Raw genomic sequence first — 46,192 nt, forward strand, 5'->3', positions numbered from 1 at the left:
ACGGGGCATCCGACAGGAGAGAGTCGGTCATGTCTGCCTTGCGTTTCGTGTTGCCTTTCGGCAGCCGGCGTTAGCTTCTTGGGCATCCTGTCCCGCCAGAGAATTAGGCCCCTCTTACGATCGGCTTACCGTTACGTTCGCGCACTGCGCCCGTCTCGGACTCTAGCGGGGTTTCCATGTTCCGCATGTGTGAGGTGCGGCTGGGGTTGGGTGTCCTCTATACCCCGAGGGCGGTGGTATCCACGCGACCAAAATCAGTCTTTGGCCGCCACCTGTCGCCTTTCAACGACGGGCCCCTGTCACCTTGTGATACATACCGCTACAAAGCGTTGGAATTACGAGGCATCAGCAAGGATTCACTGGTATTCACCCCATACCCAGCCTTCCCATCGCCTGTGGCCCCCGGGCGGAACGGAGACTCTTGGGCTTTCCCCCGAGCTTCACACCCGGCTGAGCAGGACCCAGCCACGCATGTCGGGGTAGGGACAGGCCACGGATACGGCCCGGACTACGTCTTCGACCTCAGTCGAACCTCCTTCGACGTCTTCACTCAACACAAGCGACCTCATGTCGCAACGGACAGTTCCGATACCCGACTCCACCATTAGCCCGGCCCGGTGGCGCCCAGGCCTCCCTCCTCGCCGAGGTCGGCAAGCTGGAGGCCGAACGCAACAGGGACCTCACCTGGCAGGTCTGGCAGGACCACAAGGCCGGCCGGATGCCCGCCGGCCCCGGCGCCAAGAGCCTGCTCGACTTCTTCGCCTTCGTCGACACCCACACCGGCGCTGAACCCGGAGCGCCGGCCACCAAGCGCGGAGACCAGGAGGTACTGAACCTCCTGGCCTGGCGCGCGAAGACCCTGCATCTGGGCACCGCGAACTACTGCTGGCTACTTGCTGGTTCGCCGACCCCGCCAAGGCCCTGTGCCTCAAGCCGGCCGGTACACCGGCCGCCGACCGGCCCCTGGTGGGGATGTGCGACGCCGCGCGCTGCCCGCAGGCCACCCACCATGCCTGCCACCGGCCGGTCTGGGCCGCCGGCGCCGAGAACAAGAAGGCGTTCATCGCCGCGATCGGCCGCAGCCAGCGAGTGGAGAAGAGCCGGCTGCAGCAGGAACTCGACCGCGATATGCGCGTCCTGGAAGCCATCGACACCGCCCACAAGAACGGGGTGTGAGATGGCCCGGATCACCGAACAGACCCGCTCCCGCAACGAACACGCGATCCGCTCGGCCATGGACCGACTTTCTTCGCGGCGAAGTACCAGAGGGCGGCCGGTGCGATCCCAAGACCCTGGCTGCCGAAGCCGGCGTCACCCGTACCGCCTTCTACCCGAAGAAGAACCCCGACGGCACCACCAGACCGGGTCCCTACCGGCACCTCGCCGCGGAGGTCACTCGCCGACTCAAGGCGACGCAGGGCGCAGGAGGGACCCCGGACCCGCGAGACTCCCGGATTGCCCGCTTGAAGGACGCCAACGCCGTCCTGGCCCAGCGCCTCCAAGCCCAGGAGAAGCAGCTCAAGGAACTCATGGCATTCCGACAGCTGGCCCTCTCCCGGCTCGCCGCTCAGCACCTGGAGATCGAACGTCTACGTGCCCAGTGCGTAACACGGGCGCAGGACCCCGCCCAAGCGGTCAGGCGGCTGCTGCCTAACGCATCCCTGGGGACGGTGACGTCCATCACGCCAGCAGCGACCCCGAGGCGACAGGAAAGCGACAACGCCGGGGGACCCGATACGAGTAGGCCTCGCTGCTAGCGCCTGGCTAGTGCTGGAAGAGTACTTCCGGATTGTTCGGCGAGGGGCCGTCCAGCAGCGGACTGTGGATCCCCTTCAGCGTCCGGTCGAAGAACGCCGTCACGTACTCGCGGGTGATCACCAGCCCGCGTTCCGGGGAGAGGCCCTGCGTCGGGAACCCGGCCTGCTTCTTAAGCAGGTCCAGGTCGCTGAAGTCGAAGTGGTCGGCGTCGGTGACCGTCAGCCACTCCTTGTAGCCGCCGAGGGCGGCCCATGCCTGCTCCCACGTGGTGTTGTGGCCGCCGGCCGAGTGGTTTTCGGCCGTGCCCAGCATGAGGAACGGCCGGTTGATCTGGCCGGGCATCGGGGTCGGGTGGAAGGTGCCGTCCATGTTCACTCCGGCCCGTACTCGCGGGTCGGCGATCATCGCGGCGGCGGCGGACGCTCCGCCGAGGGAGTGTCCGGCCATGCCGATCTGGTGCTTGTCGATGAGGTGGGCCAGGCGCCACGCGGTATTGCCGTGCGTCAACTGGTCGATCACGAAGGACACGTCCGTCGCGCGGCTGGCGACGACGGAGTCGAGGTTGAGCGCCGGGTTGTCGCAGATCACGCACGACGACGTCTGGCCGTTCGCCAGCGTCTCGCCGCTGTCCTCGTTGGTGTGGCCGACGAGCGCGACGACGTAGCCGTGGCTGGCCAGGTCGGTCGCGAGCGCGGTGAGCGTCATGCGCGGGTTCTCGTGCGCGGCTGAGAGGACCACCAGCGGATACTTGCCCCTCTGCGGCCGCGCGCCGTCGAAGGCGTGGGTGGTGACGCCGGCAAGGGTCTGCGGGGTGACGCCGGAGCTCGCCGGCGTCTTCTGGCGCTGGAGGATTCCGGCTGCCTCGCCGAGGGTCATGTAAGGGGCCGGCGTCCCGGTCCCGGGGACGGCCGGGTAGATCATCGTGACGGTCAGTTGGCGGGGGCCGGATGACGGCACCCACGGGTCGGGACGGTTCGCGTCGGTGAGGTGGATGACCTCCTTGCCGGCGGCGTAGGGGCCGGTCGGCGCGGGGAGGGTGCCTTGGAAGGACCGTGTGGGCGCGGTGGCCGTGGCCGTGGCCGGTGCGGTGTCGAACGCGTGCGTGGCCACCGGTGTGGCCGACGGTGTGGTCGTGGCGGCGAACCCGGCGCCGGTTCCGGCGACGATGGCGGCGAGCGCCAGCGCCGCGACAGCGCTGATACGGCGATTGCGTTTCATGGGATCGACGCTAGGTTCCGCAGCTCCTCTGTCGCGTCGGCCGGTGGATGCAAACACTCTGATGTCGTTCGTAGCCCCGCGAGGTACCGGAGTAATCCGCCGGGAGTATGTCGTGCGGCGCGGGTTCCCTTCGGCGGCATCGTCGAGCGCCACCTTCGTCTCGGCCTACGACGAGCACGACGCCAAGCCCTACCGCTGGATCTACGACGGCAGCCCACTCAAAGCGGCATGAACCCCCGAAGGATCAACGCGGCGCTGCACTAGTCCTGTGAGACATGTTGCTCGCGGGACACGGGCGTGCCGGAACAAGGCTCGCGGTGGGCGGCTCGATCCTGGTCACCAGTACCAAGTCGGGTGCGGCCGCGTACGTGGACGACCGCGCCGCTCACCACGCCGGCAACTGGACCAGCACCCTCGCCACCGTCAGCCTCATCTGGATCCATCTGCGGACCACCTACCCGATCGAGTCGACCTTCGCCACCGTCCGCCATCGCACGAAGGTCAGCAAAGGCGCCGGCTCCCGTGCCGCCGGGCGGGCGATGGTGTTCAAGCTTGTCGAGTCCGTCCAGGCCCGCTGGCGGGCCGTCAACGGCGCCCACCTCGTCCCGTTCGTCCGCGCCGGAGCACGCTTCGAACGTGGCCGGCTCGTGGAGCGCCCCAGGGGGCCTCGCGGCCTGATTGTCTCAGCACCTCGAGGGCCGCTGCGGGGCGCACACGGCAGCGCGCTACTGCTCGAAACCGGCGCGCAGGGCCTCGATGAACCAGGCGAACACCGGCGCGAGGCTTGTCGGGGCGGGCCATCCGTTGATGACGGCCAGGAGGTGCCAGTAGCGTTCCGCGCGCGAGTCGTTGGCGACCTCCAGGCGTGTCGACAGCCAGCGGCGCAGGTCAGTGTCGTCGGCGCGGCCGAAGACCTGGGCGTAGCGGGCGGTGAGGGCGTCGATGATGGGTGCTGCCGCGGCGGAGGTGGGGGCGATGCCGGCCGTGAGGGCGTGCCCGACCTGTTCGCGGACCGTCTCGGTGAGGTCGTGGTGCAGTCCGGTGGTGTCGCCCTGGGCGCGTTCGGCTGCCTGGTGCTGTGCCATCCGGCGCACCGCGGTGCGGAAGTCCGGGTCCTGGGTGAGTTCGGCGAGTTCCACCCATGCTTCGACCTGATCCGGTTCGGGGTCGTCCGGCAGGTCGGGCATGGCCGAGCGCATCATGTCCACGAAGTCGGGGTTGGCGTCCAGGCCGCCGAAGGTGTCGTCGATGAAGTCGTTGACGAGGCGTCGGCGCTCGTCGTCGGAGAGTTTCGCGAGCTTGTGCATGAGGTCCGTCTCCTCAGGGGTGGAGCCCCGCTTGGCTACCGCTCGCAGTACCGCGCGGCGCAGCCGTAGGGTGCGGATCTGCACGTCCAGGGCGTCGGCATGCGCTGCCGCGACCTCAGGAACCGAGATCTCCCGGTCCAGCACCTGCCGGATGCCGGCAAGGTCGACTCCCAGGTCACGCAGTGTTCGCACGAGGTCCAGGCGCGCGAGCGCATGGAGGCCATAGAGCCGGTAGCCAGCCGGGCTGCGGTCAGTCGACGGCACGATCCCGGTGTCGGAGTAGAACCGGATGGTCTTCACCGTCAGCCCGGTCCGCCGGGCCAACGCTCCGATCGTGTACAGCGCGTCGTCGTCCATGCCCCCACCTTCGCGTCTCCCCCTACTGGAGACTCAAGCCCATCCCCCAGGAGACCCCGCCGGCGTGGGACGGGCCATCCCCGCCTCATCCACAGGTCTTGACAGTTGCTCTGCTGCACGACCGGCTGGACCTGTGGCATTCACTGCCCAGCAAGGAGTGGAACCGCTGGTGGAGCCTCTCCCAGGTATGGCCCCGCCCATGAACGGCTAGCGGTGATGGGTGGGGAGTGACTCTCCTCGGCAGGCCTGGATCCGATCGCCGACACAGCGAAGGGCCTGCCTCCTCGGCGTCGAGCCAAGGAAGCAGGCCCTTCCGTGTTTTCGGGGCCGGAGTCATAGCCCCTGTACGGCGGGGGTCTTCCGGGACCCATGCCGCGGGCTGCCACCGGGTCAAGAGCCCTGGCCGGTCGGATCCCTGTGCTCCAAGGACCGGGCGACGTGAGCGTACAGGCCGCAGTGTCACGGGCCTCACCGTGAGCTCGGGTGTAAACGCCGTTTACACCCGGGCGGAAGAGAAGCCCGAAGACACACGGCCGCAGGATGTGCCTAAACCAGCATGGCGCCACTATGGTGACGCCATGATGACTCAAAACTCTGGAGGCGGGCGGGAAAAGGTTGCGTCGAAGCTTCCCGTAGCCCTCCGTCAGGAACTCAAGACCCGGTCGGCGCAGCTCGGGATCGACATGCAGGACGCTGTCGCCCAGGCTGTCGAGCAGTGGCGTGTCCGGCCGGCCACGGACAACCCGACCGTTGACACGTCCGGGGCCGAGAGCTGGAACACCTGGCTCCCCCCCGGCCTGTACGACGAGTTCAAGGAGGACTGCGCCGGTCGTGGGATCTCCTTCGTCCAGGGCCTCGCCCAGGCGATCCGCGTGTGGATCGACTCACACAACGTCTCCCTGGCCGAGCTGGCGATCCCCAAGTACACCCGGCGGATCGTCGTCTGCAACCAGAAGGGCGGAGTCGGCAAGACCACCATCGCCGCCGGGACAGGCCAGGCCATAGCGCTCGGCCTGCCCGCCAGCACAGGCGCTTCGAAGCTGCCTGCCCTGCCCGGGCTGCGCACCCTGCTCGTCGACTACGACCCGCAGGGCCACCTGACGTCTCAGCTCGGCGTCAAGCAGACCCCGCCGGGTGAAGAGAGCCTGGTGACCCACATGGTCGACCGGGACCGCGTCGTCGGCTCACTGCTCGACCAGGTCGTGGCCATCGAGCCGGACCACTTCGAAGGCCGCCTCAGCCTGCTGCCCTCAAGCTTCGATGCGTTCCTGCTCGACTCCCGCCTGGGATCCGTCCGCGGCCCCCGCGAGACCAGCCTCCAGCGCGCCCTCGCCCCGCTCGAAGAGCACTTCGACGTCATCGTGATCGACGCCCCGCCGAACCTCGGACTGGCGATGGACGCCGGTCTCTATTACGGGCACCGCCGCAAGAACGAGGCACCCGGCACCTCCGGCGTCCTCGTCCCTGTGGAGGCTGAGGACTCCTCCGCCGACGCCTACGCCATGCTCGACAGCCAGATCCGCACCGTCAGCCTCGACTACGAGGTCGACATCGACCGGCTCGGACTCGTCGTCAACAAGTTCGACAAGCGCAAGGGCTACGTCGCCACCCACTCCCTCGACAACTGGCAGTCCCTGGGCACACCGCCCGTCGTCTCCGTCGTCCCCGACCTCAAGGAACAGCGCGAGGCCGTCCACGTCAAGCAGCCGCTGCTCATGTACGCACCCACATCCATCCAGGCACAGCGCATGCGCGAGATCCGACGGAGGCTCTCGTGAGCATCGCCAAGAAGCTGCAGGGCGGCGGCGGGTCGTTCGGGGCGCTGGCTCAAGGCGCCGCACGCGGGGACGAGGTGCGAGCGCGCAGCGAGGCGCTGGACGCGACGGGCCGGGTGCGGCGTGCGTCGTCGGCACCGGTGTCGTCGATCGTTTTCAACCCGCTCAACCCCCGGAAGACCTTCGACAGGGAGTCGATCGGTGAGCTCGCCGAGAGCCTGGCCCGTCGGCAGATCGTCCCCGTCACCGTGGTGAGCCGAGGCGCGTTCCTCGACGCGCACCCGGACCAGTCGGATGCGATCGGCGAGGCGGACTTCGTCGCTCTCGATGGAAACCGGCGTCTGCGGGCCGCGCAGCAGGCTGGGCTCAAGACCCTTCGTGTGGACCTCAACGACGACTTGGTCTCGCGTGCCTCGGACATGGTCGAGGCGGCTCTGATCGCCAACGCGCACCGCGAGGACGTGTCGCCGTTCGAAGAGGCCCAGGCGATCGAGCAGCTGCTGAACACGGTCTACGAGGGCAACCAGGCCGCCGTCGCGCGGGCGCTGGGCAAGTCCCGTGCCTGGGTCGGACAGCGGCTGGCCCTGCTCCACCTCTCTCCGGAGCTTCAGGAGCAGACAGGAACCGGAGAGCTGGCCGTCGAGGACGCGCGCAGGATCGGGGCTGAAGCCCGGTCAGGGAGAATCACCCCGGCCGAGCAACTCGAGCGGGCCGAGGCCGCGAAGCAGGCGGCCGCCGAGAAGCAGGCCGCGAAGGCGGCGCGGACGGCCAAGCGCGCGGACCGTCCGGCGGGGGAGCAGGCGAGCGATCGCCCCTCGGCACCTGCCGCCGGGAACCACCGCGCCGGTGACGGTGTAAACGGCGTTTACAGGACGACTGCGCCCCAGCTCCAGGACGGCAGCTCATCGGAACAGCCTCCGGGTGTAAACGGCGTTTACACCTCCGGCCTACCGGACCAGCGCGACGCCGGCATCGATGCGAGCGACCGCATCGCGTATTCGGCGGAGGAGTTCCCCGCAGACATGGTCCGGCAGGCTCAGCAGGCCGGCGGGACGACGGTTCCGCCAACTGCGACCGGGGTGCCCGACTGGCGCGACCTCGAGGGAGTGGCGACCTGGCTCTGCCGCTTCCTCCAGCCCGACGAGCTGAGGGTTGTCGCCACCAAGGTGCTGGACCGGCTTGATGAGTACGCACCGGAACGGACGGCGGGCGGCTGATCAGCACGGGTTATGACCGACGGCCTGGGCACCGTGAAGGTGCCCAGGCCGTTCTGTCCTCGCCGGACCGGGGCGGTGTAAACGGCGTTTACACGCCGGGCGTGGCGCAGTCGTCGGCGGGTGGCTCGCAGGGAGGCTCTGTGATGTAAACGGCGTTTACGCTTCCGTCCGGCGGGCCAGCACGATGTCCGTGCAAGTCGGGTGTCCTACCGCAAATGGGGACAGTCGCGTCATATGCGGATCGTTGACATGTGCAAGCCTGAAAAGTGAGGCACAGAAAGGCCACTTGGGCGGCTTCTCAGGGCATGGCTGGCGTGTAGGGCTTCTGGGCTGACGGATAGGCAGCCACGGACCCCTTCCAGGGATTTTGATCATGAAATCTCGTGTCTGCGCCTGCATGGCCCGATCCCCTCACGCCGGAACTGGCAGGACAGGGCCCACGAGGGCGGGAAGCTGGCCGGGCAGCAGACCGCGTTGTCGGACGTCCTGCACGCTGCCTGAATTCGGGCCGGGGAGCACCGCACGGGTGGCCCGTAGGTAGCCCGCTGTTCCCAGCGGCCGTCGCTGTCGTCCTCGTGCCCCGGGGGGCGGCGTCGTTGAACCCGGGTGGGTGTCCCGATCAGGATGCGCGGCGAGGCCCTGCCTCATACACCCGCCCCGTGGCGCCGGGCTGGTGCCCGGCAAGCCGGGACGGCCCGCCGGATTCGGCGGGCCGTCCCGGGGATCGGGTCAGTACCAGTTGGTGCAGGCGATGTTGTAGCCCCATTGGGGGTTCGCGTACGGGCTGCCCGCCCATTCGGCGGCTGAGCAGGCGCGGTACCACACGCCTCCGTCGTCGTACTTCGTCGGCAGGGTGTACCAGCCGCCAGGGCCCACGTACCGCCGGTCAAGGAAGCTGTTCCAGGTCCGGCCGCCGTCGCAGGACTGCTCGGGCCGGCCTGAACCTGACGCCGGGGCCGCCGCTGAGCCCGGCCACGGGCCAGGTGCAGGATCCTCGGCCAAGCCCGCCGCCGCCTCTGCTGCCGGATCCGCAACCAGGGTCCTTTCTCCCGCCCGGCCTGAGGCCGAATCCCGTCCCCGTGCCGCTCCGGCCGCCTCCACCTCCGTTCCGGTGGCGCCGGCTTCAAGAACGGCCCCTGCAGTGCCGTCCCCCGGGCTGGTCGGCGGAGCGGACGGCTCCCGGCCACGTACCGCCGGCGGTTGGAGGCGCTGGCGACCCCGGCGCAGTGGGCCGCTCTGCTGGCGTTGCTCGCGGCGGTGGTGGTCGCGAACCGGTACCAGCAGCCCCGGCACGGCGAGGACACCGCCGCGCCCGCGGTCACTGCCTCGCCGGACGGCCTCTCCCTGCCGTCCGACCCCAACCTGCCGTCCCCGTCCGGGGTCCCGACCATCGCGGGAACGACGCCGCCCGGAGAGGGCCCCGGCCTGCCGTCGGCCCCGGGTCCGGCGCCTACCAATGGTGCCGCGGCTCCCGCGCCTGTCCCCGGCCGCACCGCGTCCGCGACCGCGAGCGTGCCTGCGGCACCCGGCGCCGCACCGACGGCGGCCGCCGCCGGCCCCACCGTCGCCGCCACCGGCAGCCACCTGTACCGGATCGCCCCGGACCGTACGGCCGTCGAGGAGTACACCGGCAAGGACGGCGCGTGGACGAAGGTCGGCGGCCCCGCCGGCCGGATTTACACGAGCGCGACGACGCTGTACGCGACGGACCCGGCCTCCGGTGACATCGAGCAGTACGACCGTGCGCGCGGGACGTGGACGCGGATCGGGGGCCCGGGGAGTGGTTTCGCTGCCACCGGTGACCACCTGTACGGGGTGAGTGTCGATCATCACGGGGTCTTCGAGTACACCGGTACCAACAGCGACTGGAACCAGATCCGCGGCGCGACCGACCGCATCTTCACCAGCGGCAGCACGCTGTACGCGACTGACATGACCACCGGCGACATCGAACGCTACGACCGCAGCCGCCGGACGTGGACGCGGATCGGCGCCCCCGGCAGTGGCTTCGCTGCCACCGGTGACCACCTGTACGGGGTGAGTGTCGATCATCACGGGGTCTTCGAGTACACCGGTACCAACAGCGACTGGAACCAGATCCGCGGCGCGACCGACCGCATCTTCACCAGCCGCACCACCCTCTACGCGACCGACGCGGCGACCGGCGACATGGAGCAGTACGACCCCGCGCGCGGGACCTGGACCCGCATCGGCGCTCCCGGAGCCGCCTTCGTCACCACCGACGACCACCTCTACGGCGTCAGCCCCGACCACTCCGGCGTCTACGAGTACACCGGCGCCAACGGCGCCTGGTCCAAGATCGGAGGCCCGGTCGCGCCCTGATCCCGGCCCTGGCATCGCCTGAACGCCGGGCGGGACCGACAGCCGATCGACCCACGGTGCCGAGTCGAACCCGAGCGGGGAGCAGCCGGCTGACGGGTCCTCGCAGCAGTCACCGAGGAGAGCGGAGATCCACCGTGGCCACGCACGCCATGCCCTGCCCGCCGGCCACAACTGCGGCCGCACTCGGGCGGCGGCGCTGGCGGGTGCGAGGCCCACAGTGACCGCCGCCGTCGAGACCCCGCCCTTCGGCGGCGTTCCGTTTGGGTGTCGCAGCCGTACGCGCCGCAGTCCGCCAGCAGGGCCCCCGGCCTGCTGCGCACCTACTCCACGAGCTGCTCCACGCTTGGCGCCGAGGACTTCGGATTCACCTTCGGCCCTTGGGCTCGGCCGGCAGACCGGGGGGGGGGGAGAGAGGTCTGCCGGCCGAGCCCGTGCACCGCCCGCCCGGGCTTCTTGTTGCCTCGATTCGCGGGGGCAAACATCGGCGTTCCCTGCAGGCCGCCCGGGGCGGGACTGCTGCGTCGGCTGCCGAGTGCGCGCCGCCTTCTACGAGGCGGTGCGTCGGTGTCGTGTGGTGTGTTCGAGGGCGTGCTGGAGTTGGCCGCGGGTCATGGTGGAGCGGTGGGGGATGTCGAGGTCGGTGGCGCGCTGGTAGAGCTCGGCCTTGGTGAGCTGGGACAGCTGCCGCTTGCCGGTCGCGCTGGTGCGCTTGCCCGTGGCCCCGGTGCGCTTCGACGTGGACTCGGCCGCGGCCGTCTTGGTGCTGCCGGCGTTGGGGGTCTTGGCGGAGGTGCTTCTCTTCCCGCCGGTCTGCTTCGGGGAGTGGCCGGCGCGGGCGGCGGGGGCCCGGCGTGTGGGCTTGGCCGGGGCCGGTTCGTCGGCCTGGTCCTGGTCCTTGTCCCTGCGGGCGCTGTCGAGGCTGCGGCGCAGGGCGTCCATGAGGTCGATGATGTTGGCGGCCTCGGGGGCGGGGCCGGTGGAGACGGCGATCTGGCGGCGGCGAGCTTGTCCTCGTGCCGGTGCGCTCGTTGACGCGCTTGTTGCGGACCCGGTCGGATGTGCCGCGCTGCAGCTGGTGGAGCGCACGTCGTGGGACTGCGTGGCCGTGTACAGGGCGACCGGCCCGGTGACCTGGTTGTGGACGCGGTCTCGGTTGACCGTTGACCACCGGCGGGCATCCGCTGAGGCTGACGTGTCGGTTGTGCGGGCCGCTACTTCAACTCGAACAGCAGCGAGCGGACTTCGGTGTTCCCCGTGTTGTGCGTGGAGTGGTCCACTGCGGGGCTCCACATCGTCTCGCCAGCCGCGAGCGAGACCTCGACGGTTTCGCCGGACTCGTCGGTGAAGGTCACCTTCCCATCTGCGAGGTTGTAGACGAGGTTGTCACGATGGTGGTGCATGGCTGACGTGGCACCAGGCTGGAGTCGGGCCTCGAGAAGCCGTACCCGATCGTTCTCGAAGAGGATCTTGTATACATCAGGTGCTACCTGCACAGCGTCAGCTGCCATGGGGATCTCCTGGTTGAGGAGTGGAGCGTCGTTGACCTGATGGCGACGGTAGTTCCGGGCACACGGCCGTGCACGGGGGGACAGCCAGACCGGTGACCCGGAGGGCCGTCAGGCCGGACGTCATGCGGTCGCGGGTCAGCCGGCCCGGCCGTCGTCCTTCAGGTTCCGCAGCCGCTTGGCCGCCTCCCGTGTGGCCTGACCCTGGTCGCCGACGCCAAACGACACGGCGTCACCGTCCTGCCCGTCGACGTCAACCACAGCGACGCCGCTCCCACCCTCGAAGCCACCACGGCGGGCACCGGTCCCAGCATCAAAACCAGCAGCGCTGCGGGCGGTGCCGGGGGAGAGCGAGGGGCCTCTGCCCGGCCCGCGATCCGTCTCGGGCTCGCCGCGGTGCGCGGACTGGGCCCGGAGCACGCAGACGCGATCGCCGCCGCCCGCCCCTACTGCGACCTGGAGGACTTCGCCCGCCGCACCGCCCTCCCCGCGCCCGTGCTGGAGGCCCTCGCCACAGCCGGTGCCTTCGCGAGCCTAGGGGTGACCCGCCGCCAGGCCCTGTGGTCCGCAGGACTGCTCGCCCGGACCACCGGCGCCATGCTGCCCGGCACCGCCCCGGCGCTCACCGCCCCGGCGGACCTGCCGGAGATGACCGCCGTCGAGGAGACCATCGCCGACCTGTGGGCCACCGGCGCCTCGGCCACCACCCACCCCGTCCAGCACGCCCGCCCGCACCTCGACCGCTGCGGCGCCATGACCGCCGCCGACTTCAAGCACAGCGCCATCCCCGGAACGACGGTGGCCGTCGGAGGCCTCGTCACCCACCGCCAGCGCCCGCCCACCGCAGGCGGGGTCCTGTTCATCTCCCTTGAGGACGAGACCGGTCTCGTCAACATCATCTGCCAGCCCCATGTGTGGGAGCGCCAGCGCCGCGTCGCCCTCGGCAACGCCGGCCTGCTCGTCCACGGCACCGCCGAACGCAAGGACGGCGCGATCAACCTCGTCGCCACCCGCCTCACCTCGCTCACCCTCGCCCCCGGCGCCCGCAGCCGCGACTTCCGATGACCGGACACACCAACACCATCCCGACGGCCCCCGTTTGCGCAGGTCACCCGCCCCGGGCGGATGACCGCCCGCACCGCGGCGGGATACAGTCCCCCGCAACGACCGAAAGGCACCTGACGATGGACGACACCACCCCTGCGCGAGCCCGCCGCGGCCGGCCCAAGGGCGTCCGCATCGGCGAGGACGGCCTCACCGAGCGCCAGCGGCAGGTGATCGACGCGATCCGCACCCACCTCCGCAGCAACGGGTACCCGCCGTCCATCCGCGAGATCGGCCAGGCCGTGGGCCTGTCCAGTTCCAGCTCGGTCGCCCACCAGCTCACCCGGCTCCAGCAGCTGGGCCTGGTCGCCAAGGACCCGCACCGCCCCCGCGCCTACTGCCTCCTCGACGACGGCCCGGCCACCACCGTGCGCCCGGCACCGCGCGACGCAATCGTTCCGCTGCTCGGCCGCATCGCCGCCGGCGGCCCGATTCTCGCCGAGGAACACATCGAGGACGAGCTCACCCTGCCCCGCCGGCTCGTCGGCGGCGGGCAACTGTTCGCCCTGGAAGTACGCGGCGACTCGATGACCGGCGCCGCCATCACCGACGGGGACACCGTCGTCGTGCGCCGCCAGCCCGTCGCCGAGAACGGCGACATCGTGGCCGCGATGATCGACGGCGAGGCCACCGTCAAACGCCTCAAGCGCGAGGCCGGCCGGACCTGGCTCTTGCCGCACAACCCTGCCTACGAGCCCATCAACGGCGACAACGCCACCATCCTCGGCAAGGTCGTCGCCGTCCTGCGCCGACTCTGAACAAACGGACGACACCACGCGATGACCGGCGGCCACCAGGCCACGCCCTCGCGAGCGTCCCACGAAGTCGTCATCCGAGGGGCTGAGCACCAGGGGAGGTCGGCCCGCAGGCGCCTCACCGCGGCCGGCGACGGCACCACGCGAAGTTCGGCTGCCGAACGCCGCACGAGGCCCGTACGCGGCACCCCGGCCGGCGGCTGCGGTGTCGGCCGACCGGCCGCATCCAGCCTCGTCGCGGGCTTGGGCAGTTGCACCCTGGAGACATGAGCCCTCGACGAACGTCACCTTGACCCAGAAGGATCTTGCCAGGATGCCCGAGCGACCTTGAAATCCAGCGAGACCAGTGAAGGTTGCGGCGGCCTGGGACGGTCGAAAACACGTGTCTACATTGGGCACCCTGATGCGAGACTGCGCGCCATGACCACACCTGAGCTCAGCGAATCGGACTATCTCCGAGAGATCGAGCGCCTCGCCTACCGAGTCACTGTCGAAGCGTCCAACGAGGACTGGCTCTCGTTCGAGCGCGATCCGGACGACGCGACATCGCTCCAGCGGAGCGTGAACGCGCTCGCCCGGGTGCTACGCAGTTACCACTTCGACGGCGACGGCTGTGTGGATGAGGACCGTCCCCTGGTCAGGCTCGTCGGTGCCGCGGTCCTGAAGCCCGGGGTCATGCCGGCCGGGGTGGATGAGGACTACGAGGACGCGTGCGCGCGGATCGGTGTCGACCCGCGACCAGAGGGCTGGGCGCTGTGGAACACCTGGGATGACGGGGACTGCCAGGTAACCATGGTGGTGTCTGCTGTCGAGACGACCGAGGGGTTGTTCGAGAACTGGTCGCGTGGAAGGGCTCTCGACCCGGTGACCCCACTGCCGTCTCAGATTGCGCTCGTCCGTCGGGGCTGGATCGGGCCGATGACGTTTTCGCCGCGGGGTGTCAGCCGCACCGGTCGTGGCGGGCAGCCATTGTCCTGACCTTGCATCGTCACAGGTCGTAGCCACCACGAACAGGGACGCACTGAATTCCGCTCCCTTCGAATCGGGTGCGCCCGCCAATAGGGCCGATGTGAGCGGTCGCGATAGCTGTCACCTGGTCGCGACGTCTGCCGAATCCCGCTCCCAGAGGAATCGGGCTCTGGTCGCAGTGCCGTGAGGGACGCTGCGGAGGTCGCTACCCAGCAGCCACGACCTGGCCGGCCGTGACGTGGGGAGGATTAGGGAGCAGTGACGCGAGGCTGTCCCGCACGAAGTCCGCCGCTCTCCGGATCGATTCCTCGGCCCCGGCTTGGTCTTCGAAGACGCTGGTGGAGACCATCACCCCGTCCCCGGCATCAACCCAGTAGTAGGCCATGAATCCGGGAACCTGGCGAAGGAGTGGCAGGAATCCCTCGGCCACTCGGCGCCCTGCCTCCGCAGGATCGGTCACTCCTTCGTACCGCCGTACTACTGCGTACACGCTGGTCTCCTCATGGGTCCCGAGTCATCTCGTGCGAGACGACATACCCTTCACCGGGCGTCTCCCGCTCACGAGATATCCGGATGGCGCCCGGATAGCCGCATGGGCAGCCACAGCCGACTCCGGGCCCGGGACGAACGAGGCAGATGACACCACCCCGACCAGCTGGTAGCCAAGGCGGGCCGAAGGCGCAGGCCGCAGGAAGCGCCTGGTAACAACTACCTCGATCAAACACACCGCGCCGCCCGGGGCCGTCCCCATGGCCAAGGCCCGGCCGATTCATACCCCGGGGGCTCACCGACCGGTCGCCCGGGCATCGCCGGCGCCAGGGGCGCCCATCGGCCGCCGACCACCGCCAGGTGACCAGCCGACCTCTGCGTCCCCAGGACTACGTCGGGCTGCGGGCGGCTGCGGGCGGCGACCCGGTCCTGACCCGCCAGGGAGGCCCGGTACCCATCCGCCCACACGGCGTGCGGCTGTCCGCTGCCGGCCACGGGCCGACGGGGGCCGAGGAAGAAGGCGAGCGCCTCCGGGGCGCTGTCGAGCCTGGCCTGCTGCTCTCCCCGGCCGTGTCGCGGTCGCGGTCGACCCCACCTGCGGACCCTGGTCGGGCGCTGGCTGTGGTGCCGCGCCGCACGCGCTCCGTGCAGTTGGGGCGTCCCGGCGGTCCCGGGTGTGTCCGCTCTGGCATGAATGCCCGTTCAGGCACTGTATGCCGGGGAGGTGGACGAGCCGGGTTGCGGGAGGTTTTGAATTTCGTCCGGTTGGTACTTGCGCTGGCCGAATTGAGCGGGACGTCTCAGCTTCAGGCCGTTTTCCGGTGGCGTTCGACCGAACGTGCGCCACCGTCGATGCGCGCCGTGGCTGGTGCGGCATCCGGGAAGTGCCGCAGCTGATCAAACCGCGAATGCACTGAGACCCGTGGTCACGCGGGCCCGAGGTCCGACGGCTGTGGCAGCTGCCGGACCTCGCCCGTGCCCAGCTTGACCGTGAACCGCTCTCGCATCGGGCCGTCGCCCCGGCGGGACAGGAGGGTGAGTTCGGTGACCGGTGCCGAGGTGGTGCCCAGGCGGGCGGCCAGTTCGGGCGCGAGCCGGCGCGGGTCCCGGGTCCGCCCCAAGGACAGGTGGGGTGTGAAGCCGTCCGCCCGACCCCGGCAGCGGGGGAAGCGCTCCACCAGCGAGCTGTGGAGCGCCTGCCACGGGCCGGGGCCGCCGGCCGCCGGGTCGAGCCAGACCGTGGCGTCGCGGCGGTGGGGGAAGTGGCGCACTCCGTGCAGACGCGCGGTGAACAGGGTGTGCTCGGCCGCAGCGGCGCCCAGCAGCGGGAGCGCGGGCCCGAAGTCCGACTCCGAGACGAAGCCGAACAGCACGTTGACGTGCGGCGGCCAGCGGCGGATCTGCGGATCATGCTCCTCCCGGATCCGCTGGACGGCCTGCCACAGTTCCGTCGGCGGCAACCAGGCAAGCGCCGTCCGGGGCGTCGGTCCGACGTCCAGGACGCCCGGAACGTCGATCGGGTGTCCGTCCACCCCTCCATGGTGACCGCTGCGCGCCACTGCCCTCCCAGCACGCAGAGATGAGGGACGAAGCCGTCATCGCCCGGGTGCTCAACGACCTGCCTGATCAGGCATTTCGATAGTGGAAGGCGCCTTACGACTCACCGGCATCAGCCCGGGTAGCTCGCGACGACCCAATGCGCGATGCCATCAGTAGTTCTGCGCGCGGACCGATTCCATCGGCGTGGGGGGACATCGGGGATGCACGGTTGCGTGATCTTGTTGCGGGTCAGTCGTTGGCATGAGGGCGGCGCTCAGGATCGCGCGGCCCGGCTGTCGTTCCGTATTCGGGACCTCTTTCCCGCGCTCCCCATGGGGCCGGGCGGAAGGATGATGTTGTGAACAAGCAGGAGCTCATCGACCTGGTGGCTGAGGATGCCGATGTCGCCAAGGAGACCGTCAACAAGGTGCTCGGCAGCATGCTGCAAACGATCAAGAACAGCGTCGCGGCGGGTGACGCCGTGCAGTTGCTTGGGTTCGGATCCTTCTCGCCGGGCGAGCGCGCGGCTCGTACCGGGCGCAATCCGCAGACGGGTGAGCCGATGGAGATCGGGGCCTCCCGCACGGTGAAGTTCACGATGGGCAAGGAGCTCAAGGACGCCGTCAACGCTCGCTAGCCCAGCCTCCCGGTTTCCGTGCCCCGCGAGCACGGAAACCGGGGGCCTCGGCCTCCTCCCCCCCACAGTCGGGCGACGTGGGCGACGCCGGCGATCCGCCGGGTCGACGGCATGCTGCGGCAGGCGCGGCCCGCGCGCGTCGCACAGCCAGCAGGCCCGGTCGCGAGACGGGGCAGAGGCCCGCGTTCCCATAGCGCGGCACAGCACGTGGCCTCGTGCTCGCCGGACCCCAGGGCGGAGACGCGGAGCTCGGTGGGGCCGGGCCTGCTGACGGTGGCAGGCCCTCAGGGGCCCAGTAGAGCCCCGTGCATACCGCAGGGCACCCGAGTCCGGTGTTGTGACGGAGCGCGCTAGTTTGCGAGTGGCCGAGAGGTAAGCCCTGTTCAGGGGCTTGGTGGAGCAGGCTGGTTTGCGAGTTCGGAGCGCGGTAGTTTGCGAGTGCGGCACTGTTGTCGGCGTTCACTTGTGACTGTCAGTGACTCGTTGGGGGAGTCCAGCCAGAGAGTGACCGTTTGTAGTCGCCCGCAGGCCTGACGGTCAGACAGCGCGGCGAGAACGCCGAGGCAGAGGAACTGCTTCGCCGCGCCAGAGAGGCTGGCGGCCTCATCCCCGGGGGCGATTACTGACGGGGTGGGCGCGGCTGACCTCCTACCCGGATACTGCCATCGTGCCTGAGAGCAGCGTTCCGACGCCTCAACCAAGATGACGAACCGCAGCTCAGAGCCGATGTATGCCGTCATGATCGACGCGATGGTGCTCAGGCCGCCGCCCGCCCGCCCACACCCGCCACACCGCCCGCCCGGCTGAGCCCGGTGCCGGAGCCGACGCTCTCCAGGCAGGTCTGGTCGACGCCGACACCGCGCCGACGCACAGCTGACCGCCGACGGCCCGCGAGGCCGCAGTCCAGCGATGCGGGTGTTCGCGATCAACGGGGCAGGCGAAGAGGTTCCGGTGCCAGGGCGGCCCACGCCGACCTCAAGGCCAGGGCTGACGGGGAGAGGTACCGCTGGACCTGATGACCACCGCCCGGACCTACGACGCCCTGGTGCGGACGACCACGCAGTTCCCAGCGTCGAATCCCACCCGGAGGAGATCGAGCTGCCCAACCTGCGCGACCCCAGCAGCCAGGCCGCCCCCGCGCTGGTTTGGCCCGTGTTTGAGCAGCAGCCACGACTCCCGGCAGGGCAAGGACACCAGCCACCTGGTGAAGGAGCGCGGCAAGGGCCCCTTGGGGCCCGGTTCCGGCGGCAGCCGGAATGCCGTGATCGGCGTCGTACAGTCCAGCTACGACGGTCGCCAGCCTGACAACTGTGCCTGACCCGGGAAGCGGGAGCGGCACGGGCCTCAAGCCCGCCGGAGGCTTCGTGGCAGAAGCAGTGCCCACGCACTGGCCTCGCGGCCTGCGGGATCGGGCGGAGCCCGATGGGCGAGCATGCGACGCCGAGTGGTTCTTGGGTATGTAAAGAGGCGCAGCGGTTTGACCTGGGGAAACGCGAAACGAATGTGGGGTTGCAACCCCCGTTACCAGCAAGTAACTGCGGGGTGCAACCCCACACTCAGGATCTGGCGCGCCGAATGCGGGTTTTAGACCCACAAAAGTTATCTCCTGGGATAACCTTTGGTGGTGATCAGTCCTTCGACGGGCGGCCGTGTGGTGCGCCTTCCCTCGTCCCGGCCGGGCAGGCAGCCCGCCAAACCCCCGGCGCCTGAGACCGCGGGCGGGCAGAACGTCGTCGCGATCCGACTGGAGCCGGGCGAGTCCGTCTCGGTGAACCCGGCCCCAGTACCGGAGCCAGCGGTCGGGCGGCGTGAGGACTTCGACTTCCTCGGGCACACCTTCTACATGGCTTCCAAGGAGCTCTCGGCGAAGCTGCCGTTCATCGGCCTGACCGCGACCGAGTACGACGTGTGGCACACCATGCTCGGCGCGCAGCTCAAGGGCGGCATCGTCCTGACCACGGTCATCAAGCTCGGCGAGCGCCTGGGTATCGGCCGCAAGGAAGCTGGAAAGGCCCTGGCAGTGTTCCTCGACATGGGCTTCATGTGGCTGGAGAAGCGCGGCCGCTACCGCATCAACCCGCGCATCGCCTTCTGGGGCAGCAGCGCCGAGCAGCAGCGCGCCCTGGCGCTGATGCCCGACAGCATCCCCGAGATCCGTCTGCCCGAGGGCGAGGTCCGCCCGCCGCGCCGCACCCGCCGACCTAAGCTGGAGTCGCTGTGATGACCGCCGAACGCCACGACCAGGACCAGGAGACCGCGACCTTCCTGACTGCCGAGGACTCGGTTTTCATGGCGCAAGACCTTTCGCGCGCACTGCCCCTGTACCGGCTGACGACCTTGCAGTACGACGTGTGGCACACGGTGCTCAGCGAGATGACGGACGGCGGCTGGGTCCCCTTCACGCTGGAGGAGATCGCCGACCGGCTCGGAACCAAGAAGAGCAACATCTCGCCGGCCCTCGGCCGCCTGGCCGAGCTCGGCCTGATCTGGCGCGTCTCCAACGGCCTGCACCGCATCAACCCGAGGATCGCCTTCAAGGGCAGCCATGAGGAGTGGGTCGCCGCGCTCTCCGAGGTGCCGGCCGACGTCCCCGAGGTGATCCTCCCGGCCTACCACCGTCGGCCACCGCGCGGCGGCCGCGGAGGCCTGGCCGCCACCGGCTGAGCGAACGACGCTTGCTGACCACGAAGTGCGGGTTGGAAGCCCACAGAAGTTATCGCCAGGCATAACCTGCCGGGCGGCTGCCGGCAAAGTCGGCTTGCATGTTCGCGTCCGAAAGAAGGCAGTTCACAGCCCTGTTCCCAGACGCGGGACAGGGCTAGCATTCCCGCCACGACGGTCCCACCACGTTCCTCCAGCGGGCTGCCGAGCAGGTCGGCCGCGCTTCCAAGCGGCTCGCGCCTCCCACGGCCGGAGCCCTGGGCACCCCTGCCCCGGGACTTCGGCCGCGCTGCGTCGGGACGACCGGAGCCGAGACGCGCACCGTGGGCGATTCCCCGCACCGCCGGCTGAGCGGCTTTCCGGGTGCCGGTGGCGCCGTGCGTCGTCGGAGCTGCCGGGATCCGACTGCAGCCCGGTGTCAGGCGTGGGTGTCGGCGAGCTCGATGCGGCGCAGGACTGAGGCGTCACTCCGCTTGAACGGGAGCGGGTATGCGGGATCGTGCTCCTCATGTCGCACGCGCAGGGCGTGACCGCGATCAGTCCCGCTGCGGCTAATCAACGGGGTGGGTTTCGTGACGGAGCGCCATAGCTCGCGAGTGGTGCACGGCAGATCGAGGGCTGTACGTGGTTGAGAGTGAACCTCAAGGGAAGCTCAGGGGTGGCAGTTGGTATTGGTTGAAGGATCTGTCTGTTTGCCGGTAGACCCTCCAGGCAGGAGGAGGTTTTCGGCTCTCTGGCGACAACCTTGCGCCGTCAATACATCCTTGAAACCCCTACCCTTTCAGTCAAGGTCAACTTAAGATCCGAGAGCCCAGTTCGGGAAGCGGCAGGCGAGTGGCCACCGGCGCGCCTCCGCTGCGGATGGACATGACTCAGGCCCCGGGGGGGGTTAGTGAAGTTTTAGTAACGATGTGGACTCGGTCCGGCGCGGCCAGATCCGCCGGGGCTCCGATCCCCTGTCGGACGAGGTATGACGGGCACCCCGCAGTAGGCACGGGATAGTCGTGGCATCACCCGACATCGAACAGTCCTGGCGTCACGACGTGCCATGCGTAACCCCTGCACGCGTCGCCAGCAGTCTCTCCTGAGTTAGTGGGCCCGCCTTTCGATGCACAGGCATACCTCGATCGGTCCGTGTCCGGTCCGGTGGGTGTCGTCGTCCATAAATGAAGCGAACGGAGTGGTCAGTGCTGGAGCGGGGACCGGGGACCGATAGGCCTGCAGGACATCCGGACGCCGCAGCGCCCGGAAAACGGCGGCTGCTTTGCGGCGGCGCAGGCGCGGAGTTCGTGAGAAACGTACCGGCCGAGCTCGCGGAAGCGGCGAAAAGAGTTGACGTGTCCGGTATTGGCCAGGTCATCACGAAAGTCCCTTGGGGGGTGGCATTCGCCGTGATGCTCACGTATATGGAAGCCCCCTTGAGTGTCGTGCTGGTGTCGTCATGGCACCGATCGTGCAGTGCTGGCCGGCGCAACCGCTGACCCTCTTCTCCTCCGCCGGGCGCAGCAGCGGGTTCCCGTCCTTTGCTGCCCAGCCTGCAGCGGGTCGCTCGACCCATCTGGTTTGTATGCGTATTTCTATGAGTGCCAGCAGGGCCTCGCGGCTCAGGCCCCCCGTCCTCCGGACAGGGAGGCCTGCCCGGCTTGAACCAGCCGGCCCTGGACTTCAGTTCAGAACAGCGTACAGAGCTCGACTTCCCCTACGGAGGTATCCATGCCGCGCCCCCCAGCTCTTCCTGCAGCGAGAAAAGTGGAGATCATCCTCGCGGTGTTGGCCGGCGATATGACGGCGGCTGAGGCTGCCCGTGTCGCGGGAGTCTCCAGTCAGGCCATCAGCAACTGGAAGCGATGTTTTCTCAAGGCGGGTCAGGACGGCCTGGTCGGCGCGGTCGACCAGCGGAGCAGCCGGGAAGCCCAGTTGCAGAAGGAGATCGCGGTGCTCAAGGGCGCCTTGGGTGACTCCTATCTGCAGATCCAGGCCTTCCGGTCGCGTCTGCAGCAGCTTCAGCGCCGCTGAACGTTCCGGATCAAGCTACCCCGGTGATTGCGCCTTTCCGGGGAAGTACGAGGCAGTCGGCCTGTTCCCTCAATTTCCCGTCAACTCGTACTGGACGCCTCCCGGCTCCGCTTGGAATTCTGTTCCTGGGCGGGACGTCGAGCACCCGCCGAATTCTACGAGGAGGCAGAAATGAACGAGAAGCTGATGGCCGGATACACCGCTTACACCGACGCGGCCGAGTACGGCGTCGGCGCCGTCGGCGAGGCGCCGGCGACCACCCCCGTCTGCACCTTCCTGATGTCGGCCGCGCTCTCCGCGCAGACCGTCATCGGCGGCTGCTGAACCTCCCCCGTTTCTTCTCGAGAGCTTAGGACTTCGCCATGAACACCAGTGAGAAGCTGATCGCCGGTTACGCCGCCTACACCAGCACGGAGGAGTACTCCCTCGGTGCGGCCACCGACCCGCTGGCCTCGATCGAGTCGGTGAGCTGGCTGGTGTCGGCCGCGGCCTCCGGCGCCGTGGTCTCGGCCAGCGTCTCGGCCAGCGTCAAGTACGGCTGCTGATCCGGCCTCATCGGCGCCTGTGACTGGCGCAGTACGGTGCGGCCGTGCTGCGCCCAGTCACTACTTCCTTCCCGCTCAGGGTCTCAATTTTCCGGAATTCTTTGACGGGTTCCGGGAAAGGTTCGAGATCCTGGGTGTGCACTGTCACTTAATCATCGGCGCTTGCGCATCGGTCTGGAATTCTTGACCTGTGGATTTGGGCGCTGCCTGTCGGCCTTATCGGTCCTGGAAGGACTATTCATGAACACCAGTGAGAAGCTGATCGCCGGTTACGCCGCCTACACCAGCACGGAGGAGTACTCCCTCGGTGCGGCCACCGACCCGCTGGCCTCGATCGAGTCGGTGAGCTGGCTGGTGTCGGCCGCGGCCTCCGGCGCCGTGGTCTCGGCCAGCGTCTCGGCCAGCGTCAAGTACGGCTGCTGATCCGGCCTCATCGCCATTACCCGTGACTTCGCAGTGCGGCCCGCCGGCACGACCGGGCCGCACTGCGCGCGTTGCCTCCCCACGACCGGCCGGTGGCCGGTCAGTCCCGGTCCTTGCCCAGGGCCCGGCCCTGACCGGCCGCGGCGTCGGCGATCTCCTGTAGTGCTGTCAGGTGGTGGGCCAGCGCCGTTCTCCCCCGTTGGGTCAACCGGAGCCAGGTGCGCGGCACCTTGCCCACATGCCCCTTACGGACTTCGGCGTACCCCTGTTCCGCGAGGAATGTCACGTTTTTGGACAACAGTGACGGCGACAGTCCGCAGTACTCCTGTACCGCCCGGAAGTCCGACTCGTCGCATGCCGAGAGGAACGCGGCGATCCGCAGGCGGGTCACCGTGCGGAACGCCTCGTCCAGCCCGGACCCGGGGGTCATCGACGCGCCGCCCTACGGCCGAGTGCCACCCAGACGGCGAGTCCGGCCACTACGCCGAGCCCGGCCATGATGTACCGCATGCTCTCGGCGGCACCGAGGCCCACAATCACGAAGAACGCGGCCATGGTGACCAGGCCGGCCCGCTCCTTGCGGGCCGGCCCCCGTACGCCCCGGACGCCCTGCTGGGTCCGGACGCCCTGCAGCAGGAGCAGAGCGGCAACGCCCAGGACGATTCCTCCCGCGACTCCCGCCAGCCGCAGCCAGATCGACTCGGGTGCCAGGCCGTCCAGGGCGATCGCGGCGGCCACCAGCACCCCGCAGGCCGGAGGGGCCCAGCCGGGCAGCGGAGGACGTGCCCCCAGCTCGTAGGAGATCCGGGCCTCGTCCAGGTCGCGCCGTGCGTCGTCTGCATCCATGGCCATAGAGTGGCATCAAGTTTCCAGTTTTTCAAGTACTTTCTCAAAGAGAAAACTGAGGAGGGGGAGGCCACGTGAAACCTTTCGGCTTCGAGAGGGTGTCGAAGAGCTACGGGTCCCATCGGGCCCTGGAATCCATGACGTTCGCCGTGGAGGCCGGCGAGATCTTCGGCTTCGTCGGCGGCAACGGAGCAGGCAAGACCACCGCCCTGCGCATCGGCATCGGGGTGCTCGCCCCGGACGACGGGCAGGTTCGGTGGGGCAACCAGCCCGTCGGACGACAGGAGTGGGCCCGGTTCGGCTACATGCCCGAGGAACGCGGTCTGTATCCCAAGATGACCGTGTCCCGGCAACTGGTGTACCTCGGCGAACTGCACGGCCTCTCCAGGGCCGACGCCCGGGACGCCATGCTCCGCTGGACGTCCCGGCTACGGATCGAGGACCACCGCGACAAGCCGGTAGACACCCTCAGCCTGGGCAACCAGCAGCGCGTCCAGCTGGCCGCCGCGCTGGTCCACGACCCTGAGGTACTGATCCTGGACGAGCCGTTCTCCGGGCTCGACCCGCTGGCCGTGGACGACATGAGCGTGGTGCTGCGCAACAAGGCTGAGCAGGGTGTCCCCGTGCTCTTCTCCAGCCACCAGCTGGAACTGGTCGAGCAGCTCTGCGACCGGGTGGGGATCGTCCGTGCCGGGCATCTGGTGGCCTGCGGAACCCTGGATGCCCTCCGCCCCACGGAGCACACTCGCCAGATATATGTCGAGGTCGGCGGGGCCCCCGACAACTGGCCCGCCGACTGCCCCGCAGTGGCCGGATTCCGGCGGCACGACCAAGGCGTACTGGTGGACCTTATGCCCGGCCGCACCGAGAACGACCTCTTGACGGAGGCCGTCCGCCACGGCATCGTCCACCGGCTCCAGCCGTTCCGGCCCAGCCTCGCCGGACTCTTCCGCGACCTGGTGGAACCGGCCGACACGGAGACGAACGAGGCCGGGTTGCGAACCCATGCTCCCCGAACCACTGAGAAGGACGGTGTGTCCGTATGAACCGCCCTGCCGCTGAACAACGGTCGCTCCGCCCCGCCCGGGTCCGCCTGGTTTTCCGCCGGGAGCTGGACGCACGCATGTTCACCAAGGGTTACCTGATCAGTCTGCTGGCACTCTCCCTGATCACCTTCGGCCTGGTGATGGGGTTCGACCTGGTCGGCCGGACCACCTCGTCCACGGTGGCTGTCTGCGGCGCGCCCGCCGCATCGTTCGGCGCCGCGCCCGACAAGGTGCGGCTGCAGCCGTGCGCGGACCGAGCAGAGGCCCGGGCCCTGGTCCAGGACAAGGATGTGGACGCGGCCGTGGTCGTCGACGGCAGCCACGCCACCGTGCTGGTCCGCGCCGACACCGGTGACCACGCCCGGGCGGGCGTGTCCGCGCTCGGCGAAAACTGGGTGACCTTCCACGCCCTGAGCCTGCAGAAGGTGGACCTGGACCAGCTCGCGCGAGACGCCGCGGCAGCCGCACCCGCCACGGTGACGGTCGGGGACGCGGTCAGTACGCTGCAGCTGGGAGCCGCCGTCAGTCTGATCGTCATCCTGTTCATGCAGATCATCGGTCAGGGGGCGGTGGTCGCCCAGGGGGTGGTCGAGGAGAAGTCCACCCGCGTCGTGGAGGTGCTCCTCGCCACGCTCACCCCTCTGGAACTGCTCATCGGCAAGGTGTCCGGCATCGCCACCGCTGCGGTGGTTCAGGTGGCCTCGATGCTCGGCGCCGTGATCGCGGCACGGTCCCTGATGTCCGAGCAGGCCGAAGCCCTGCCGGGACCCCAGGCCCTGGCCACCACAGTGCTATGGTTCCTGCTGACCTTCGCGATGTTCGCCTCGCTGTTCGCGGCTGCCGGATCGCTCGTCTCGCGGCCGGAGGACCTGCAGGGTGTGATGATGCCGGTGATGCTGCTGGCCCTCGCACCCGTGGGGGTCGCGGCGGCGGCCGCCGCCCAGCTGTCGGCTCCCTGGGTAACGGCAGTGCAGTACATTCCGCCATTCTCCGGCCTGGTGATGCCGCTGAAGGCCGCGGTCGGCGCGGTCTCTCCGGCCGAACAACTCGTCGCCGCCGGGATCCTGCTCCTGGTCACCGCAGGCTGCATGGCGCTCGCCGCCCGGATCTACCGCAACTCGATTCTGCGGATCGGCGCTCCCGTCCGCTGGCGCCAGGCGCTCGTTTCCTGACTTCGCGAGGCAGGGCTGCAAAGGGGGCTGTCCCGGCGCTCGAGCGCCGGGACAGCCCCCTTTGACCTTTGGTCCCGTCAGGCGGCTGCGAGCGCCTGCGTCTCCACCAGCCGGCGGTAGGCGGCACAGCGTCCCAGCAGAACTCGGTGATCGGCCGCGTCCAGTACCCGGCCCCGGTCCATCATGATCACCTGGTCCGCATGCTGAATGGTGGAGAGCCGGTGGGCGACCACGATCACCGCCCGGGAGGCAGCCAGATCGTCCACGATCGCCCGGAAGCGCCGCTCGTTGAGACCGTCGAGCTGGCTGGTCGGCTCGTCCAGCAGCACTACGTCGGCCTGGGACAGCAGCGCCCTGGCCAGGGCCATCCGCTGGCGCTGGCCACCGGAGAGGTTGCTCTCACGGCCCAGCACGGTGTCCAGACCCTGCGGCAGGACGGAGATCTCCGCGGCCAGGCCCACGGCATCCAGGACCCGGCTCAGCTCCTCCTCGGAGGCCGGTTCGGTGCGGCCCAGTTGGAGGTTCTCCCGGACGGTGGCCTCCACCAGGGTGAACTCCTGATCCACATAGGCGATTCGGGCCCGCAGCGCGTCCAGGGGCCAGTCGCAGGTGTCGTGGCCGAGCAGACTGATACGCCCGCCGCTCACGTCCACGAACCGGTCTGCCAGCGAGAGCACCGTAGTCTTCCCTGCGCCGGACGCGCCCACCAGCGCGGTCAGGCCGACCCGCTGCATGCTGAAGGAGACGCCGTCCAAGGCCTCCGTGGTCACCCCCGGGTACCGGTACGACACGTTGTCGAACACCACTGCGGGTGCGTCCGCGACCGGCTCAGGGACGGTGTGCGCGGTGTCGTTCTCACCTTCCGGATCCAGCGCCAGCAGCTCATTGCAACGATCCCGGGCAGCCAGTCCCGCCTGCAGCCGGCCCACCGCGGTGGTGAGCGAGGTGGCCGGAGCGAGAGTCTGCAGGAGGTAGAGCAGGAATGCCGCGAAGTCGGGCATGGACAGGTCACCCGAGGCCATCCGGTGACCGCCGGTCAGGATGACCGCGATCATCGCACCCTGGTTGGCCAGCGCAGTCACCGCAGGAATCAGCGTCTCCAGCCGGGCGCCCTTGACGGACACCGCGCGCAGTTGGTCAGCCTCCTGCTCCAGCGCCCTGGTGGACAGTGCTTCGGCACGGTAGGCCTTGATGGTGGTCAACGCGGACAGGTGAGAGCTGAACCGCTGGGCGATCTGTCCCACCGCCGACTGCTGCAGGACGAAGTTGTTCTTCAGCCGGGCCAGCACCACGGTCATGGTCGCGGTGACCAGAGCCAACGCGCCAACCGTGACCAGAGTGAGGATCCAGTCGATCCACAGCATCACCCCCAGGGTCGACACCACCGTCAGCACAGCCAGCGGCACCTGGGCACTGACATCGACGACCTGACGCAGCAGCAGGGCGTCCGAGGTGATCCGAGCGGTGAGATTGCCGGCGCCCTCGGTACGAACCGTGGCCAGCGGCAACCGCAGGGAGTGCTCCATGATCCGCACCCGTAGGCGCATGATCATGGCCTCGCCGCTGCGCGACACCAGGTACCCGGCGCCGGCTTGGGCCGCGGCCCCGCCGACGGCGGCAAGGCACATCCACAGGACCGGAGTGATGACCGATGTGTCGGTGGCAAAACCGACAATGACCTCCTTCACGAGCAGAGGCACGCTGAGCGCGGCCGCCGTGGCCACCAATGCCAGCAGGATGGCCGAGGCCAGGGTGGCGGGCCGGGTCGACAGTTCCCTGCGCAGCCGGATGACACGGTCGGCCGACCCTGGCCGTTCGAGGCCGGCGGCGGAAGGTGGGGTCACGGCGGTACCGGACTCTGGAAGGGTGGCAACGGACATGGCGTGTTCCTTCGGGGTCGATGTGGACGACGGACGGGACGCTTGAGGAGCCGGCGGGCGACGCCCGGGTCAAGGCAGTCCGCCACCGCGGGCACGCAGGGCGAGGTGGGCCTCGCCCAGGGCAGCCTTGAGCCCGTCGATCTGGTTGAGAAGCTCCCGCTCGCGGCGGGCGGACTCGCTGCTCCCTCGGGACGGCTGCAAACCGTGCTGCCCGGCCTCGACGAACTGGCGGCGCCACACTGACACCGCCTGGGCCGACACCCCGGCCTGCTGCGCGGCCACGGACAGCGTTATCCGCCCGGCGAGCAGGTCCAGGACGAGCCGCGTCTTCTCCGCGGGGGAAACCGCTGGTCGGTGGGACACTGGGCGTGCGACCCCCTAATCAATGTTTTGGATTGTTGACGGCGACCGGCCGAGTGGCTGGCGTTCACTCGATCCCGTCGAGGAGGCCGACCAGCAGGTCCGAGTAGCCGTGGAGTTGCGGGGCCCAGCCGACGTAGCAGGCGAAGTCGGCGGCGTGGCAGGCCACTCGGACCGTCTCGCCCGCTCTTAGCAGTCGGGTGTCCGGTCCCTGCCCGTAGGCGGTCAGGAAGCTCTCGCGCACCTCGTCCAACAGCGGCCACTCGATGCCGGCCTGCTGGGCGGCGGCCCGGTACTCGGTCAGTTCGCCCAGCGCCCAGGCGACGTCCGCCTCAGGGCGGCCTGCGGCGGCCTCGGGACCGGACAGGACCGAGACCTCAGGCCCGGAACCCGCAGACGCCTCCGAGCCGGTGCCGGCCGGATCGGCCACCACCACCGCGCCCAGGGAGAACCCGCCGTGCAGTGTTACCCGTGCCTCCTGCGGACCGGGTGTCAGCAACAGGTAGGTCAGGTCGGCCAACTGCCGCCATCGGGCGGTGCCGAGCCGGGAGCGCAGCCGGTAGTGGAACCCCGCCGAGGCGCGCGGACCGCGTCCTGTGGCAAGCCACTGAGCCAGCCGCCGGGGCCCCGGCGGCTGCGGCAGTTCTTCGGCCGGTGAGGGCCCGGGGCCCGAATGCAGCGCACGCAGCACGAGGCCGAGCACCCGGGCGTACTCCGGGAGCCGTTCGTGGCCTGGCTCCACACCGGCCTCGGCTGGTGCGGCGGACGCCTCGAGCAGCGCGCCGAAACTGTGCCGCCCGTTCACCTCCCACAGGTAGGCGTCGGGCTCCGCCACGACGGGCCGTGCGAAGCGCACTCGCTCGTCGGAGGCGTCCCGGAGCGCTGTGGCGTAGCTGGCGGACAGGACGGGGAACGGCGCCGGGCGCTGTGGGCCCGGGGTTCGCCGCCAGCTGACACCACCGCCGGGGATCGCACTGATTCGGGTGTGCTGGAATCCGGTGCCGAACTCCAGCAGTACCTGCTCCTCCTCGACGGCCGTCATGACCCGCCCCCCGACCAGGCGCACAGGTCGTCCAGGGCTGCCACGGCGTGGGTCAGCAGGGCGGCCGTGCCGACGCCCTCCTCGCCCGTGGTCAGACTCACCCCGTTGACCGGCGGCAGGACCGCGAAGTTGTCCCGCTCCGCCAGGGCTGCCACATGGGCACGGTAGGCGGGGTTGAGATGCCCGCCCGGTGGCAGCGCCGGGCAGACGACGACCGGCGCCCGGGTGCACTGCAGAGCCAACAGCGTTGGTGTGTCGGCGAACCCCAGCGCGAGCCGGGCGACGAAGTGCATGGTCGCAGGGTGGACCAGAACGGCGTCGGGCCATTCGGCGAGTTCTACATGCAGCGCCCGGTCCGGCTGGTCCGGCCAGATGTCCACGGTGGGCAGGCCGGCACCGCTCGCCACGGCGATCGCGGTGGCGCCGGTGAACCGGAGCGCGGACGGGGTGACTATGCACCGCACCTCGGTGCCGGGGTAGCCGCTGCGGAACCAGGACAGCCACTGGGGGAGGAACATGGCCTGGATGCCGCCGGTCGCGACGTAGAGCAGGCGCTTGGCCCTCAGCGGCGGCAGTGAGTCCGAGCCGGTCAGCGGGGATCCGGAAGCGGGGGCGGTCATCAGTTTCCCCTCCGCTCGACGGCGGCGAGGATTGCCGACAGGTCGCGGACCGCCGCTCCGGGGCCTTCCCCGATGTGCACGCCCCCCACGTTCACCACGACTTCGTCGACGCCGATCGTGTAGAACTCGGCAAGCCGGGCGGCGATCTCGTCGGGAGTCCCGGTGACCACCACACCGTGTTCCACCAGCAGTCGGGCGCCGGTGCGCGGGTCGGCCGGGTCCACCGGGACGCCGGCTTGGTTGAGCATGTTCGTGTAGTGCTGGGTGGACAGGTGGTTGCGGACGGCGTGGTGGGCGATCTCGGCCAGGTCTCGTCCGGGCCGGGTGACGGCGCACTGGACCACCGCCGCGATGCGCGGAGTGCGGCGCCCGGCCTCCCGCGCAGCAGCCGCGAGGGTAGGGCCGATCTGTGCGGCAAGGTAGGCGGGAGGCGTGAGCCAGGTGATCGCCCAGTCGGCGATCTGGCCGGCCAGGCGGGCCATCGGCTCGCGCAGCACGCCCAGGCCCAGCTCGACCGGCGGGGCATCGACGTCGGGAAGTTCCAGACCGTCGGTGGCCCACGGTCCGTCGGGCTCTACGGCGCACTTCCCGTCCAGCAGGGTGCGCATCATGGTGACGTACTGGCGGGTCGCGGTGACCGGCTTCGCGTACGGGGCGCCCAGCATGTTCCGTTGCAGGGCTGCCGCGCCGGGGCCGATGCCCGCCACGTAGGTGCGGCCGGAGAGAAGGGCGACCGACCGGGCGTTGACGGCAGCGGTCAGCGGGTGACGCAGCGGCATCACGGTGACGGCAGTGCCGTAGGCGAGGTCCATGCCGCTCTGGGCGAGTGCGGCGAACATATGGTGCGACTCGACGTTCAGCGACTGCCCGACCCATAGGCGGCGCGCTGAAGTGGTCTCCGCGAGCCTCGCGTAGGAGGAGACGGAGCCCGTCTCGAAGGGCATGACGGGATAGAAGACACTGGTTGTGGGCATGCGGGATCCCTCCTTCTTCGTTCGGTGGTGCGTGGTGGCGCCGTTTGCCCGGTGCGCGTGGCGAGGGACGAGGTATTTCAGTTCCACCGTTCGGCCAGGCCGTCGCCGTCCCCGCAGAGCACCCCGGACAACAACTCCCGCCGGTACAGTCCGGCGGCCTCCCGTACGTCCTCGCGGGTCAGTTTCGCCACCTCCCGGGGCAGTCCGGCGATGGCCTCGATGGGCAGCCCGAGGGTCAGATAGGACAGCAAGCACGCCGCCCGACCGTGCTGGGAGCCGAGGTTCAGCGCATACTTGCCGGTGATGTGTCCGACTGCCTCGGCGAGCTCCCGCTCGGTGGGGCCGTGCTCGGCGAAGTTGTCGAGCATGTCGAGCAGCCGATTCATGGCCTCGCCGCCAGCTCCCGCCCTCACATCGGCCTCAATGGCGAAGACGTCGCCGTCCACATGGTCGGCGACCAGGGCCACAGTCCGGTAGGCCAGGCCGAGTTCCTCCCGCAGCAGGGTATTGATACGGGAGGAGAACGAACCGCCCAGGATCAGCGAGGCCACCTGGGCAGCCGCGTAGCGGGCAAGATCGGTGCGAGGGAACGACTCGGCGGAGAGCCGGAGGTGGTCCTGCGCCAGCCCGGAGACCCGCACGGTGCGCACCTCCCGCCGACTGCTCGGCGCGGGACGGGTGGGTCGCGCCCCGGCGCCCGGGGCCCAGCCGTCAAGCCGTGCCCTGACCAGCTCCGCGGTCCGGTCCTCGTCGAGGTCTCCGCACAGCACCAGCAGGGCGCCGCCGGGCACGACCTGCGCCCGGTGGGCGGCAGTGACCTCGTCCGCGGTGACCGACGCGGCGTCGTGCGGTGAGGGCGCCGGCTCCGCGAACAGCGGTACAGCCCCGTAGTGCTGCTCCCACATCCGGCGGCTGGTGTGCACTGCCGGCTGGGCTGCGGCCAGGGCTGCCTGCTGGGCAGATTTGGAGGTCGCGGCACGGACCCGTTCCTTGGGATAGTCGGCCCGTACGACTGCCGCAACGGTGTCCAGCAGCACCGGCAGGCGGTCCGCCCTGCTGGTGAGCGAGAGGGTGAGCCAGTGGCTGCGACGGGCGACCGTGACTATGCCGCCCTGCTGTTCGAAGGCCGCGCACTGTGGCAGGTCGGGCCAGCAGGCGGCGAGGGCGTCGAGGACCGCGAGGTCACGGGCGGCCGTCAGTTCCACGGGCAGGGCCAGGTGTGCCTGCACCATGGGGACCGTGCGCAGCGCTGAGACGACCGTGGTGGGTCCCCCGTCCGGCCGGCTGGTCAGGGCGGCAGGCATACAAACGGCTGCGGCGGCGGGCCTTGCCCAGCCGGCGGTCTGGGCTGCGGTCATGCGGCGTTCTCCTGGGTGGGGAGTCGGTGCGGCGTCGGCACCGTCCCTGGTAGCAGGGTCAGTACGGCCCGGCCGGTCCGGCCGGCCACGGCGGCGGCCGCAGCGGCCACCGCGTCCGGTCCGGTTCGGGCTACTGCCTCGGCGAGCCGTTCGGCGATGTCGGGTTGGTTGAACAGCAACGTTCCGCGGGCCAGGAAGCGCACCCGGTGCAGCAGCGAGTCGAGGTTCTGATACAGGTCAGTTACCGCGCGGGCCACCGACCGCTCCACCTCCTCGCCCAGTCCCGGCGCCGAGCCGGAGGCCAGTTCCGTGCAGTGGCCGGTGATGGTCTCCAGGACGAGGTCCGCCATGCCCTCAGGGTGGTGGGAGACGATCACGAACGTGTCGGGGTCCTTGACCATCAGCGGACCGAACAGGCCCACGGAGGAGTCCACCAGTGCTCCCAGCGGTGCGAAGGCCCGCCGGAGGCGGGAGTTGGATCCACCGGTGAGCAACTGTTGCAGCACGACGAAGGCGGCGTAGCCGTCCAGGTCGGCCGCCGCGTCAGGCAATCGGCAACCGATGGCGAGGGCGGGGCGGGGGGCCAAGGGATCGTGGCAGACGCCCTCTCGCTGCTCCTGGGCCACCGGTTCCCGGACGTCGGCGAGCGGTGCCGGCGGCTGTCCGGGCACGTCGGCGAAGATCCTGCGTGCGGCGTCCAGCACGGCCTGCGGGTCGACCTCGCCGCACACCGCGAGGACCGCGTTGCCGGGCGCGTAGTGTCGGCGGTAGAAGTCGGCGCAGTCGGCGACGCTCGCTGCGTCGAGGTCGTGTGTCTCCCCGTAGCCGTTGTGGGTGTTCTCCCACTTCCGGTACAGCACTGCGGGCAGCCGGATCCACGGGAACCCTCCGTACGGGCGGCCGGTGACCTGTTGCCGGATCTCCTCTTTGATCACATCACGCTGGGTGGCGAAGTTCCGTTCGGTCACCTCCAGGCGGGCCATCCGGTCCGCCTCCAGCACGAGGATCTCCTCCAGCGCGTCGGCCGGAACCACCTGATGATAGTCCGTCACATCGGGAAACGTATTGCCGTTCACGGTTCCGCCGCGCGCCTGAACCCGGGCGAAATGCTCACCGGCTGCGACGTTCCGCGACCCCTGGAACATCATGTGCTCGAACAGGTGGGCAAAACCGGCCCGGTCCGGCGGCTCGCTACGGAATCCGACGCCATAATTCACAGCAACGCCCACTCCGGTGACGCCGGGAATTCCCCATGCCACTACTTTCAATCCGTTGTCGATGGTTGTCTCAAGGATGGTCTCCGGCATGCCCGAATAGAATCACAGCCCGTACCCGGCATCAAGCTATGGTTAGACGGTGGGTGAGGAATGCGCAGGTAGGCGCCCCATAACTTGCTGCCGAGTAAAAAAACCCGCAAAATTGAGCATTGCCCAAGGCCAATCCCCCCGCCTATGGTTCAGGTCATGGTCAAACTGCGTGCATCTGCGAAGCGGCCCCAATTTCAGCCAGTGGACCTGCAAAAGGTCCCGCATGTCGACGCTCTCCTTGAAGAGCTGAATGTCGGGCCTTTCGATCCGTCGACGGTGAGCGCGGCCCTGGGGCGCAACAACAACTGGTCCGGAACGACCCGCGGTGGTGAACGGGTATTCGTCAAACAACTTCTCGATGGAGAGAGTGACGAGCGGATACGCCGCACCGAGTCCGCCTGGCGGGCCTGCGACGGCCGGCTGAGCACCCCGCGTCTGATCGGCTCCGATCCCGAGCACGCCCTGCTGGTGTTCGAGCACGTGCCCGATGCGCGCAGTGGTGTCGAGCTGCTGGGCGATGAGGAGTTCGACGAGGATCTGTGTGCCCGCGCCGGGCGCGCGTTGGCGGTCCTGCACGGGCTGGACGTCGAGGAGCTGGACACCTCGCCCCACCCGCTACCACCGCTGCCGCTGCTGGAGGCCCTGTCGCTGGACTACTACCGCCGCGCCTCGGCGGCGGAACTGTCCATGTGGCGGCTGCTGCAGGCCGATCTCCCGCTGATCGAGGCGTTGGGCGCGCTGCGCGCCGCGGACACCGAGGAGGTGCCCTCACGCTGTGCGATCCACGGCGACCTGCGCCTGGACCAGTTCCTGCTCTCCGGCGACGAGCTGCACCTCACCGACTTCGAGGAGTTCCGGGCTGGCGACCCCGCCCGCGACATCGGCGCGTTCGCCGGTGAGTGGCTCTTCCACGCAGTCGTCGGCATCCCAGCGAAGCTGGCCGAGTCCTCGTCCTTCGGCCATGTCGCCACCCACGAGGAGATCATCGCCACTGGTGCCGCCGAGATCGAGCAACGCGCTCCCTACGTTCGCGCGTTCTTCAGTGCCTATCTGGAGGACGCCCCCGGCCGGGTGCACGATGACAAGGGCCTCGCGGCGCGCGCGGCCGCCTACGCTGGCTGGCACATGCTCGACCGGATGCTGGCTGCGGCCGGCAACGCCGCCCACCTCTCCGCGGTGAACAAGGCCGCCGCAGGCATCGGCCGCACGGTGCTGCTCTCCCCGGCCGACTTCACCTCGTCCCTGGGTCTGGAGGCGTGAAAATGCACGGACACCTGGAACTCTCCCCGCGGGTCGCCGCCCTGATCGAGCGAATCCACGTCCAGCCCGGTGCCCTCAAAGCCGAGACGGCCGGTGAGATCTACGAGGGTGAGACGCCGCAGGCGCTCTCCCGCAGCCTGGGCACCGCCCTCTACCAGACGCTGCACGTCGGCCGGGACAAGCCGATCGACAGCGTCCGCCGCACGTGGCGCGACCCTGCCTTCGACGAGGTGCTCACCCAGGCGGTCGGCGGCCGGCACACCCGGCTGCCGGTTCGTGTCCTCGCCGAAACGGCCTCTGGTGCCACGGTCTCCATGGACGGTGTCCGGGTCCGGGTCCCGGCCGAGGCGATTGACAACCGCGCCGAAGTCCAGAGCAGCGACGGCCCGCGCACCGAGGCAACCGTGCGGATCCCCACCTCGCGGCCGGGCCTGTCCCCTGGCTTCTTTCTCACCTTCTCCTCCCGTGGACCGCTGAAGGCGGGCGGAGCGCTGCTTCGGCTCTATGCCCGGATTGAGGACCCCGACGCGGCGCCCGAGGTGTGGCGCGCCCTGGTCGACCACCTGGAAGATTCCGGGGTTCCGTGGCAGGCGAAGATCTCCTCCTCCCTCGAGCTGTACCCGCGCAATGACGCGCTAGTGGTCTACCTGCCGCGGCCCGGCTGGCGCCAGGCCCAGTCGTGCGCCGAACTCCTGCAGTCCACCGGCCTGTTGGGCGAGGGCACCTCGCCGTTCGCACAGCCGATCACCAGCTCCGTCGGCTGCGCCTTCGAGCCTGACGACCCCAGGCCGGCCCGGCGCGAGATGAGCTTCGGTCAGCACCGCACCCAGGTCCTCGCCGACGCGCTGGTCCGCCATGCCCTGCTCCCGGTGGCCGAAGCGGGCCCCGTCGAGGAGATCGTCGCCGAAGCGTTCATCGACGCGGGCATCGACCCCGCGGTCCCCGCGCGCAACCTCTCCTCTCCCATGACCGACGTGCTCCGCGGCTACTGAGCCACCTGCTTGCCTCTCCGCTCCACGACTGTCCAGTACCCGAAAGGAACTTCCCCATGTCCGCAGATACGTCTGCAGCCTCCTCGTATGACGTCGTGGTCGTCGGCGGCGGCCCGGCCGGCTCCACCCTGGCCGGGCTGCTGGCCAAGGACGGACACCGCGTCCTCGTCCTGGAGCGTGAACGGTTCCCTCGCTACCACATCGGCGAGTCCCTGGTCACCGGCATGATCCCGGTGATGGAGGAACTCGGCGTGGTGGACGAACTCGAGACCCGCTTCCAGCGCAAGAGCGGTATCAACCTGGTGTGGGGCAGTGACCCGCAGCCCTGGCGCTCCGACTTCTCCGCCACCGGCGGCCTCTACGACCACTCCTGGCACGTGCGCCGCGACGAGTTCGACCAGCTACTGCTGGACACCGCCCGCAAGTTCGGCGCCGATGTGGTCGAGGAGGCCCACGTCACCTCCGTCATTCAGGACGAGGCCGGCACCGTCACCGGCGTCACCTACACCTGTGACGGTGTGGAGCATCAGGTGGCGGCCCGCTACGTGGCGGATGCCTCGGGCCAGAGCCGCCTGCTGACGCGCAACCTCACCACCGTCACCTGGCAGGAGGACCTGCGCAACGTTGCCGTGTGGACCTACTACAACGACTACAAGCCGCTCGAGTTCGCCCAGGACATCCTGGTGGAGGCATTGGACCAGGGGGGCTGGATGTGGGGCATCCCGGTCTCCGACACCAAGCTCAGCCTGGGCTACGTCATGCCCGCTAACCAGCTGAAGGACGCCTCCAAGGACGGCCGCAGCCGACGCGAGGTCTTCGAGGAGGGGCTCGCCTCCAGCCGGATCGCCAAGGGCATGGTCGAGAACGCAACGGAGGACGGTGAACTGCGTACCGCCCGCGACTGGTCACACGTCAGCAACGCGTTCCACGGGCCGGGCTGGCTCGCGGTCGGTGATGCCGCCTGCTTCATCGACCCGCTGTTTTCGTCCGGCGTGTGGCTGGGCACCTCCGGCTCCTGGCTCGCTGCCCGCTCCCTCGACGTGGCGCTGAAGAACCCCGCCGACGCGCAACAGTCCCTCGACCGGTTCGCCTCGCTCTACCGCCAGCTCTTCGAGGACATCCTCGCCTACGTGCGGTTCTTCATGGATCCCACCCGACTCAAGGAGGAGTACATGGAGCGGGCCCAAGGCATCGGCCGCACCTACACCGAGAACTCCCGGGTCGGCTTCATAAGCCTCATCTCCGGCGTCAGCGCGCTGCCGGAGCTGGTCACCTTCGACCCGATGGGTGAAGAGGGCATGATCGAGAGCATCCGGGCGCGCTACGAGAAGGTCATCGAGACGAAGCTGGCCCGCGGCGAGATCGACCTGGAGACCCTCACCGCGATGGAGGCAGAGTCGATGGCCGCGATAGCGGCCCAGGCCGCCGCCGAGGACGGGGAAATGGCCTCCGCAGAGACCGATCCCGCATGACCCCGCCCCCCTGCACCGGCGTACCCGCACAACCCCCGGGCGGGTACGCCGGCCTCACCCGTCCCGGAGGACACCCGTGTCCAGTCATGACCTGGTACGCCTGTTCGTGGGGCTCGCCGCCGCAGTACTGCTGTCCCGGCTGGCCGGACGTCTCGCCATTCGGCTTAGGCAGCCGCCCGTGGTCGGTGAGATCGCCGCAGGGGTGCTGATGGGCCCCACACTCCTCGGCGGAGCCGTCGGCAGCCTGCTCTTCCCCGAGGGTGTGCGACCGCTGCTCACAGGGGTCGCCGACTTGGGGCTCGCCTTGTTCATGTTCGGTGTTGGCCTGCACCTGGAACCGTCGTCCCTGCGGAGGCAGGCAAGGACCGCGGGTGCCGTGTCCCTGGGCGCCACGCTCCCTGCCTTCGTGCTCGGCGCAGGACTGGGTCTGCTGCTCACCGATGGCGGCTCCAACGGTCACCGGATGGCAACCGTTGTGTTCCTGGGCCTCACCCTCTCCGTCACCGCGCTACCCGTCCTGGCTCGGATCCTGGCGGACCGGGGCTTGGCCGCCAGCCGCGAGGGTGCCGTGGCGATGGCGTCCGCCGCAGTGGTGGACGTGCTGGCCTGGGGCGCGCTCGCCGCCGTCACCGCAATGGTGTCGGACGGGCAGGCGGGCATCCTACTCTTCGTCCCTTATCTGCTGCTCATGCTGCTGGTGGTCCGGCCGTTGCTGGCCCGTTCCCCCCGGCGGCCAGGAGCGCCGGTCCTCATCGCCGGTGCTCTGCTCTCGGCAGCCGCCACCGAGGTGATGGGGCTGCACCTCATCTTCGGCGCCCTGTTGTTCGGTCTGATCACACCGCGTTCCCCCGCCGGTTCCCCGGAGCATGACCGGCTGCGCGAAACGGTGGACCAGTCCGCCTCGCTCATGATGCCGGCGTTCTTCGTGCTCAGCGGCCTGGCGGTGGACCTGAGGGGCCTGGACTGGCAGAGACTGCTGGAGCTGATTCTGATCGTGGTGACGGCCGTCGCGGGCAAGATGGGCGGCACCTACGCCGCGGCGCGGCTCAGCCGCCTGCCGGCCCGCTCGGCAGCTGTCCTCGCCACGTTGATGAACACCCGTGGTCTGACCGAACTGGTCCTGCTCTCGGTCGGCCTCCACCTGGGCCTGCTCAGCCAAGACCTCTACTCGCTCATGGTGGTGATGGCCCTGGTCACCACCGCGATGACGGGCCCTCTGTTGGTCCTGCTGGAGCGCACCGAGCCGCCCTCGCAGGCATGGGCCGGCACCGAGCCTCGGGACGAACGGATGCGCGACAGCCGACCGGTCCGGTCGTAGGCGAGCACTGAGGTGACCGTCTGCGGCGACGGGTTCGGACACGCTGGACCGGTCGCTGCTACCTCGGGGCGGGCGCCCGGGACAAAGGGGCGGGACAAGGGGTGCCGTCAGAGCGCGGACAAGGGGTCGGCGTGCAGGGTCGGCGCTTGTCCGGGCCCGGCACCCGGACGCCCGGGCGCAGGGCCTCGGGGAAGGTGGCGGTGACGGCGGAGCCGGCCGCGGTGAGGTGCCAGGCCTTCGCCCGGCCGGCCTGCGGCAGGGTCACGAACTCCGCCAGGCCCTCGGCCGCCAGCCGGGCCATGCCGGGCGGGGCTCCATCGGGGGGGTGCCTCTATGTCCTTCGTCAAGGCTGCGCGGGTCATGCTGGCGCGGTTTCGGGGGTGCGGGTTTCGTAGAGGGTGCCGTCTCGGAGCATGGCGAACAGGACGCCGATGCGTTGGCGGGCGAGGCGGAGGAGGGCCTGGGTGTGGGTCTTGCCGCGGTCTCGCTGCCGGTCGTAGTAGGCCCGGGAGTCGGGGTCGTGGAGGGCGGCGAACGCGGAGAGGAACATGGCTCGTTTCAGGAGCCGATTGCCGGTTCTGGGGGCGTGTTCGCCGTGGATGGAGGATCCGGAGGACTTCGTCGCGGGGGCGAGGCCGGCGTAGGAGGCCAGGTGCGCGGCGGTGGGGAAGCTGGTGCCGTCCCCGACGGTGACCAGAAGGGTGGCGGCGGTCCTGACGCCGACTCCGGGCATCGAGGTCAGGACCGTGGAAAGAGGGTGGGCCTCCAGCAGTTCGCCGATCTGGGCTTCGACGGCTCGCCGCTGTTCGTGGACGGCGGCGAGCGAGCGGGCCAGGGAGGGCACCACGACGTCCAGGGCGGTGGTGCCCGGGACGACGACGGTCTGCTCGTTGAGCGCGTCGAAGATCTCGTCGACCAGGCGCTCGGCCATGCGCGGGGCCTTCGGGCGTATCAGTGTCACGAGTCTTCGTCGGCCGGCCTTGCGCAGGGCGGCCGGGGAGCCGTGCTGTTGAAGCAGGTGGGTGACGGCGGGGTGGTCCAGGCGCGGGCCGAGGACGCGTTCGAGCGAGGGGTGGAACTGGGTGAGCAGGCCGCGCAGGCGGTTGCTGGTACGGGTGGCCTCGGCGGCGAGGTCCTGGTCGAAGCCGGTCAGGACCGTGAGCTGGGACGCGGTCTCGTCGGCGAGTTCGAGGGCGCGCAGGGTGTGGGGCATGGTGCGGGCGGCGTCCGCGATCACGTGGGCGTCACGGGCGTCGGTCTTCGCTTCGCCGGGGTAGAGGTCGGCGATGCGGCGCATGGCCAGGCCGGGCAGGTAGGCGACCTCGCAGCCGGCGTCACGAGCCACGGCGAGCGGCAGCGCGCCGATCGAGGCCGGCTGGTCGACGATGACCAGGACGCGGCCGAACTTGGCGGTGAGCTTGTCGAAGACGGCTCGCAGTTTCGGTTCGCTGTTGGGCAGCCGCTTGTCGAAGACGGTCTTGCCGGCGGTGGTCAGGCCGTGGCCGTGGTGGTCGCCCTTGCCGACGTCCAGGCCGAGGAAGACCGCGATGTCACTCGTGTCGAACATCGAACCCCCCGAAGGTCGTTCATCGTCCTGGCCTCGCCCGTCGGCACCGTTCGCGCGCATCCACGTTACGTAGACCCGGCACCCGTCAGCGGCCGGGCGTTGCGCTTGGCCGGGTGCCGGTCAGGCCTCTCATCAGCGGTCACACGGTGCTCCGGGCCCGGTGACACCACCCCCCAGGTCATGCGATCGACAGGGGGCAACAGTCATGCCGGACCCGGAGGCCAGGAGCCCCGTTTCAGGGCCACGAAGAAGGTAACGGGGCTGGAGCTGACCGAGAAGGCCGGCCCTGAGCGGCTGGAGTGCCCGCGGTGCGAGCGGGACCGCACCGCGGGCAGGACTTGGGCCCGCTGGTGCTGCCCGCCCCGTCCATGCGGGAGCTGATGGCCGCGCTGGTGTCTGCTCCGGACGATCCGTGGTAGGAGGCGCGGGTGCGCGCGCGAAGCTCCATCCGGCCAAGGGTCGCTAAGTGTGACCTGTTGGCACGTGGGGGCGTGGAGTGGCGGGTTGTCGCATCCGGTGCCACTGATCAGCGGCGCATGCCTGACGGCGGGGCCGTCCTTATGGACGGCCCCGCCGTTGGCCCGGGTCGGTCGGTCTACCAGTGCTCGTGGCGCTCGCAGCGCTCGTCGTGCTCGTGGCGCTTGATCTTGGTGGGGTCGGCGGCGATGTGGCTGGCGGTGTCGCCGCCGCCGATGGCGGTGGCGATGTTGGTGACATCGCGCGGGGCGGCGCAGGAGACGTCGACCTTCAGGGTGATGGGCGGGTAGCTGCTCCCGGCGGCAAGGACGTCGTTACGGGTGCAGGTGAGGTTGGTCAGGGCGCAGTTCCATCCCGTGCCACTGATGCTGTCGGCCCTGAGCCCGTCGGGAAGGGTGTCGTACACGGTGACCGTGGTGCCGTCGGTCGGGGAGGCCCCGGAGGCGTTGCCGACGGTGATGGTGTAGGTGCCGTCCCGCCCCTGGGTGAAGTGCCTGCCGTGGGTTTTGGCGATGGTCAAGGACGGGGTGACCACCGTGTAGGAGATGGTCACCTGGCCGTTGTGGTTCGCCGTCCCGATCGTCGACGGCGCGTAGGACGTGGGGATACCCGTGGGGGTGGCGAAGCTGCTGCCCCCACCACCTCCACCCCCACCCGCCGAGGTGCCGTTGCTGTTGACGGTGGCGCTGCCGCCGCCCCCGCCGGCGAAGTACCCGCCGCCACCGCCCCCACCGGCACCGGTAGTGGCGGTGCAGCCGCCGTCGAAGGTACCGCCGGTGCCGCCGGTGCCGACCGTGACGCCGGCAAACCCGTCTCCCGGCCCGCCATTCGTGGCCGTACAGAGTGGAGCGGTGCCGGCGGCCCCGCCGGCGCCACCGGTGCTCGTGCTGGTGCTGCCACCGTCCCCGCCCTGCCCCGGCGAAGCCCCAGAGCCGGTAGCACTTCCCGCGGTACCTCCGGTGGCATCCGCCGTTCCGCCGTTACCCCCGTTCCCTCCCGCAGAACCCGCTCCGGTGCCGCCGGCGGCACCGCCGCCCCCGGCGACCACCAGCAAGGAGCCGCCCGCGCTGACGCTGGAAGCTCCACCCCCACCCGGACCTTCGAACTGGGCACCACTGGCCGCGCCGGCCCCGCCCGGGGCGCCGCCGTTGAACCCGCCGACACCACCCCTCCCGCTGCCGTTGCAGCCTTTGCCGCCGGTGCCACCGACGTCGATGGTGAACGTCGTCGGGGCGGTGGTCTGCGGCAGGGTGGTCACCACCTGCGCCCCCGTCCCGCCCGTCCCCGTGACCGAACAGGCGGTGCCGGTGTTGTCGGCGCCGCCGGCGCCGTCCGCGGTGATCGTCACCACCGCCGCCGCCGGAACCGTCAAGGTCTGCGCAGCGCCGGTGAAAGTGAAGGTCTGCGACGGATCAGCCCGCTGCGCCCGCACTGGCATGGTTTCCACTGGTGCGGCGGCCACCGGTGGAGCCGTGGCCGCCAGCAGCGCCATACCGGACAGCAGCGCGCTCCCCACCGATACCACCCCCACGCGGCGCTCCCCACGTCGTTCACCCGAGCCAACCGGGTCGGACGCGACGGCGGTACGGACCGGGGTCGTCCCACCGGCCGGGGTCCTGTTGAACTCGACCACTGGCCGTTGACGGCTGACCCGGTACCACGGCAGATCGCCCTGTCCACGCGTACGAGCATTCATCCGCGGGTTCACCTCTCCTCACAGCGAAGCGCCCTGCGCCCCTCACGTTGCAAGTCGCGGGCATGACTGGATGCCTGACATAAATTCAGGACAAAACATCATTAAATGCCCTGATCCGATCACTTCGAGGTAGCGAGGCGATGGGATACCACGTGTGTCGCAGCGGGCCGTGCGGCTAGCCGTAGAGGGCGGTGACCCGGGCCAAGGAGTGAGGAGATCGTCTCTCCGTGAACGGAGACACACGGAAGATCCCGGGAAACATGGCCCAGCCTCGCGGAGAACAGCAGAACCCGAAGGCAGTTCTCTTCTTTCCGCCCTGCCCACCTGCTTTCCCGCCCTGTAGGTCAAGCGCGCACCCCAGATCGCCCGGGCGGCGAGCGCTTGCTGCGCCCGTGTTGGACGTGCCGGGGCTCGATTGGCGGGAAGGAGGGTTTGCTGCTGGAGCTGACCGAGAAGGCCGGCCCGGACCGGCTGGAGTGCCCGCGGTGCGAGCGGGACCGCACCGCGGGCAGGACTTGGGCCGGCTGGTGCTGCCCACGCTGACCAAGCGTGAGCAGCTTGCCGCGCTGGTCTTTGCCCCGGATGATCCGTGGTGGGGGTGCTGCAGGCGAAGCTCTGCCCGCCGCGGAAGCGCCCTCGGGCGCGGCTGGATGACGGGTGGCCAGGTGCGGAGCAGGGCGATCGCCTCGTCGATGCGGCCCTGGCGTTCGCGGATCGTCGCGAGCAGGCTGGCCGCCGTGTCCGGGTCGAGCCAGCTGCCGGGCGACGGCTCGGGCGGCCGGGGATTGCGCTGCTGGAGGAGGGCCACGGCGTCGTGGCCCGGACTGGCTGGAGTGCCCGGGCTGCGCACACCCTCCGGAAAGCCAAGGAGGCCGTCGGCCCGCCGTGCAAGTCGTCCAGGAGACGCTGCACCGTTCCGTGCTGTGCCCCGCTGCTGGTCGCGGGTGTCAGTCAGGAGCCCGCTGTTCCTGCGGCCGCTTCGCCGCAGGCCCGGCACCGGGGCCGGTGGTCTGGTGTGGGTGGCTGGAGGGTGTTCAGAAGCGTTCGCCGTCACGGGGTGGCCTCGGGTGTCTGTGGTCTGGTGCTGTCGCGTTGGGCTGTCGCGGGCCTGTGACGTGGGTGGGTGCCGGGACCCCCGTGTGTGGAGGGGTGCGACAGACGGGTGGGACAGGGGCTCAGGGCTGCCTGGGCGCCGAGATCGGCCGCTATGGTGCTGGTGGCCGGGCCCACTATGAGCCCCGTCTGCGGATCCAGCCCGCTGGGACCGGTCGGGCGATACCTCTGAGTCCACCGGGAGCAACCCCGGCGGCAGCGCGGCCGGGGCCCGCGCAGACTGGAAGGGCAGGCCGGTCCGCGTCCGGACCCCCGAGCGGGCAGCGGACCGGTGTTCCTCACCCGCGCCGCTTCCCGCAACCGCCCTGCGTGCCATCGCAAAGGGGCCGCTCTGGGGTGGCATGTTCGCGGCCGAAATTTCGCAGGTCAAAGGCCTGGCATCGGCTGATCGGCGGGTCTAGCATTCCCGGCACGGCGGCCCCACCACAGCGCCCACCGGGCCGCCGAGCAGAGCAGCCGCGTCTCCTGTCGGCGCTGCTGGCCTCCCACCGGCCGGGCCCGCGCGGAACGCAGCCCCTCGTTCCCGGGCCAGGCCGCCTGCGCCTTTCGACAGCAGACTTGTCGCCAACGCCGCCGCACCCGCGCGGCTGGAACTGTCCGCCTCCCGCAGTCAGCCCGCGCCCGCCGACCGGGACCTGGGCCGGGCAATCCTCGACTCCCCACTGGTGCGCGGCGCGATGTGGCTGCGCTGGACCCGGCACGACGGCATCCGCACCCTCCACCACGGTGCCGGCCTGGCCCGCGGCTGGGGCTCTGCTGGGCCCTGAGTCCCTTGGCGATGTTCTGCTGTGTCCCGGCTCGCGCTAGGGGATGTCGGTATGTTCAGCGGGACAAAGGTCCGCGTGGGAGCCCCCTGCCCAACACCTCTCAGCCACCGCCACCGCCACCGCCATCGCCGGGACCGGGCAGAGCGATGGTGTTGCCGCACAGGTTGAGCGGGATGTTGATCGGGGCCTGGACCAGGTTTCCTGACAACAGTCCCGGGGATCCGATGGCCGCGCCCTCCGCGGTGGTACCGCCGACGTTCACGCAGCCGGCTTTGCCAGCCGCGTCGCCGAGCGCTTGGGCGGGTGCGACACCGGCGACCAGCAGGCTGCCTGCGGCAGCAATAGACGCGATCACGCTTGGGAGAGCCATAAAGAGCAGCGTCGCAGACGCGCGTTCGTCTCAGGCGGCGGCAGGGCGGCATGACATCCCATCATCACCCTTCTGGTCGCTCGCCCGGTGTGACCTGTCGTGGTCTGTCGGGTTCGTATTGGGGTGTTTGAGGGTTTTGTGGTGTGCTGGTTGGACCAGTTGGGGGTGGTGTCAGGGGTAGGTGGGGGGTGGGTTCAGGGTGGTGTTTCCGGGCCTGTCCCGGTCACGTTCCCGTGTGTGTAGTAGGCATGCCAAGCCGCCCAGGGGTCCGGCTGTCGGGTTGGCAATGTGTCGGGTTTTCTGGCGTGCTCTCCGGCTGTTTTTCCTGGCTTGTTCCAGGGGATTTCGTCGGTGAATTCCGTGCGGGTTTTCCGGGTTTTCTGGGGTGTCTGTGTCTGCTTTCGGTACCGGCCTGGGCGCCCGCCGGTTCGGCGCGTCGGCTCTGCTCCGGTCGGTCTCGGTGGCCGCTTGTCCGGGCCTGCCTCGGTGGCGGCCGGCCGCGGGGGCCCGTGCTGCTGCGCCCGGCCCTGCCCGGCCCGCTCGGCGACGTTCCCGGGCCTGCCCCCGACGCCCCGTCCCGCTGGTCCTTGGCCGCTGTCCTCGGCGCCCGTTCGTTCGTTCCGGCCGTCCCGTCCCCGTCTCCGGGCCTGCCCCGGCGCAGCGGGGTCGTTCCAGAAATCTGGAACGACGGGTGACGAGCCTGCCGCTGCTCCGCCTCGCTTGTCGTGGCCGCCGTCCTCGGGCCGCTGGGTCCCGCTCGGCGCCCGTCGTGGCCGCCGCCCGCCCCGTCCTCGCTGGCGCCTGCTGCGCCGCCGCCGTCCTGGCCGCCGGGCGGCCGTCCCGGCTGTCGCGGGTGCTGTCGCGTCGGGGTGCCGCGTGGGGTGTTGTCATCTGGTGTGACGTGGGCGGGGACCCGGGAAACCCTGTGTGTGGCAGGGGTGCGACAGGCCGGGGTGCGACAACTGTGCCCTCGTCGGCCGGCGGTCTCGGACGTAGGCCCGTCCCTGGTGTCCTGCGTGCCGGTGGCCCGGCCCGAAGGGAGCCGCAGGCCACCGTGCCCGCCCGCTCCGCCCTGCTCCCCGCCCGCCCGAAAAGGGGCCCGCAGCCTCACCCGGACTTCCCCGGTCCCCTGGCCACTTCCCGAGGGGCCGCCAGGCCCCGCTCCCGGCTCTCCTCCCACCGCCCTCCGGAGGGGCCGCAGGCCCCGCCCCCGGCTCCCGGTGGCGCCGCAGACGCCACCCCCCGACCACCACCAAGGGGCCGCCAGGCCCCGACCCCCTGCCGAAGGCCCGTAGCCTCTTTTCCTGTTGTTCCGTGTCGTGCTGCGCCCCGCTTTTCGGGAGAGTGGTGTCCGTGTTTTTCACGGTCGGATGCCGGTAGCGGGTTAGTGCTCAAGGTGGTATTACGATCTAAGATCTGCCCTGGTTGGAAGGAAGCATCGTTTCTGGCGCCTTTTACTGGATATTTCGTGGTTCGGTGGAGCGGGCGTCATATCCAGGCAGACGGGCGGGTTTTCCGGGGTGTTCCGTGCGGTGTCATGGTGGCGTTCTCAGGACGTTGTGAGGGCGGCTCAGGTGACCGTCCCACGCGGTCTCGGAAGCCTCGTGCTGCGCCCCTTTCCCCGCATGCTGCGCCCCTCTCCCCGGCGCCTTTAGGCGGGGTGGGGTGCGGTGCGCCGCAGGGGCTTTTCCCGGACTTCCAGGCGCCCCTTTCCGGGGTGGTGTGCTCGGCGTTTTCTGCCGTGTGCCGGGGAAAGCCCTGGCCCCGTCAGGACTGGGGGGTGTGCTCGTCCGGGCCGGGCCTGCGCGCGGGGCAAGGCCGTGACAGCTCTTGCATCTTCGAACCCCGGCCCTGGCACGGGGCGAGAGGCCTGCTTTGGGGGCTGTCGGCCGCAGGCCGCCGCGCTGCGCCCGGCGGTCGCCCCCGAGGCTGGCCCG

At 69.8% G+C, this 46,192-nt stretch carries 39 protein-coding genes and 1 pseudogene; 21 read left to right on the top strand and 19 right to left on the bottom strand.

Going from position 1 to position 46,192, the window contains the following annotated elements:
• Positions 1–972 precede the first annotated feature (972 nt).
• Positions 973–1,176: a hypothetical protein gene (locus tag ACZ52R_RS39055; RefSeq protein ID WP_465625764.1), complete on the top strand. Its 204-nt coding sequence runs from the start codon at positions 973–975 to the stop codon at positions 1,174–1,176.
• A gap of 588 nt (positions 1,177–1,764) precedes the next feature.
• On the opposite strand, the gene ACZ52R_RS39060 is transcribed toward ACZ52R_RS39055, so the two are convergent.
• Positions 1,765–2,976 carry an alpha/beta hydrolase family protein gene (locus tag ACZ52R_RS39060; protein ID WP_465625766.1) on the bottom strand — a complete coding sequence of 404 codons (1,212 nt, stop codon included), beginning with the start codon at positions 2,974–2,976 and terminating at the stop codon, positions 1,765–1,767.
• 434 nt (positions 2,977–3,410) lie between these two features.
• Here ACZ52R_RS39060 and ACZ52R_RS39065 point away from each other — a divergent pair.
• Positions 3,411–3,635: pseudogene (locus ACZ52R_RS39065) on the top strand (IS256 family transposase); the annotation flags it as partial.
• 66 nt (positions 3,636–3,701) lie between these two features.
• Here the strand turns inward: ACZ52R_RS39065 and ACZ52R_RS39070 are convergent.
• Positions 3,702–4,640 carry a MerR family transcriptional regulator gene (locus ACZ52R_RS39070; RefSeq protein WP_465755154.1) on the bottom strand — a complete coding sequence of 313 codons (939 nt, stop codon included), beginning with the start codon at positions 4,638–4,640 and terminating at the stop codon, positions 3,702–3,704.
• A gap of 581 nt (positions 4,641–5,221) precedes the next feature.
• Here ACZ52R_RS39070 and ACZ52R_RS39075 point away from each other — a divergent pair.
• Both ACZ52R_RS39075 and ACZ52R_RS39080 read left to right on the top strand, forming a co-directional pair.
• Positions 5,222–6,418 carry a ParA family protein gene (locus ACZ52R_RS39075; RefSeq protein ID WP_360505595.1) on the top strand — a complete coding sequence of 399 codons (1,197 nt, stop codon included), beginning with the start codon at positions 5,222–5,224 and terminating at the stop codon, positions 6,416–6,418.
• Positions 6,415–7,632 carry a ParB/RepB/Spo0J family partition protein gene (locus tag ACZ52R_RS39080; protein ID WP_465755155.1) on the top strand — a complete coding sequence of 406 codons (1,218 nt, stop codon included), beginning with the start codon at positions 6,415–6,417 and terminating at the stop codon, positions 7,630–7,632. Before ACZ52R_RS39075 ends, ACZ52R_RS39080 begins: the two co-directional genes overlap by 4 nt.
• 729 nt (positions 7,633–8,361) lie before the next feature.
• Here ACZ52R_RS39080 and ACZ52R_RS39085 read toward each other — a convergent pair.
• On the bottom strand, positions 8,362–8,508 hold the full coding sequence (locus ACZ52R_RS39085) for a hypothetical protein (RefSeq protein ID WP_465625770.1): 147 nt from the start codon (positions 8,506–8,508) through the stop codon (positions 8,362–8,364).
• 324 nt (positions 8,509–8,832) lie between these two features.
• Here ACZ52R_RS39085 and ACZ52R_RS39090 point away from each other — a divergent pair, with 324 nt between their 5' ends.
• A complete protein-coding gene (locus ACZ52R_RS39090; RefSeq protein ID WP_465755156.1) occupies positions 8,833–9,975 on the top strand; it encodes a Kelch repeat-containing protein in 1,143 nt (380 codons plus the stop codon).
• Between the two features lie 546 nt (positions 9,976–10,521).
• On the opposite strand, the gene ACZ52R_RS39095 is transcribed toward ACZ52R_RS39090, so the two are convergent.
• Both ACZ52R_RS39095 and ACZ52R_RS39100 read right to left on the bottom strand, forming a co-directional pair.
• A complete protein-coding gene (locus ACZ52R_RS39095; protein WP_465625774.1) occupies positions 10,522–10,914 on the bottom strand; it encodes a hypothetical protein in 393 nt (130 codons plus the stop codon).
• A gap of 272 nt (positions 10,915–11,186) precedes the next feature.
• Positions 11,187–11,483 (bottom strand): cupin domain-containing protein, encoded by a 297-nt coding sequence (locus ACZ52R_RS39100; protein WP_465625776.1) that lies wholly within the window; start codon positions 11,481–11,483, stop codon positions 11,187–11,189.
• A gap of 237 nt (positions 11,484–11,720) precedes the next feature.
• Between ACZ52R_RS39100 and ACZ52R_RS39105 the strand changes: the two genes are divergently transcribed.
• The 3 genes from ACZ52R_RS39105 (at position 11,721) to ACZ52R_RS39115 (ending at position 14,317) form a co-directional block, all read left to right on the top strand.
• On the top strand, positions 11,721–12,545 hold the full coding sequence (locus ACZ52R_RS39105; protein WP_465625817.1) for a helix-hairpin-helix domain-containing protein: 825 nt from the start codon (positions 11,721–11,723) through the stop codon (positions 12,543–12,545).
• Positions 12,546–12,664: 119 nt separating this feature from the next.
• On the top strand, positions 12,665–13,342 hold the full coding sequence (gene lexA / locus ACZ52R_RS39110) for a transcriptional repressor LexA (protein ID WP_360505521.1): 678 nt from the start codon (positions 12,665–12,667) through the stop codon (positions 13,340–13,342).
• A 417-nt stretch (positions 13,343–13,759) separates the two neighbouring features.
• Positions 13,760–14,317 carry a hypothetical protein gene (locus tag ACZ52R_RS39115; protein ID WP_360505519.1) on the top strand — a complete coding sequence of 186 codons (558 nt, stop codon included), beginning with the start codon at positions 13,760–13,762 and terminating at the stop codon, positions 14,315–14,317.
• A gap of 1,406 nt (positions 14,318–15,723) precedes the next feature.
• Here ACZ52R_RS39115 and ACZ52R_RS39120 read toward each other — a convergent pair.
• Positions 15,724–16,329, bottom strand: a complete 606-nt coding sequence (locus ACZ52R_RS39120) for a 2'-5' RNA ligase family protein (protein WP_465755157.1) — start codon at positions 16,327–16,329, stop codon at positions 15,724–15,726.
• Positions 16,330–16,694: 365 nt separating this feature from the next.
• Between ACZ52R_RS39120 and ACZ52R_RS39125 the strand changes: the two genes are divergently transcribed.
• From ACZ52R_RS39125 to ACZ52R_RS39155, 7 genes are all read left to right on the top strand, one after another.
• Entirely contained in the window at positions 16,695–16,973 is a 279-nt protein-coding gene (locus ACZ52R_RS39125; protein ID WP_360505515.1) for an HU family DNA-binding protein, read from the top strand.
• A gap of 1,843 nt (positions 16,974–18,816) precedes the next feature.
• Positions 18,817–19,194 carry a hypothetical protein gene (locus ACZ52R_RS39130; RefSeq protein WP_360505513.1) on the top strand — a complete coding sequence of 126 codons (378 nt, stop codon included), beginning with the start codon at positions 18,817–18,819 and terminating at the stop codon, positions 19,192–19,194.
• A complete protein-coding gene (locus ACZ52R_RS39135) occupies positions 19,194–19,637 on the top strand; it encodes a MarR family transcriptional regulator (RefSeq protein ID WP_465625783.1) in 444 nt (147 codons plus the stop codon). The genes ACZ52R_RS39130 and ACZ52R_RS39135 overlap by 1 nt, the downstream gene beginning before the upstream one ends.
• Before the next feature lie 1,746 nt (positions 19,638–21,383).
• On the top strand, positions 21,384–21,650 hold the full coding sequence (locus ACZ52R_RS39140) for a helix-turn-helix domain-containing protein (protein ID WP_360505510.1): 267 nt from the start codon (positions 21,384–21,386) through the stop codon (positions 21,648–21,650).
• Between the two features lie 171 nt (positions 21,651–21,821).
• Positions 21,822–21,974, top strand: a complete 153-nt coding sequence (locus tag ACZ52R_RS39145; protein WP_360505508.1) for an LxmA leader domain family RiPP — start codon at positions 21,822–21,824, stop codon at positions 21,972–21,974.
• 38 nt (positions 21,975–22,012) lie between these two features.
• Positions 22,013–22,195 carry a hypothetical protein gene (locus tag ACZ52R_RS39150; protein ID WP_360505506.1) on the top strand — a complete coding sequence of 61 codons (183 nt, stop codon included), beginning with the start codon at positions 22,013–22,015 and terminating at the stop codon, positions 22,193–22,195.
• A 240-nt stretch (positions 22,196–22,435) separates the two neighbouring features.
• A complete protein-coding gene (locus tag ACZ52R_RS39155) occupies positions 22,436–22,618 on the top strand; it encodes a hypothetical protein (protein WP_360505506.1) in 183 nt (60 codons plus the stop codon).
• Between the two features lie 100 nt (positions 22,619–22,718).
• On the opposite strand, the gene ACZ52R_RS39160 is transcribed toward ACZ52R_RS39155, so the two are convergent.
• Entirely contained in the window at positions 22,719–23,048 is a 330-nt protein-coding gene (locus ACZ52R_RS39160) for a transcriptional regulator (RefSeq protein ID WP_465625786.1), read from the bottom strand.
• Positions 23,045–23,464, bottom strand: a complete 420-nt coding sequence (locus tag ACZ52R_RS39165) for a hypothetical protein (protein ID WP_360505502.1) — start codon at positions 23,462–23,464, stop codon at positions 23,045–23,047. Before ACZ52R_RS39165 ends, ACZ52R_RS39160 begins: the two co-directional genes overlap by 4 nt.
• Positions 23,465–23,601: 137 nt before the next feature.
• Between ACZ52R_RS39165 and ACZ52R_RS39170 the strand changes: the two genes are divergently transcribed.
• A complete protein-coding gene (locus ACZ52R_RS39170; protein WP_465625788.1) occupies positions 23,602–24,510 on the top strand; it encodes an ABC transporter ATP-binding protein in 909 nt (302 codons plus the stop codon).
• A 77-nt stretch (positions 24,511–24,587) separates the two neighbouring features.
• Positions 24,588–25,682, top strand: a complete 1,095-nt coding sequence (locus ACZ52R_RS39175) for an ABC transporter permease (RefSeq protein WP_465755158.1) — start codon at positions 24,588–24,590, stop codon at positions 25,680–25,682.
• Between the two features lie 77 nt (positions 25,683–25,759).
• Here ACZ52R_RS39175 and ACZ52R_RS39180 read toward each other — a convergent pair whose 3' ends face one another.
• The 7 genes from ACZ52R_RS39180 to ACZ52R_RS39210 form a co-directional block, all read right to left on the bottom strand.
• Positions 25,760–27,562 (bottom strand): ABC transporter ATP-binding protein, encoded by a 1,803-nt coding sequence (locus ACZ52R_RS39180; RefSeq protein ID WP_360505496.1) that lies wholly within the window; start codon positions 27,560–27,562, stop codon positions 25,760–25,762.
• A 69-nt stretch (positions 27,563–27,631) separates the two neighbouring features.
• Entirely contained in the window at positions 27,632–27,925 is a 294-nt protein-coding gene (locus tag ACZ52R_RS39185) for a helix-turn-helix domain-containing protein (RefSeq protein WP_360505494.1), read from the bottom strand.
• Positions 27,926–27,989: 64 nt separating this feature from the next.
• On the bottom strand, positions 27,990–28,964 hold the full coding sequence (locus ACZ52R_RS39190; RefSeq protein WP_465755159.1) for a hypothetical protein: 975 nt from the start codon (positions 28,962–28,964) through the stop codon (positions 27,990–27,992).
• On the bottom strand, positions 28,961–29,584 hold the full coding sequence (locus ACZ52R_RS39195; protein ID WP_465665402.1) for a flavoprotein: 624 nt from the start codon (positions 29,582–29,584) through the stop codon (positions 28,961–28,963). Before ACZ52R_RS39195 ends, ACZ52R_RS39190 begins: the two co-directional genes overlap by 4 nt.
• Positions 29,584–30,558, bottom strand: a complete 975-nt coding sequence (locus ACZ52R_RS39200) for an LLM class flavin-dependent oxidoreductase (RefSeq protein ID WP_465665404.1) — start codon at positions 30,556–30,558, stop codon at positions 29,584–29,586. The genes ACZ52R_RS39195 and ACZ52R_RS39200 overlap by 1 nt, the downstream gene beginning before the upstream one ends.
• A gap of 77 nt (positions 30,559–30,635) precedes the next feature.
• Positions 30,636–31,790, bottom strand: coding sequence for a M16 family metallopeptidase (locus ACZ52R_RS39205; protein WP_465625797.1), 1,155 nt, complete (start codon positions 31,788–31,790; stop codon positions 30,636–30,638).
• A gap of 122 nt (positions 31,791–31,912) precedes the next feature.
• A complete protein-coding gene (locus ACZ52R_RS39210; RefSeq protein WP_465665408.1) occupies positions 31,913–33,223 on the bottom strand; it encodes a M16 family metallopeptidase in 1,311 nt (436 codons plus the stop codon).
• A gap of 156 nt (positions 33,224–33,379) precedes the next feature.
• Here ACZ52R_RS39210 and lxmK point away from each other — a divergent pair, with 156 nt between their 5' ends.
• The 4 genes from lxmK (at position 33,380) to ACZ52R_RS39230 (ending at position 38,265) form a co-directional block, all read left to right on the top strand.
• Entirely contained in the window at positions 33,380–34,483 is a 1,104-nt protein-coding gene (gene lxmK, locus ACZ52R_RS39215; RefSeq protein ID WP_465755160.1) for a class V lanthionine synthetase subunit LxmK, read from the top strand.
• Between the two features lie 2 nt (positions 34,484–34,485).
• Complete coding sequence (locus ACZ52R_RS39220; RefSeq protein WP_465625802.1) at positions 34,486–35,475, top strand: T3SS effector HopA1 family protein; 990 nt, start codon at positions 34,486–34,488, stop codon at positions 35,473–35,475.
• A 56-nt stretch (positions 35,476–35,531) separates the two neighbouring features.
• Positions 35,532–36,947, top strand: a complete 1,416-nt coding sequence (locus tag ACZ52R_RS39225; protein ID WP_465625804.1) for an NAD(P)/FAD-dependent oxidoreductase — start codon at positions 35,532–35,534, stop codon at positions 36,945–36,947.
• Between the two features lie 76 nt (positions 36,948–37,023).
• On the top strand, positions 37,024–38,265 hold the full coding sequence (locus ACZ52R_RS39230) for a cation:proton antiporter (protein ID WP_465625806.1): 1,242 nt from the start codon (positions 37,024–37,026) through the stop codon (positions 38,263–38,265).
• A gap of 58 nt (positions 38,266–38,323) precedes the next feature.
• Here the strand turns inward: ACZ52R_RS39230 and ACZ52R_RS39235 are convergent, their stop codons facing one another.
• The 4 genes from ACZ52R_RS39235 to ACZ52R_RS39250 form a co-directional block, all read right to left on the bottom strand.
• A complete protein-coding gene (locus ACZ52R_RS39235; RefSeq protein ID WP_465755161.1) occupies positions 38,324–38,566 on the bottom strand; it encodes a hypothetical protein in 243 nt (80 codons plus the stop codon).
• A 57-nt stretch (positions 38,567–38,623) separates the two neighbouring features.
• Positions 38,624–39,832: an IS110 family RNA-guided transposase gene (locus ACZ52R_RS39240; RefSeq protein WP_465755162.1), complete on the bottom strand. Its 1,209-nt coding sequence runs from the start codon at positions 39,830–39,832 to the stop codon at positions 38,624–38,626.
• Positions 39,833–40,427: 595 nt separating this feature from the next.
• On the bottom strand, positions 40,428–41,840 hold the full coding sequence (locus tag ACZ52R_RS39245) for a hypothetical protein (RefSeq protein WP_465625812.1): 1,413 nt from the start codon (positions 41,838–41,840) through the stop codon (positions 40,428–40,430).
• Positions 41,841–43,985: 2,145 nt separating this feature from the next.
• A complete protein-coding gene (locus ACZ52R_RS39250; protein WP_465755163.1) occupies positions 43,986–44,255 on the bottom strand; it encodes a chaplin in 270 nt (89 codons plus the stop codon).
• Between the last annotated feature and the right edge of the window lie 1,937 nt (positions 44,256–46,192).

It is taken from the genome of Kitasatospora sp. NPDC034023, from assembly GCF_055575795.1.

Coding starts and splice junctions, on each gene's coding strand:
- ACZ52R_RS39225 (WP_465625804.1), top strand. CDS start 35,532: ATGTCCGCAGATACGTCTGCAGCCTCCTCGTATGACGTCGTGGTCGTC.
- ACZ52R_RS39100 (WP_465625776.1), bottom strand. CDS start 11,483: ATGGCAGCTGACGCTGTGCAGGTAGCACCTGATGTATACAAGATCCTC.
- ACZ52R_RS39205 (WP_465625797.1), bottom strand. CDS start 31,790: ATGGTGCAGGCACACCTGGCCCTGCCCGTGGAACTGACGGCCGCCCGT.
- ACZ52R_RS39115 (WP_360505519.1), top strand. CDS start 13,760: ATGACCACACCTGAGCTCAGCGAATCGGACTATCTCCGAGAGATCGAG.
- ACZ52R_RS39200 (WP_465665404.1), bottom strand. CDS start 30,558: ATGCCCACAACCAGTGTCTTCTATCCCGTCATGCCCTTCGAGACGGGC.
- ACZ52R_RS39055 (WP_465625764.1), top strand. CDS start 973: ATGTGCGACGCCGCGCGCTGCCCGCAGGCCACCCACCATGCCTGCCAC.
- ACZ52R_RS39075 (WP_360505595.1), top strand. CDS start 5,222: ATGACTCAAAACTCTGGAGGCGGGCGGGAAAAGGTTGCGTCGAAGCTT.
- ACZ52R_RS39235 (WP_465755161.1), bottom strand. CDS start 38,566: ATGGCCCGGCTGGCGGCCGAGGGCCTGGCGGAGTTCGTGACCCTGCCG.
- ACZ52R_RS39150 (WP_360505506.1), top strand. CDS start 22,013: ATGAACACCAGTGAGAAGCTGATCGCCGGTTACGCCGCCTACACCAGC.
- ACZ52R_RS39130 (WP_360505513.1), top strand. CDS start 18,817: ATGGCTTCCAAGGAGCTCTCGGCGAAGCTGCCGTTCATCGGCCTGACC.
- lexA (WP_360505521.1), top strand. CDS start 12,665: ATGGACGACACCACCCCTGCGCGAGCCCGCCGCGGCCGGCCCAAGGGC.
- ACZ52R_RS39095 (WP_465625774.1), bottom strand. CDS start 10,914: ATGGACGCCCTGCGCCGCAGCCTCGACAGCGCCCGCAGGGACAAGGAC.
- ACZ52R_RS39155 (WP_360505506.1), top strand. CDS start 22,436: ATGAACACCAGTGAGAAGCTGATCGCCGGTTACGCCGCCTACACCAGC.
- ACZ52R_RS39195 (WP_465665402.1), bottom strand. CDS start 29,584: ATGACCGCCCCCGCTTCCGGATCCCCGCTGACCGGCTCGGACTCACTG.
- lxmK (WP_465755160.1), top strand. CDS start 33,380: ATGGTCAAACTGCGTGCATCTGCGAAGCGGCCCCAATTTCAGCCAGTG.
- ACZ52R_RS39160 (WP_465625786.1), bottom strand. CDS start 23,048: ATGACCCCCGGGTCCGGGCTGGACGAGGCGTTCCGCACGGTGACCCGC.
- ACZ52R_RS39240 (WP_465755162.1), bottom strand. CDS start 39,832: ATGTTCGACACGAGTGACATCGCGGTCTTCCTCGGCCTGGACGTCGGC.
- ACZ52R_RS39135 (WP_465625783.1), top strand. CDS start 19,194: ATGACCGCCGAACGCCACGACCAGGACCAGGAGACCGCGACCTTCCTG.
- ACZ52R_RS39250 (WP_465755163.1), bottom strand. CDS start 44,255: ATGGCTCTCCCAAGCGTGATCGCGTCTATTGCTGCCGCAGGCAGCCTG.
- ACZ52R_RS39170 (WP_465625788.1), top strand. CDS start 23,602: ATGACGTTCGCCGTGGAGGCCGGCGAGATCTTCGGCTTCGTCGGCGGC.
- ACZ52R_RS39145 (WP_360505508.1), top strand. CDS start 21,822: ATGAACGAGAAGCTGATGGCCGGATACACCGCTTACACCGACGCGGCC.
- ACZ52R_RS39210 (WP_465665408.1), bottom strand. CDS start 33,223: ATGCCGGAGACCATCCTTGAGACAACCATCGACAACGGATTGAAAGTA.
- ACZ52R_RS39180 (WP_360505496.1), bottom strand. CDS start 27,562: ATGTCCGTTGCCACCCTTCCAGAGTCCGGTACCGCCGTGACCCCACCT.
- ACZ52R_RS39175 (WP_465755158.1), top strand. CDS start 24,588: ATGTTCACCAAGGGTTACCTGATCAGTCTGCTGGCACTCTCCCTGATC.
- ACZ52R_RS39190 (WP_465755159.1), bottom strand. CDS start 28,964: ATGACGGCCGTCGAGGAGGAGCAGGTACTGCTGGAGTTCGGCACCGGA.
- ACZ52R_RS39220 (WP_465625802.1), top strand. CDS start 34,486: ATGCACGGACACCTGGAACTCTCCCCGCGGGTCGCCGCCCTGATCGAG.
- ACZ52R_RS39165 (WP_360505502.1), bottom strand. CDS start 23,464: ATGGATGCAGACGACGCACGGCGCGACCTGGACGAGGCCCGGATCTCC.
- ACZ52R_RS39060 (WP_465625766.1), bottom strand. CDS start 2,976: ATGAAACGCAATCGCCGTATCAGCGCTGTCGCGGCGCTGGCGCTCGCC.
- ACZ52R_RS39070 (WP_465755154.1), bottom strand. CDS start 4,640: ATGGACGACGACGCGCTGTACACGATCGGAGCGTTGGCCCGGCGGACC.